53 protein-coding genes and 1 pseudogene (1 of these 54 running past the window's edge) are annotated in these 57,671 nt (G+C 48.7%); 22 read left to right on the top strand and 32 right to left on the bottom strand.

Annotated elements, in window-relative coordinates; translation table 11 throughout:
- A protein-coding gene (rne, locus tag AYY17_RS19245) for a ribonuclease E (protein ID WP_067426455.1) crosses the window boundary here: on the top strand, positions 1-1,562 show its end. It extends 1,693 nt beyond the left edge of the window; 1,562 of the gene's 3,255 nt are visible here — the last part of the coding sequence; its start codon lies off the left edge, out of view; the stop codon is at positions 1,560-1,562.
- Between the two features lie 116 nt (positions 1,563-1,678).
- Here rne and tmaR read toward each other — a convergent pair whose 3' ends face one another.
- Positions 1,679-2,005, bottom strand: a complete 327-nt coding sequence (gene tmaR / locus AYY17_RS19240) for a PTS system regulator TmaR (RefSeq protein ID WP_067361089.1) — start codon at positions 2,003-2,005, stop codon at positions 1,679-1,681.
- 289 nt (positions 2,006-2,294) lie between these two features.
- Between tmaR and sbcB the strand changes: the two genes are divergently transcribed.
- Positions 2,295-3,713: an exodeoxyribonuclease I gene (gene sbcB / locus AYY17_RS19230; RefSeq protein ID WP_067426450.1), complete on the top strand. Its 1,419-nt coding sequence runs from the start codon at positions 2,295-2,297 to the stop codon at positions 3,711-3,713.
- An 81-nt stretch (positions 3,714-3,794) separates the two neighbouring features.
- Here sbcB and AYY17_RS19225 read toward each other — a convergent pair whose 3' ends face one another.
- The 10 genes and pseudogenes from AYY17_RS19225 to yieE form a co-directional block, all read right to left on the bottom strand.
- Complete coding sequence (locus tag AYY17_RS19225) at positions 3,795-4,088, bottom strand: hypothetical protein (protein WP_067402773.1); 294 nt, start codon at positions 4,086-4,088, stop codon at positions 3,795-3,797.
- A 136-nt stretch (positions 4,089-4,224) separates the two neighbouring features.
- The gene (gene dld / locus AYY17_RS19220; RefSeq protein WP_067426448.1) at positions 4,225-5,970 is read right to left on the bottom strand and encodes a D-lactate dehydrogenase; all 1,746 of its coding nucleotides are present in this window, start codon (positions 5,968-5,970) and stop codon (positions 4,225-4,227) included.
- Positions 5,971-6,083: 113 nt separating this feature from the next.
- Positions 6,084-6,869, bottom strand: coding sequence for a sulfite exporter TauE/SafE family protein (locus AYY17_RS19215; RefSeq protein ID WP_067426447.1), 786 nt, complete (start codon positions 6,867-6,869; stop codon positions 6,084-6,086).
- Positions 6,870-7,171: 302 nt separating this feature from the next.
- Complete coding sequence (locus AYY17_RS19210; RefSeq protein ID WP_067402779.1) at positions 7,172-8,551, bottom strand: APC family permease; 1,380 nt, start codon at positions 8,549-8,551, stop codon at positions 7,172-7,174.
- 637 nt (positions 8,552-9,188) lie between these two features.
- Positions 9,189-11,162, bottom strand: a complete 1,974-nt coding sequence (locus AYY17_RS19205) for a ligand-gated channel protein (protein WP_067426445.1) — start codon at positions 11,160-11,162, stop codon at positions 9,189-9,191.
- Positions 11,163-11,455: 293 nt separating this feature from the next.
- Positions 11,456-12,271: an ABC transporter ATP-binding protein gene (locus tag AYY17_RS19200; protein ID WP_067426443.1), complete on the bottom strand. Its 816-nt coding sequence runs from the start codon at positions 12,269-12,271 to the stop codon at positions 11,456-11,458.
- Position 12,272: 1 nt separating this feature from the next.
- A pseudogene (locus AYY17_RS19195) lies at positions 12,273-13,348 on the bottom strand (FecCD family ABC transporter permease).
- Positions 13,349-13,397: 49 nt separating this feature from the next.
- The gene (locus AYY17_RS19190; protein WP_067426442.1) at positions 13,398-14,522 is read right to left on the bottom strand and encodes an ABC transporter substrate-binding protein; all 1,125 of its coding nucleotides are present in this window, start codon (positions 14,520-14,522) and stop codon (positions 13,398-13,400) included.
- Positions 14,523-14,833: 311 nt separating this feature from the next.
- Positions 14,834-16,315, bottom strand: a complete 1,482-nt coding sequence (locus tag AYY17_RS19185; protein WP_067426441.1) for an amino acid permease — start codon at positions 16,313-16,315, stop codon at positions 14,834-14,836.
- A 174-nt stretch (positions 16,316-16,489) separates the two neighbouring features.
- On the bottom strand, positions 16,490-17,356 hold the full coding sequence (yieE, locus tag AYY17_RS19180) for a DNA-binding transcriptional regulator YeiE (RefSeq protein ID WP_067426439.1): 867 nt from the start codon (positions 17,354-17,356) through the stop codon (positions 16,490-16,492).
- Between the two features lie 203 nt (positions 17,357-17,559).
- Between yieE and AYY17_RS19175 the strand changes: the two genes are divergently transcribed.
- A complete protein-coding gene (locus tag AYY17_RS19175; protein WP_067426437.1) occupies positions 17,560-18,633 on the top strand; it encodes a YeiH family protein in 1,074 nt (357 codons plus the stop codon).
- 91 nt (positions 18,634-18,724) lie between these two features.
- On the top strand, positions 18,725-19,567 hold the full coding sequence (gene nfo, locus AYY17_RS19170; protein WP_067426435.1) for a deoxyribonuclease IV: 843 nt from the start codon (positions 18,725-18,727) through the stop codon (positions 19,565-19,567).
- A 6-nt stretch (positions 19,568-19,573) separates the two neighbouring features.
- Here the strand turns inward: nfo and fruK are convergent, their stop codons facing one another.
- Positions 19,574-20,509 carry a 1-phosphofructokinase gene (fruK, locus tag AYY17_RS19165; RefSeq protein WP_067426432.1) on the bottom strand — a complete coding sequence of 312 codons (936 nt, stop codon included), beginning with the start codon at positions 20,507-20,509 and terminating at the stop codon, positions 19,574-19,576.
- 238 nt (positions 20,510-20,747) lie between these two features.
- Here fruK and AYY17_RS19160 point away from each other — a divergent pair, with 238 nt between their 5' ends.
- From AYY17_RS19160 to yeiP, 3 genes are all read left to right on the top strand, one after another.
- Positions 20,748-21,170 (top strand): nucleotide triphosphate diphosphatase NUDT15, encoded by a 423-nt coding sequence (locus tag AYY17_RS19160; protein ID WP_067426431.1) that lies wholly within the window; start codon positions 20,748-20,750, stop codon positions 21,168-21,170.
- 176 nt (positions 21,171-21,346) lie between these two features.
- Complete coding sequence (gene mtr, locus AYY17_RS19155) at positions 21,347-22,594, top strand: tryptophan permease (RefSeq protein WP_067426429.1); 1,248 nt, start codon at positions 21,347-21,349, stop codon at positions 22,592-22,594.
- 170 nt (positions 22,595-22,764) lie between these two features.
- Positions 22,765-23,337 carry an elongation factor P-like protein YeiP gene (yeiP, locus tag AYY17_RS19150; RefSeq protein WP_067426428.1) on the top strand — a complete coding sequence of 191 codons (573 nt, stop codon included), beginning with the start codon at positions 22,765-22,767 and terminating at the stop codon, positions 23,335-23,337.
- A gap of 94 nt (positions 23,338-23,431) precedes the next feature.
- Here the strand turns inward: yeiP and AYY17_RS19145 are convergent, their stop codons facing one another.
- Both AYY17_RS19145 and AYY17_RS19140 read right to left on the bottom strand, forming a co-directional pair.
- Positions 23,432-23,785 (bottom strand): hypothetical protein, encoded by a 354-nt coding sequence (locus AYY17_RS19145; protein WP_067426426.1) that lies wholly within the window; start codon positions 23,783-23,785, stop codon positions 23,432-23,434.
- Between the two features lie 165 nt (positions 23,786-23,950).
- On the bottom strand, positions 23,951-24,280 hold the full coding sequence (locus AYY17_RS19140) for a hypothetical protein (RefSeq protein ID WP_067402822.1): 330 nt from the start codon (positions 24,278-24,280) through the stop codon (positions 23,951-23,953).
- A gap of 366 nt (positions 24,281-24,646) precedes the next feature.
- Here AYY17_RS19140 and AYY17_RS19135 point away from each other — a divergent pair, with 366 nt between their 5' ends.
- A complete protein-coding gene (locus AYY17_RS19135; RefSeq protein ID WP_067426422.1) occupies positions 24,647-25,366 on the top strand; it encodes a phosphatase PAP2 family protein in 720 nt (239 codons plus the stop codon).
- A 329-nt stretch (positions 25,367-25,695) separates the two neighbouring features.
- On the top strand, positions 25,696-26,250 hold the full coding sequence (mepS, locus tag AYY17_RS19130) for a bifunctional murein DD-endopeptidase/murein LD-carboxypeptidase (RefSeq protein ID WP_067402827.1): 555 nt from the start codon (positions 25,696-25,698) through the stop codon (positions 26,248-26,250).
- 140 nt (positions 26,251-26,390) lie between these two features.
- On the opposite strand, the gene AYY17_RS19125 is transcribed toward mepS, so the two are convergent.
- The 3 genes from AYY17_RS19125 to rsuA form a co-directional block, all read right to left on the bottom strand.
- On the bottom strand, positions 26,391-26,735 hold the full coding sequence (locus tag AYY17_RS19125) for a YejG family protein (RefSeq protein WP_067402830.1): 345 nt from the start codon (positions 26,733-26,735) through the stop codon (positions 26,391-26,393).
- 514 nt (positions 26,736-27,249) lie between these two features.
- Positions 27,250-28,434 carry a Bcr/CflA family multidrug efflux MFS transporter gene (locus tag AYY17_RS19120; protein ID WP_067426420.1) on the bottom strand — a complete coding sequence of 395 codons (1,185 nt, stop codon included), beginning with the start codon at positions 28,432-28,434 and terminating at the stop codon, positions 27,250-27,252.
- Positions 28,435-28,528: 94 nt separating this feature from the next.
- A complete protein-coding gene (rsuA, locus tag AYY17_RS19115) occupies positions 28,529-29,224 on the bottom strand; it encodes a 16S rRNA pseudouridine(516) synthase RsuA (RefSeq protein ID WP_067426419.1) in 696 nt (231 codons plus the stop codon).
- A gap of 211 nt (positions 29,225-29,435) precedes the next feature.
- Here rsuA and AYY17_RS19110 point away from each other — a divergent pair, with 211 nt between their 5' ends.
- Positions 29,436-31,196: a DEAD/DEAH box helicase gene (locus AYY17_RS19110; RefSeq protein ID WP_067426417.1), complete on the top strand. Its 1,761-nt coding sequence runs from the start codon at positions 29,436-29,438 to the stop codon at positions 31,194-31,196.
- A 172-nt stretch (positions 31,197-31,368) separates the two neighbouring features.
- A complete protein-coding gene (gene rplY, locus AYY17_RS19105) occupies positions 31,369-31,650 on the top strand; it encodes a 50S ribosomal protein L25 (protein WP_067402840.1) in 282 nt (93 codons plus the stop codon).
- A gap of 77 nt (positions 31,651-31,727) precedes the next feature.
- Here rplY and yejK read toward each other — a convergent pair whose 3' ends face one another.
- Positions 31,728-32,732, bottom strand: a complete 1,005-nt coding sequence (gene yejK, locus AYY17_RS19100) for a nucleoid-associated protein YejK (protein ID WP_067402843.1) — start codon at positions 32,730-32,732, stop codon at positions 31,728-31,730.
- Positions 32,733-32,963: 231 nt separating this feature from the next.
- On the opposite strand from yejK, the gene AYY17_RS19095 reads away from it, so the two are divergent.
- Both AYY17_RS19095 and yejM read left to right on the top strand, forming a co-directional pair.
- Positions 32,964-33,191 (top strand): YejL family protein, encoded by a 228-nt coding sequence (locus tag AYY17_RS19095; protein WP_067426415.1) that lies wholly within the window; start codon positions 32,964-32,966, stop codon positions 33,189-33,191.
- 27 nt (positions 33,192-33,218) lie between these two features.
- Complete coding sequence (gene yejM, locus AYY17_RS19090; RefSeq protein WP_067426412.1) at positions 33,219-34,979, top strand: LPS biosynthesis-modulating metalloenzyme YejM; 1,761 nt, start codon at positions 33,219-33,221, stop codon at positions 34,977-34,979.
- A 104-nt stretch (positions 34,980-35,083) separates the two neighbouring features.
- Here yejM and lpxL read toward each other — a convergent pair whose 3' ends face one another.
- Both lpxL and AYY17_RS19080 read right to left on the bottom strand, forming a co-directional pair.
- Entirely contained in the window at positions 35,084-36,013 is a 930-nt protein-coding gene (gene lpxL / locus AYY17_RS19085; RefSeq protein WP_067402852.1) for an LpxL/LpxP family Kdo(2)-lipid IV(A) lauroyl/palmitoleoyl acyltransferase, read from the bottom strand.
- A gap of 195 nt (positions 36,014-36,208) precedes the next feature.
- Positions 36,209-36,961, bottom strand: a complete 753-nt coding sequence (locus AYY17_RS19080; protein ID WP_235845433.1) for a TSUP family transporter — start codon at positions 36,959-36,961, stop codon at positions 36,209-36,211.
- A 208-nt stretch (positions 36,962-37,169) separates the two neighbouring features.
- Between AYY17_RS19080 and AYY17_RS19075 the strand changes: the two genes are divergently transcribed.
- Positions 37,170-37,847, top strand: a complete 678-nt coding sequence (locus AYY17_RS19075) for a DUF1345 domain-containing protein (RefSeq protein WP_067402858.1) — start codon at positions 37,170-37,172, stop codon at positions 37,845-37,847.
- Positions 37,848-37,870: 23 nt separating this feature from the next.
- On the top strand, positions 37,871-38,425 hold the full coding sequence (locus AYY17_RS19070; RefSeq protein ID WP_067426409.1) for a DedA family protein: 555 nt from the start codon (positions 37,871-37,873) through the stop codon (positions 38,423-38,425).
- A 92-nt stretch (positions 38,426-38,517) separates the two neighbouring features.
- On the opposite strand, the gene cspE is transcribed toward AYY17_RS19070, so the two are convergent.
- Complete coding sequence (gene cspE / locus AYY17_RS19065; protein ID WP_067360990.1) at positions 38,518-38,730, bottom strand: transcription antiterminator/RNA stability regulator CspE; 213 nt, start codon at positions 38,728-38,730, stop codon at positions 38,518-38,520.
- Positions 38,731-39,023: 293 nt separating this feature from the next.
- Positions 39,024-39,974: a nickel/cobalt efflux transporter gene (locus AYY17_RS19060; protein WP_067426408.1), complete on the bottom strand. Its 951-nt coding sequence runs from the start codon at positions 39,972-39,974 to the stop codon at positions 39,024-39,026.
- 141 nt (positions 39,975-40,115) lie between these two features.
- On the opposite strand from AYY17_RS19060, the gene rcnR reads away from it, so the two are divergent.
- Positions 40,116-40,388 (top strand): Ni(II)/Co(II)-binding transcriptional repressor RcnR, encoded by a 273-nt coding sequence (gene rcnR, locus AYY17_RS19055; protein ID WP_067402867.1) that lies wholly within the window; start codon positions 40,116-40,118, stop codon positions 40,386-40,388.
- A 95-nt stretch (positions 40,389-40,483) separates the two neighbouring features.
- On the opposite strand, the gene AYY17_RS19050 is transcribed toward rcnR, so the two are convergent.
- Positions 40,484-41,143 carry a hypothetical protein gene (locus AYY17_RS19050; protein WP_067426405.1) on the bottom strand — a complete coding sequence of 220 codons (660 nt, stop codon included), beginning with the start codon at positions 41,141-41,143 and terminating at the stop codon, positions 40,484-40,486.
- 307 nt (positions 41,144-41,450) lie between these two features.
- On the opposite strand from AYY17_RS19050, the gene AYY17_RS19045 reads away from it, so the two are divergent.
- The 5 genes from AYY17_RS19045 to AYY17_RS19025 all read left to right on the top strand — a co-directional run bounded on the left by AYY17_RS19045 (position 41,451) and on the right by AYY17_RS19025 (position 46,634).
- A complete protein-coding gene (locus AYY17_RS19045) occupies positions 41,451-41,855 on the top strand; it encodes a RidA family protein (RefSeq protein WP_067426403.1) in 405 nt (134 codons plus the stop codon).
- 81 nt (positions 41,856-41,936) lie between these two features.
- The gene (gene ydeE, locus AYY17_RS19040) at positions 41,937-43,109 is read left to right on the top strand and encodes an efflux MFS transporter YdeE (RefSeq protein ID WP_067426758.1); all 1,173 of its coding nucleotides are present in this window, start codon (positions 41,937-41,939) and stop codon (positions 43,107-43,109) included.
- A gap of 149 nt (positions 43,110-43,258) precedes the next feature.
- Positions 43,259-44,284, top strand: coding sequence for a methyltransferase (locus tag AYY17_RS19035; protein WP_067426401.1), 1,026 nt, complete (start codon positions 43,259-43,261; stop codon positions 44,282-44,284).
- A gap of 83 nt (positions 44,285-44,367) precedes the next feature.
- Positions 44,368-45,714, top strand: a complete 1,347-nt coding sequence (locus AYY17_RS19030; RefSeq protein ID WP_202906441.1) for a B12-binding domain-containing radical SAM protein — start codon at positions 44,368-44,370, stop codon at positions 45,712-45,714.
- Positions 45,714-46,634: a fatty acid desaturase family protein gene (locus AYY17_RS19025; protein ID WP_067426398.1), complete on the top strand. Its 921-nt coding sequence runs from the start codon at positions 45,714-45,716 to the stop codon at positions 46,632-46,634. The genes AYY17_RS19030 and AYY17_RS19025 overlap by 1 nt, the downstream gene beginning before the upstream one ends.
- A gap of 178 nt (positions 46,635-46,812) precedes the next feature.
- On the opposite strand, the gene AYY17_RS19020 is transcribed toward AYY17_RS19025, so the two are convergent.
- Genes AYY17_RS19020 through AYY17_RS18980 form a run of 9 tightly spaced genes read right to left on the bottom strand, consistent with a single transcriptional unit; the run spans position 46,813 to position 56,730 of the window.
- A complete protein-coding gene (locus AYY17_RS19020; RefSeq protein ID WP_067426396.1) occupies positions 46,813-47,430 on the bottom strand; it encodes a YybH family protein in 618 nt (205 codons plus the stop codon).
- Positions 47,427-48,041 carry a phosphatase PAP2 family protein gene (locus tag AYY17_RS19015; protein WP_067426394.1) on the bottom strand — a complete coding sequence of 205 codons (615 nt, stop codon included), beginning with the start codon at positions 48,039-48,041 and terminating at the stop codon, positions 47,427-47,429. The genes AYY17_RS19020 and AYY17_RS19015 overlap by 4 nt, the downstream gene beginning before the upstream one ends.
- Before the next feature lie 18 nt (positions 48,042-48,059).
- Positions 48,060-49,403, bottom strand: a complete 1,344-nt coding sequence (locus AYY17_RS19010; protein ID WP_067426392.1) for a B12-binding domain-containing radical SAM protein — start codon at positions 49,401-49,403, stop codon at positions 48,060-48,062.
- Positions 49,400-50,683 (bottom strand): B12-binding domain-containing radical SAM protein, encoded by a 1,284-nt coding sequence (locus tag AYY17_RS19005; protein ID WP_067426390.1) that lies wholly within the window; start codon positions 50,681-50,683, stop codon positions 49,400-49,402. The genes AYY17_RS19010 and AYY17_RS19005 overlap by 4 nt, the downstream gene beginning before the upstream one ends.
- Before the next feature lie 22 nt (positions 50,684-50,705).
- Positions 50,706-51,734: a GNAT family protein gene (locus AYY17_RS19000; RefSeq protein WP_067426388.1), complete on the bottom strand. Its 1,029-nt coding sequence runs from the start codon at positions 51,732-51,734 to the stop codon at positions 50,706-50,708.
- Positions 51,731-53,077 carry a B12-binding domain-containing radical SAM protein gene (locus tag AYY17_RS18995; protein ID WP_067426386.1) on the bottom strand — a complete coding sequence of 449 codons (1,347 nt, stop codon included), beginning with the start codon at positions 53,075-53,077 and terminating at the stop codon, positions 51,731-51,733. Before AYY17_RS18995 ends, AYY17_RS19000 begins: the two co-directional genes overlap by 4 nt.
- The gene (locus tag AYY17_RS18990) at positions 53,077-54,471 is read right to left on the bottom strand and encodes a B12-binding domain-containing radical SAM protein (protein WP_067426384.1); all 1,395 of its coding nucleotides are present in this window, start codon (positions 54,469-54,471) and stop codon (positions 53,077-53,079) included. The genes AYY17_RS18995 and AYY17_RS18990 overlap by 1 nt, the downstream gene beginning before the upstream one ends.
- The gene (locus AYY17_RS18985) at positions 54,471-56,018 is read right to left on the bottom strand and encodes a GH3 family acyl-acid amido synthetase (protein WP_067426382.1); all 1,548 of its coding nucleotides are present in this window, start codon (positions 56,016-56,018) and stop codon (positions 54,471-54,473) included. The genes AYY17_RS18990 and AYY17_RS18985 overlap by 1 nt, the downstream gene beginning before the upstream one ends.
- Entirely contained in the window at positions 56,011-56,730 is a 720-nt protein-coding gene (locus tag AYY17_RS18980) for a hypothetical protein (protein WP_067426380.1), read from the bottom strand. The genes AYY17_RS18985 and AYY17_RS18980 overlap by 8 nt, the downstream gene beginning before the upstream one ends.
- A 446-nt stretch (positions 56,731-57,176) precedes the next feature.
- On the opposite strand from AYY17_RS18980, the gene AYY17_RS18975 reads away from it, so the two are divergent.
- On the top strand, positions 57,177-57,671 hold a 495-nt coding region (locus tag AYY17_RS18975; protein ID WP_156656745.1), incomplete at its 3' end, for a hypothetical protein.

Genomic DNA, 57,671 nt, shown 5'->3' with positions numbered 1-57,671 from the left:
CTTCCGAAGGTGGATTCTTCAGCCGTTTATTCAAAAAACTGTTCGGATCTGAACCGGTTGCAGTTGAAGAAGCACCGGCACAGAAAGAGACAAAACAAACTAACGATAATAACCGCCGTGGTGGTAATGATCGTAATAAACAGCGCCGTAACCGCCGTGATCGTAATGGTGACCGTCCTGAACGCGGGGAGCGCACTGAACGTGCCGGTAGCCCGGAGCGTACAGAGCGCCCTGACCGTCCGGAACGCGCTGCCGGTGAATCCCGTAACAAGCGTGATCGTGATACGGTAAATGAGCCGCGTAAACCACGCAACCAGAACACACCGGAAGAAGAACTGACACCGGAAGCACTGGCCGCCCGCGAAGCACAGCAGCAGTTACGCCGTGATCAGCGTGCAGAACGTCAGCGCCGCCGTCAGGAAGAGAAACGCACCCAAACGCAGGATGAGAAAACACTTTCCGCCCAGCAGGCAGATCAGGATGCGCTCAACAGTGACGGTAATTCCGAAGATGATGATGCACCGACACCGGTTCGTACACGTCGTACACGCCGTCAGTTAACCGGCTCTGTCCGTGTGACTGATAATGCGACATCTGTTGCACCTGCTGCACCCGTTGTTGCTGCGCTAACACCGGCAGTTCCGGCTGTTATTGATGCCACACCTGTTGTCGCACAGACAGCTGAAACTGAAGCGCCTGTCTCTGCGGATGCTGCCGGTGATGAAGCACACAGTGACAATATGCTGCCACGCCGCTCCCGTCGCTCTCCGCGCCATCTGCGCGTGAGTGGTCAGCGTCGCCGCCGTTACCGCGAAGACCGTCAGCTGACTCAGTCACCGGTTCCGCTGGAAATGGCGGTGTTCTCCCCTGAGCTTGCGTCCGGCAAAGTGTGGATCCAATATCCGGTGGTAACACCTGCTGCAGAATTTGTTCCTGTCGAAGATATTCAGGTCGATACCACAGATACTGCTGATACCATCGCACCTGTTGCCGAAACAGCAATCGTTGCACCGGTTGTGACTGATGTTGTGGCAAATGAAGCAGAAACAACGGTTATAACAGAGCAGTTCACGCTCACTGTTGCCTCAGAAACCCCGCAGACCTCTGTATCTGAGCCGGTTATTGCTGAACCTGTTATCTCTGAGCCTGTTGTTGCTGAAACTGTTGTTGCTGAATCTGTTGTCGCTGAACCTGTTGTTACTGAACCTGTCGCTGTTGAACCGGTGATTGCTGATGTGGCGCAAGTGGTGGTGACGATTGCGAAAGACACCGTTTCTGACGTGGCTGAACAGACTGTGGCCGCAGAAACCCGTGTTGTACAGGCAATTGCTGCTGCCCCTCAGGTAACTGAAACAGCCGCTGTCGTGGTTGCAGTTGCGGTGCAGGCTGGTCGTCATGCATCTTCAGGGATGACAAAGGCACCGGCTCCGGCTGCTGCCGGTGAAGCATTTGCGATTGTGGAATATCAGCGTGAAGCGCGTGAAGATTATCAGGCGCATGGCGCCGGTGCTCACGCCGCAACAAATCACGCCTCTTCCGGCGCGACAAAAACAATGCTCTGATTTATTTATCGGACAGTTAAATGGCTCCCCCGGGAGCCATTTTTTTATCCTGATTTTCAGGCGAAAAAAAACCGCGAATATCATTATTCACGGTTTCCGCTATCAGGACTGAACGATTACTTAATATCTTTAATATCGCCCATCGCTTTCAATTCTTTCGAGATTTCACGACGCTCTCTTGATAAATCAGCATTTTTAATAATGTACTCATCCACACGATCTTCATAGTCACCCCGCATATTTGCGATGATGGCCTGAATATCGTCAATGGACATTCCCGGCTTAATGTATTCACTCAGGTTATCAAGCAGAAGCACTCGTTTCTGGTTATCACGGATTTTCTTTTCGTTGTCAGTTATTTCACGCAGTATCTTATTTTTACGGCGAAACATACGAACGAACTCCAGGACATTGTGAAAGGAAGGCTTGGTTGTGTTGTCCATTATTCTACCCTTAGTCATATCTGAAATGTGATTCATTAAACAATACAGGTTAACCACGGCTGCCGACAAGTGATTCTGCCGATTTTATCCGGTTTTGTTCAGTGTAGCGTATTTATCAGCGGAATTGTTTCAGCAGATGCGATATGGATAAAAAAAAACCTTATTATGCTCAATTATGCTTTTGTTGCCTGCCGGATGTTAATGCACCATGAACATCGGTTGAAATTGGTAATTTCCCTCCGATTTGCTACCCTGTAGCCCATAATGAATCAGACAGCGGGTGTAAACAGTGTCTTCTGCACAATTTTTCTTTCATGACTACGAAACCTTCGGACAAGATCCCGCCGGTGACCGCCCTGCACAGTTTGCCGGTGTCCGCACTGACAGTGAATTTAATATTATCGCAGAGCCGGTGATTGCTTACTGCGCACCGGCTGATGATTACCTGCCTGATCCGGTTGCCGTCATGATAACCGGGATAACACCACAGGAAGCGCTGCAAAAAGGTGTGAATGAAGCGCAGTTTGCCAAACTCATCCATGATACCTTTACACAACCTGATACCTGTATTCTGGGTTACAACAGTATTCGTTTTGATGATGAAGTCACCCGTAATATTTTTTACCGGAATTTTTACGATCCCTACGCTTACAGCTGGATGAACCACAATTCCCGCTGGGATCTGATTGATATCACCCGCGCCTGCTATGCTCTGCGTCCGGACGGCACAAACTGGCCGGAAAATGATGAAGGGCTGCCAAGCTTCAGACTCGAACACCTGACCAAAGCGAACGGCATAGCCCATGAGAATGCGCACGATGCTATGGCGGATGTGTATGCCACTATCGCCATGGCAAAACAGCTCAGAGGCGCACAGCCGCGCCTGTTTGATTACTTTCTGGCACTGCGCGATAAACGTAAACTCTCTGCCCTGATTGATATTCCCGCAATGACGCCTCTGGTGCATGTATCCGGTATGTTTGGTGCCATCCGCGCCAACACCAGCCTGGTCGCACCGCTGGCGTGGCATCCGGATAACCGCAACGCTGTGATTATGTGTGACCTCGCCGGCGACCTGACGCCGCTGCTGACGCTGGATGCCGATACTCTGCGCGAGCGCCTGTACACCCGCCGTGATGAACTGCCGTCGGGTGAGTCCCCGGTACCGCTCAAACTTGTTCATATCAATAAGTGTCCGATCCTGGCGCCGGAAAACACCCTGCGCCCGCAAGATGCACAACGCATCGGGCTGGATAAAGACGCCTGCGCCCGCAATGCTCAATTGCTTTTACAGCATCCGGAAATCCGTGAAAAAGTGGTTGCCGTATTTGCAGTCGCGCGGGAATACCCGGCCGGAAATGATGTGGATCGCATGATTTATCAGGGCTTTTTCAGTGATGCTGATAAAGCCGCTATGACCATTATCCGCGAAACTGACCCGAAAAATCTGCCGGCACTGGCACTGTCATATCAGGATGCGCGTCTGCCGGAGCTGTTATTCCGTTACCGCGCCCGCAATTTTCCGGGAACCCTGGATGAAAGCGAGCAACAGCGCTGGCTGGCACATCGCCGTGAGGTGTTTAACCCGGAGAATTTAACCCGTTATTTTGCACGGATCGGGGAAATGATGCAGGAATATCAGCATGATGAGCAGAAAACTGAATTGCTGAAAAAATTGGTACAGTATGCACAGCACCTGGCTGAATAATCAATATATCCTTATTCATTCAAACTGCAGGTTCGTTGGCGGAACGATACCCGCCGGGCTAACTGCCCGGCGGTTCAGCACTCAGGATTTTTGCCCGGTATAGAACACCCGGCACAGAGATTCTTTGTATTTAGGGCAAACTATCACCGTCCGTGTGCGGCTTTCCTGATCCCGTCCGGTTTCTTTCAGCACCCCTTTCGTTATCAGTGAATCCGCACTGCTGTGCTTAATGCCGATGCTGACATTCTCTTCACGCGCATTGAGAATATAAACAATCAGTGCCCGCTCATCAGAACTGAGATTATGAAGAACCACCGATTTATGGCATTTTACAGGAGCCGTCTTGCCAAACGCATTTTTGAGTCTCTTAAACATAATAACCAATAAATAAGAAGAAAAGCCGATTATAGTGAAATTATATCCACATTAACATTACCGATTTATACGCGATAGTGACAAAAAAATCCGGTCACGTAACCGCAACCGGATTGCTGTCTTCAGATATATTCTGTTACGGCTGGTGATCCCCGCAGCCGCACCCTTCATGCCCTTCACCCCAGAATTTTAATTTGCTGGTTTTTCCAAGCCCGGGGTTCATGGTATTGGTCGGATCTGTTGCTTTATAGAATGCTTTTAATTGTGGTTTGGCTTTATAGATATGACCAACATTGTGCTCTGCCGGGTATTCTGCTCCGCGCGCATTGAGGATCTTAAGCATCTCTTCTTTCAGCGCATGCGGATCAACGCCTTTCTTCACAATATAATCCTGATGAAAAACATGACATAAAAAGTGTCCGTAATACAATTTATGTACCAGTTTATCTTCAATTTCCGGCGGCAGCTGCTCCAGCCACACGCGGTCGTTGCGCCGCAGCGCAATATCCAGTGCCAGAATATCTTCCACTTTCTGACTGTTTACCGCGTGATAGCGGATTGCGGCTCCTGCTGCCACAAAGCGGTGTAAAAAGGCATCCGCACCCTCTTTGGCATCACATTCGAAAAATGCACCATCGGCTGAATCAAAAAAACCGCTCAGCCACTGACGCGCTTCATCAATGCCGTCTCCTGACATTTTCAGCATCAGATGGTGTTCGTATTTCTCATGATACTCTTCCATCCGCCGTGGCAGGTGATTTGGCCACAAGTGGCTCAGCATCTGCATTGTTCTGTCAATAAAGTGCTTCGGCAGGAACGGGATTTTATTACAGACCGCATCCATCCGCCCTTTGATGGTAAACAGTTTCGGCATTTTATCCGTACCGAGTTTATCGATCATCAGGAAACTGTCTTTGCCGTACACTTTCGCGATGTCATAACATTCGCGGTGCATATATTCACCGGCAACCGGCAGATGAGTGAAATCAGCAAGAATATGGCGGCGGATATCTTCCAGCACATCCGGTGTATTTGTGCCGATATAAAATACTTTGCTTTCACCCTGTGACGGGAACGTATCAAGGCGCACAGCAAACACTACCAGTTTCCCGGCGCACCCGGAGGCTTCAAACAGACGCCGCTCATCGGCATTGAAACGCGAAGGTGTATCCGCATCCACATCACGGATGCGCTGCTGATAATCGGGATCAGATGCCGGTTTATCCGTGCTTTCAATATCTTCATCTCTGTACTGCCGGTTTTCCAGGCAGTTTAATATCGCTTCCGGCGACGAGCCTAATTCGATACCGAGATGATTAACTAATTCGGCTTTGCCGTCTGCACTGACACGTCCGTACAATGCCAGCTCGGTATAAGCGGGCCCGCGCTGAACCAGTGAACCACCGGAGTTATTACAAATTCCGCCGACCACAGACGCCCCGATACAGGATGAACCAATCACAGAATGCGGCTCACGCCCCAGCGGTTTCAGCACTTTTTCCAGATGCCACAATGTGCTGCCCGGCAACGCAACCACCTGCTGCTGCTTTGACAACACCTGAATTTTATCCAGCCGCAGTGTACTGATAATAACAATATCGCGGTCATAATCTTCGCCGCTTGGTGTGGAGCCTTCTGTCAGACCGGTATTCGCGGCCTGCATAATCACAATTTTATCTGCCTCAACGATGGCCTTAAATACCTGCCACAGTTCATACAGCGATCCCGGGAAAACCACGGCCAGCGCACTTCCCTCACCGGAACGAAAGCCTTTACGATAGCGCTCCGTTTTATGCGGCTCAGTCAGAATATGCTTGTGACTCACAATATCCGTCATCACCTGAATGAGCTGTTTGTTGTCAGGCTCCCGGCTGTCGTTCATGGTTTTTCCCCTGTCAGATTAATTGTTGTACATTAGATGATTATGCCTCTTATCTAATTTATAATACAAATACTATTTTTAACAAATTTAACAGGTTCGCCACGATTTTGCTGTTATCTGAACAGATTAATAAGCAATGTCAGCATCATGATCCCGACCGTCAGGATAAGAATTTTGCGGACAATTTCTCCGTTGGTGCGGATAGCATGCTGACTGCCCAGATGGTTGCCGAGCAGACTGGCGGCGATCATCGGAATACTGATGAGAAAAGCAATGTGACCCGCCATAATAAAGGCAACCAACCCGCCGATATTAGACGCTAAATTAAAAATTTTAGATGTCGCGGAGGATTTCAGTAAATCGAGATTGTTGATCAGAAAGAGGCAGATAATAAAGATACTGCCGGTGCCGGGTCCGAAAAAACCATCATAAAACCCGACAATAAAACAGGTGAAAAAGACCAGCCAGACCGATTTTCGTACCGCACTATTCTGCTGCGCCTGCCCCAGCCTGCCTTTAAAGAATGCCGCCAGCAATCCGAGCGGCAACATACAAATGATAATGTAGGTTATCGTTTCAGCGGGCAGGTAAATTATCGCTTTTGCGCCGACCCACGCCCCGAGAAATGATGAAACAATTCCCGCCGGAATAATTTGCCAGTAAATCGATTTATTTTTAATAAAATTAGTAATAGCAGCAAGCGTACCAAAAGAACTGACCAGTTTTTCCTGTCCCAGCGCCATGTGTGGTGGCAGGCCGGTCAGCATAAACGCAGGGATTAAAATCAGCCCCGCGCCTCCGGCAATAGAATCAATATAACCGGCAATAAATGATGCGATCACTAACAGCGCCAGCCCCGCATAAAAATAGTCCGCCATCAGACTGTGTTCAATATACATCCGTATCCCTCTGTCTTTATTTTTATTCTGTTATTTCAGCATGTTGATTTGTCATATTATACTCTGAATAATTCCGGATACAGCCAGCGAACCAGCAATTCGAGTCAATAAGGGTATACCCAACGTCATTCAGGATGCAGGAAGGCGGCAAGGGAAAACAGACGGGGAGCATACATCAGTATGTGACCCGGCTGGTTACACGCCGCCAACGAACCTGCAGTTTGAATGAATAAGGGTATATATAAAAAAACGGCGCACAGAATCATACTGTGCGCCGTTATGCAGTGTAAACTGCCAGACAATTACTGTTCTGGCATCTGCGGCATCGGGCGGCGGAAACGGCGGGTCAGCCATAACATATAGATAAGACCCAACGCACCCCAGCTCAGCCCCAGTTCCATCGATTTAGCATCGAGATTGAACCAGAGCACTGTTACTGTTGCGGCACCAATAACCGGCAGGATCAGATAATTAATATGATCAGCCAGTGTTTTATTACGCCGCTCACGAACCCAGAACTGAGAAATCACAGACAGGTTCACAAAGGTGAATGCCACCAGCGCACCAAAGTTAATCAGCGCGGTCGCCGTAACCAGATCAAACCAGACGGCACTCAGCGCCAGCACACCGACTAACAGCACATTCAGTGCCGGTGTCCGCCATTGCGGGTGAACATAGCCGAAGAATTTCTCCGGGAACACGCCATCACGCCCCATCACATACATCAGACGCGATACCCCTGCCTGTGCTGCCATACCGGAAGCCAGTACCGTCACACAGGAGAAGACCAGAATGATCGACTGGAAGAATGCACCGGCTACCATATACATGATTTCAGGCTGTGATTCTTCCGGATTGGTAAAGCGTGATACATCCGGGAAATAAAGTTGCAGGAAGTATGACACGGCGATAAAGATCAGGCCGCCAATCAGCGCCGTCAGGAAAATCGCTTTCGGGATAACTTTACCGGCATTCGGTGTTTCTTCTGACAGGGAACTGATACCGTCAAACCCTAAGAAGGAGAAGCACAGTATCGTCGCCCCGCTTATCATCGGAATAAGCTCGGCATCTATGGAGGCAAACGGACGGAATGAAAGCAGTGAACCTGCACCTTCACCGCCGGACACGCCACGGATAAGCAACCCGACAAAAATAATCATGACCGCAACCTGAACCACAACAATCACGGTGTTGAGGTTTGCCACGACATTAATGCCGCGCAGATTGAATAATGTCATCAGGAAGACCAGTCCGCCGACGAAGACCCATGTCGGGCATTCCGGGAAAATCGCCTGAAGATAAATTTTGGCCAGCAAAATATTGATCATCGGCATGAACAGATAGTCCAGCAGCGATGACCAACCCACCATAAAGCCGATATGCGGACTCATGGATTTCTGGGCATAAGTATACGCAGAGCCTGCGGACGGGAACCGTTTGACCAGTTTGCCGTAACTCAGCGCAGTAAAAAGAATGGCTGTCAGTGCGATTGCATAAGACGTCGCGACATGACCGCTGGTAATTTCTGACACGATCCCGAAAGTATCAAAGATAGTCATCGGCTGCAGATAGGCAAGCCCCATCATGACAACCTGGACGAGAGTCAGTGTTTTTGCGAGTTGAACGCGGTTATTGGCACCAGTACGATTGCGGCCAATGTTGAGGGCGATATTATCCGACATGAGCGAATCCCCCCGTAACACCGACAATCATACTGATACTACTATCAGATGGCGTGTTACCGGGAAGACTTCGCATCTGCCTGTAGGCAGTGAAGAAAGAAGGGGTAGGAAGTGCTGTACGGGAGCATTTGGCTCCGTAGTCGTCGTTGCAGCAGCAGCCGGCGCCGATAGGCACAGGTGCAAAAGTAGAAAATTGCGCCATTTATCGCATCCTCAGATCCGGGGTTTACAACCCGGTAAAATTCGTAATAGTTATCCGGCCTTGCGGCCCCTTTTTGTCGATGACAGTTTTTTAGTGCAAAAAAAAAACCGATGCGGATAAATGCATCAGTTGTTTTTTTGGATGGCGCATTTTGCACCCCCCCGTAATAAATTTCAAGCCTTGATCGCCTTTATCAGGCAATTTTTTTTATATAGCGTTTTATTCACAGAATTTCTGTGACGAAACTTTGAAAATTTATAGCAAAAACGTTAAAAAATCCGGCTGATATCGTATTTCTCAGTGGAACTGACGCCATAAAAAAACACGGTTCCGCAGGGGAAACCGTGTTTTTGTACTCAGTAATAACTGACGGCCCTACCCAACGTCATTCAGGATGCAACCAACGAACCTGCGGTTTGAATGAATAAGGGTATATTAGAAATTATAATTCATACCAACATTATAACGACGCCCATCCAACGTTGCGCCGTAATCATCCATATCAATACGACGATCAAGCACGTTATACACGCCCGCTACAAAGTTCAGATCTTTGTTAATCTGATAGCTGCCGCCGATATCCACTGTGGCATAAGAACCAGTTCCCGATGCCATATTGGTGCGTGACAGGTAATCAGACGTTTTACCGCGGAAGTTCACCCGGCTCCAGCTTTTCACATCCTGCGTGGTATCCCAGTCAAGTGTCGCGTTCGCCATGTGTTTCGGGGTTTTATTCAGTGCTTTACCTTTGAATTTACCACTTTTCTGCTCGGAATTGGTGAAGGTATAGTTTGCTGATAATGACAGTGTGTCTGTCATTTCCCAGTTCATTATCGCTTCCACGCCGCGCATATTGGCTTTGTCGACATTGATACGGTCACTGACGAAAATGTAATCATTGCCTTCCGGATCTTTTTCGGTACATTTTATGTCTGTGCCTGTGCCGCAGCGGCGGATTTCCGTGATCTTATCTTTAAAGTCAGTGTTAAAGACCGTCAGGCTCATATTGAGGTTATCCTGATTGTTCCACATCACACTGATTTCTTCAGTAACGGTTTTTTCCGGTTTCAGATCCGGGTTACCAAAGATAACGGCATTCGAGTTACCGCCGCCGGTTGCCTGACCCCAGGAGGCTGTCGCCTGACGCAGATCCGGTGAACGGTAGCCTGTTGACACGCCGCCTTTAACCGACCAGCTTTCATCAAGATGCCAGACGCCGTAAACACGCGGTGTCCAGTGCGTACCAAAGTTTTCATCTTTATCCATACGCAGGCCACCGGTCAGCGTAAAGTCATTGGTCAGCGCCCAGTCATCTTCTGCAAACAGTGCCCAACTGTAACGTTCCAGCTTATTACCGTCCAGTTTATTGTTGTTATCTTTCAATTCCTCAAAGCGATACTGACCGCCGAGGCTTAACATATGGTCCCCCAATGGCAGTACAGTCTGATTGCGGGCAATAGTGTCGTAATATTCCATATCACGAGTGGGGTTTTTGGTTTCGTTACGCTGAACATAGCTGTTCATGCTGCCCCAGTCATACTGACCATCATGAGTCAGCGCATATTGCATCATTTCATATTTACTAAAGCCACTGGATTTTTTCTTCTTGTTTGATTCTGATGCACTTTTTTCCCAGCGGGAATCGCGGTGCTGGTTATCTTTTTTGAAATCGAAATCAATGCTGTTCTGCTCATCCGGTGTCAATGTCAGTGTACCGCCGCCGCTGGTCATTATCTGGCGGTTAAATCCGCTTGAAAAATTATCTTCACCACGATGGGAATACTGGCCATTCACTTTCATGCTCAGCAGGTTATCAACCAGCGGGCCGGCGGCATAGAAACTGCCCTGCCCGGTATTGCCGCTGTCTTTGCTTTCCGTAATGGTCGTATCAGCACGGACACTTGCATGCCACTCACCCTGTGCTTTACGCGTGATAATATTGATAACCCCGCCCATGGCATCCGAGCCATACAGTGACGACATCGGGCCGCGCACCACTTCAATGCGTTCAATCGCAGTGAGCGGCGGCAACCATCCCTGTTCAATACCGGAGTTATCACTATTAGGACGTGTTTCGCGGCTGGCAACGCGCTTGCCGTCAACCAGGATCATGGTGTATTTCGGATCCATCCCGCGGATACTGATGTCAGAAGAACTGCCGCCACCGGTAACCACCACACCCGGCACATCTTTCAGCGCATCGGTGACATCACGGTAAGCTTTACCTTCCAGTTCTTCGCGTGACACCACTGAAATGGTGGCAGCGGCATCTTCAATTTTCTGCTGAAAACCGGATGCGGTGGTCACCACAATCACATCCTCTTTAGCCGCGGCCTGTACTGCGGATACCTGTGCAGTAAGTGCTGCGATAACACCTAATGCCACTTTTCGTTTTGAAAAAATAACCATTATTTTTGATTCTCCAAGAAAGAAATATTATTTATGGACAATCGACATTTGCTCTGAGGACTTCATACTCTTCATGCAGAGTAATTATTCCTTTATTTTAATAATAATCACCCCTGCCGTTTCCGACATTAATAATTATTTTATTATTACCTTTTATAAGGCTAATTATATTTATATAGAAAATGATACAACAATATCAGACCGACACAGTCTGAATAACACCTGAGATTACACTTTCCTGCGAAAATGATTTTCGCAGGAAAAAATAAAAAATGACATTACCAGCCGGTTTATTATAACAGCGACGCCTCAGCCCTCGGCACCAGACCATCAATCACCACATGCGGGACAGCCTGTGTGCAGTGCTCTATGCGCCCGCGCACACCGTAAACCCGTGCAAGACTGTCCGGTGTAATAACCGCTTCGGGTTCACCTTCCGCAATTAGATTACCGTCTTTCAGCATTAATATATGGTCGCCATGACGCAACGCGATATTAATATCATGAACAACCACAACCGTTATAATATTCCGCCGCTGCGTTTCACGTTTGACTAAATCCATCACATGATATTGATAATTTAAATCCAGCGCACTCAGAGGTTCATCCAGTAATAATAATGACGGCTTGCGAATTAAGGATTGTGCCAATCCGACTAATTGCTTTTGTCCGCCGGATAATTGATCCAGATAATGCAGCGCCAGATGTTCAATACCTAATTGTGACAGCAAAGACATCACTTCATTTTCACTGTCATTGTCCGATACCCCGCCGGATGCACGCTGTGCCACAATCACCGACTCCAGCACATGCAGATGCACACCTGCCGGTAATGTCTGCGGCAGATAAACCACTTGCTTTGCACGTTGTGCAAAATTCATCATGGTCAGGTCATGCCCGTCCAGCAGCAATTCACCGGTCGCTTTATTCAGCCCGGCGAGCGCACGCAGCAGGGTGGATTTACCACTGCCGTTCGGTCCGAGCAGCACGGTGATTTTTCCGCGCGGCAAGGGTGCCACATTCAGGTTTTCAATGATTTTACGTTTCGGATAACCCGCGTAAAAATCGTTAATTTTTAATCCGTTACCAGACAGTGTGTTGATATCCATCTTACATATTCCCCTTATGACGCAGGATCATGCTCAGGAAGAACGGCACACCTACCAGTGATGTAACAATACCAACCGGAATAATAACGCCGGGGATCAGGTTTTTCGAGGCAATCGATGCCATCGATAACACCAGCGCCCCTATTAATGCACTTGCCGGTAAATAGAAGCGGTGATCTTCACCGAACATCATCCGGGCAATGTGCGGTGCCACCAGCCCGATAAAGGCAATCGGTCCGACAAATGCCACCGCCAGTGCTGTCAGAATACTGATGCGCAATAAGGTCCGAGACGCAGACGGCGCACATTAATACCAAAACTGACCGCGCGGTCTTCACCCAGGCGCAGCGCCGTCAGCTTCCAGGAGTTACTCATGGAAACCGGCAGCAATATCGCAAAAGCCAGCGCCATCACGCCCAGTTTAATCCAGGTGGCACGCGCCAGGCTGCCCATTGTCCAGAACACCAGTCCCTGTAAGGTATCTTCCGTGGCAATAAATTGCATCATGGACACCAGGGCATTAAAGGTAAAAACCATTGCGATACCGAACAGTACCACACCGGAAGTCGCCACGCGTGTCCAGCGGGTAATACCATCGAGCATCATTGCAGAGAGCAGTGCAAATACAAAAGCGTTAGCTGAAACCAGCCACTGATCCGGTACGCCCGGAATACCCAGACCGAGGACAATCGCCAGCGCAGCACCAAATGATGCCGCGCTGGACACCCCGAGGGTAAACGGGCTTGCCAGCGGGTTATTGAGAATGGTCTGCATTTCAGCACCGGCAAGACCGAGGGACATACCGACCACCACTGCCATCAGGGCATACGGCAGACGGATATCCCAGACAATCACACGGGTTCCCGCAGAGACACTTTCCGGCGACATCAGCGTCTGCCACAGCGCCTCAAGAGAGAGCCCGGAAGGTCCCATCGTGAAATCCAGCAGTACAGTACAGAGAATAATGATTATGACCGCTGACATCATCATCAGCCGCCTGCGCAGTAAGTGCCGGTAATGTGATTTTACATCACACGCCAAATCACCGTCTGTCTTACCCGGCGTTGTCTGTAACATTGCTTCTGTGCTAACACTCATTCTTCAAATACCTGCTGACTACGTAATATTATTTTCCGCTGACCCAGTATGTTCCTGTCGGTTCAACAGCGAGGAACTGACTGTACATCTCATCCATGGTTTTCTTCGGATCTAAATCTTTAAACTGCTCCGGATAGAACCACTTGGCAAACATCTGTGCGGCCAGCACGTTGTAAGGAGAGTTATAATAGTTGTGCCAGATGGCATAGTCACGCCCTTCTTTCACCGCCGTCAGCGTATTAATACCCTTACGCTCCGTAATGGCTTTAAGGCTGGCTTTTGCTTCTGCCTCTGTCGCTTTAGCACCCAGTTGCACACCGGCATCCGTACTGCCCGGCTCTTTTGCACCGCTGACCAGATAAATATACGGGTCAACCGCGATCACTTTCTCCAGGTTCATTGTCCCCAGTGGAGTAGGTAATACCGCTTTAGCGATATTTTTGCCCCCGGCGAGATCAATAAAATTACCGAGATTACCATCACCGGCAGTACCGCAGCAGTCAGGGAATGCCCCGGCACGCAGGTCGATAAAGACGGTTGGTTTTTTATCTTCCGGAATGTTATCTGTCACATCCGTCACTAATTTCATCTGCTTTTGATAGAAATCTTCAAAGGCTTTGGCTTTCTCTTCGCGGTGCAGCACTTTACCCAGCACACGCATGCCCGGCAGCGTATTTTTCAGTGGCTCATTACGGAAATCAACAAACACCACCGGGATACCGGCTTTTTCAAGTTGTCCGACGAGTTCGCTGTTTTTACCCGGCCCGTGACCTGCCAGACCAAAAATAGCCACATCCGGATTAAGCGTTAACACTTTTTCTGAACTGACACTGTCTGATGTGGTGTTACCGATCAGCGGGATATTGTCGATTTCAGGGAATTTAGCTTTATAAACAGCATAAGATTGCGGGTCGAGCTTGCGGAAATCGCCCTGCCACCCGGCAATACGCGCCAGTGGTTTATCACCTTCCAGCAGTGCCACTGCGTGGATCATACGCCCTTCCCCTAACAGGATGCGCTCCACTTTTTCCGGAACCTGAACTGTACGCCCTGCGGCATCAACCACTGTTTCAGCCCATGCGGTACTGCTCATCAGTACGGCACCTGCCACCAGACTCAGGCTGAGCCCCTTTGCTACAGAAACTAATTTCACGTTACCGACTCCTGTTATCTGTCAGAAATTGGCGATAACAATAAAGCAAATAAGAACTCTTATCAATACGGAATAATTATCTTCCTCATTACAATCTGTCTACCTTTCCTGTAATAACGATATATCGAAAGATAACACAACTGTATTTATACAATTAATAGATAAAACATCTGACTTAATCAATAAAATTAGTTTCAATGTTACTGATACACCAACAGCGTCTGTTACAGACAGACAAAAAAAAACCTGACCAATAAAGTCAGGTTTTTTATCAATTTACGTGATAAGTCACACTATCAGGCAGGATCCGGTTATTTATGGCTGCCGGGAAAGTCCATTTCACCATAGCGGACAAAACGGGTGCGTTTGGTAATTTTGTAACCAAACCAGATAGCGAGGAACAGCGGTAATCCGATATACGTGGCGACCACACCTACCCAGTCAATCTGATCCTGAAGGAACGCTTCATAGTTCTGTCCCAGGGTAATGCCCAGACACAAAACAAAGGCAAAGATAGGACCCACCGGGAAGAAGCCGGAACGATACGGGAGATCTTTCAGGTCATAGCCCTGGGCAATATAGCCTCTGCGGAACCGGTAATGACTGATGGCAATACCGAGCCAGGCGATGAACCCGGTCATCCCCGAAGCATTGAGCAGCCACAGATACACCGACTGATTACCAAACATAGACGTCAGGAAACAGAGTGCGGCAACCACTGTTGTGGCGATCAGCGCATTACGCGGCACACCGCCTTTTGATAATTTACCGAATATTTTCGGTGCTTTACCGGATCGCGCCAGGGTATACAGCATACGGGTTGATGCATACATACCTGAGTTACCCGCAGACAGAACGGCTGTCAGAATAACTGCATTCATTACTGCCGCAGCAGACAGTAAACCGGCACGTTCAAAGACCAGGGTAAACGGACTGACGCTGATATCCGATGTGCCGTTACGCAGCAGGTTCGGGTCTGTATACGGTATAATCAGGCTGATAACTAAAATAGCCAGCACATAAAACAGCAGGATGCGCCAGAACACTTTACGCACCGCTTTCGGAATATTTTTCGCCGGATCTTTTGATTCACCCGCCGCAATACCAATAAGCTCAGTTCCCTGGAAAGAGAAACCGACTATCATTGCCACCCCGATCATCGCAGCGAATCCGCCTTTAAACGGCGCTTCCCCGATGGTCCAGTTGTGCCAGCCCGCACCTTCACCACCTTTCATAATTCCGCTGATCATCATGATACCCACAATGATAAACAGAATAACGGTAGTAACTTTAATTAATGAGAACCAGTATTCCGCTTCACCAAACCCTTTAACAGAAATGAAGTTGATCAGGAACATGATCGCAAGGAAACCGGCACTCCAGACCCAGCCCGGAATTTCTTCCGCCGGGAACCAGTAGGTCATCACCAACTGAGCTGCCACCAGGTCAACAGCGATAGTAACCGCCCAGTTGTACCAGTAGTTCCAGCCCAGTGCGAAACCAAAACCTTCATCGACATATTTTGCGCCGTAGGTAGCGAAAGAACCGGATACCGGCATATATGCTGCCAGTTCGCCCAGGCTGGTCATTAAGAAATAGACCATTAAGCCGATAATTGCGTAGGTTAACAGCGCCCCGGCGGGTCCCGCCTGAGCAACTGTTGCGCCGGAGGCAACAAATAATCCGGTTCCGATGGAACCCCCGATGGCAATCATTGCCAGATGGCGCGCTTTTAATTCACGGCGCAGTGTCCGGGGTTCTTCACCCGCAGATTGATTCGCTTGCTGAGACATTACAATCCTGTTTTATGTTGTTCTTTTTGATCCACTGAGCACGATTGTAGCGAAATCCCGGGGCAGTACACAGCAAATATGCAGTATTATAAGATACCTGCATAATTGATACGGGATTATAAGCACCCGGCTAATAATTGCCGCCGCAGACCCGGCGGCAGAGAACAGGCAACCTCAGCGGCAATAGGTCAGGAAGGTATTCAGCGCATTGGAGATATGCTTCTGGCGGTGATAGATACGAAACAGTGTACGGGTCAGGATAAGCCCGCCGACACGCACCTCCGCCAGCAGCCCGTTATGCAGTTGCTCATCTATTACCCTGCGGGACAGACAACTGATACCCCGCCCGAAACGTACCGCATGTTTAATAGCCTCGGAATTACCCAGTTCCATTTCCACACGAAAACCCGGCAGACGGGTAAACAGGATTTGATCCAGCACTTCTCTCGTACCAGAACCGCGCTCACGCAATATCCAGGATGCATTCTGCAAATCATTCAGTGTTACAATATTCTTATGACTCAGCGGGTTATCCGGGCTGCAAAAAATCACCAGTTCATCTTCCAGCCAGGGTTCGGTAATCAGTTCAGGGGAGTGACACGCGCCTTCGATAAGCCCCATATCCACACGAAATTCCAGTACCGATTTAATCACGTCCTCAGTATTGGAGATATATAACTCCAGCGGGGTGTTTTCATGCACCGCCCGGTACGTTCCCAGGATTTTCGGCAGCATATAGTTACCGATTGTTGTGCTGGCAGCGAAACGTAATGCACCGGCATCCGTTTTGAACAGTTGTTCAATTTCACCGGCCTGCTCCAGCAAAGCAACAGCTTTGGGGTATAATAAACGCCCGTGCTCATTGGTCACCAGGCGTTTTCCGACCCGGTCGAATAGCTGAACATTCAGCTGGTTTTCCAGATCAGTCAGCGAGGCGCTCACAGCGGACTGTGAGAGTGACAGTTGGAGGGAAGCTTGTGTCGTCGAACCGGACTTCTGAACTTCTGCAAAAACTTCAAGTTGTCTCAGTGTGATGCGCATGGCAGCGATCCCTTATTTTATCCCGATTTTTATCATCATATTAACATTATACTTATAATTTAACATTGCGATTACCGCTAACCTGATTTTTAGATTGATTATAGAATTATTATCAATTTTTAAAATATTACGCTTTTCGCTATGCTGTTGCCCATCGCTATTTGTTTGTGAAAACCAAGTTTGTGAAAACCACTGAGAGTCAGATGAAAACAGAAAAAACCAAAAATACTGCCGCATCAAAGTGGCTGAAACTTATCCCGGGCTTTATCCTGGCGGGTGTCCTGACAACCGCCGCCATGTTACTCGGTGAGATGCCGTGGTTTATTAACCTGGGTCTGGGCGCACTGACACTGGCTATTTTACTGGGCATTGTGGCAGGCAATACGGTATATCCGAAATTAAAGCCGCAATGTGAACACGGTGTGGGGTTTGCCAAACACTATTTTTTACGCGCAGGTATTATTTTGTATGGTTTCCGCCTGACCTTTCAGCAAATTGCGGATGTCGGTCTCAGCGGTGTGATTGTCGATGCCGTTATGCTGACAAGTACATTTTTTATCGCAATGTATATCGGGCGTAAATGGTTCGGGCTGGATGAACAAACGGTGATCCTGATCGGTGCCGGCAGCAGTATCTGTGGTGCTGCCGCTGTCATGGCAACAGAGCCGGTCGTGAAAGCCCCCGCCAGTAAGGTTGCTGTCGCTATCTCAACCGTGGTTATTTTCGGGACGCTAGGGATCTTCCTCTATCCGTGGCTGTTTCACCTGAATGCCGCCCTCGGCTGGCTGCCGTTTAATGAAATGAGTTTTGGTGTGTATGCGGGGTCCTCCGTGCATGAAGTGGCACAGGTTGTGGCGATTGGTCATGCTATCAGCCCGGATGCAGAAAATGCCGCGGTAATCAGTAAAATGATCCGCGTAATGATGCTCGCGCCATTCCTGCTGATCCTCTCGCAATACCTGAGCCGTCTGAACAACAAAGCCCGCGGTGAAACGCAGACAAAATCCAAGATCACCATTCCGTGGTTTGCCGTTTTCTTTATCCTTGTGGCCGGATTTAACTCGTTTCATCTGATCCCTGAAGTGATTGTCCGTCAGATAATCATTCTGGATACTATTTTGCTGGCAATGGCCATGGTGGCGCTGGGCTTAACCACACATGTCAGTGCTATCCGCCAGGCAGGGATTAAACCGATGCTGATGGCGCTGGTGCTCTTTGTCTGGCTGATTATCGGCGGCGCGGCAATCAACCTGGTGATTCCGTCACTCCTGAGCTGAACAGGTTGTCCCGGTTGTGCGACCGGGACTTACCGCCACTGCAATCTCCTTTTCCTTATGCCATAATCGGCACAAAGAAGGAGAATAAAAAATGAAATATGTAGGAGCACACGTCAGCGCCCTCGGGGGTGTTGATCAGGCCGTTTTACGCGCACATGAGATAGGTGCCACAGCATTCGCGCTGTTCACCAAAAATCAGCGCCAGTGGAAAGCGGCTCCCTTGTCAGAAAAAGTTATTACGGCATTCAAAGCCAACTGCAAAAAATACGGCTACGGCAAAGGTCAGATCCTGCCTCACGACAGTTACCTGATTAATCTCGGGCACCCGGAGCAGGAAGCACTGGATAAATCCCGCGATGCCTTTCTGGATGAATTACAGCGCTGTGAGCAGTTAGGCATTGATCGCCTCAATTTTCACCCCGGCAGTTTTCTGAACAAAATCGCGGTTGATGATTGCCTGAAACGCATTGCTGAATCCATTAATATTGCGCTGGATAAGACAACCGGTGTAATTGCCGTCATCGAAAACACCGCCGGTCAGGGAACCAATCTCGGATTCCGTTTTGAGCAGCTTGCCGCCATTATTGACGGCGTGGACGATAAATCACGGGTCGGCGTTTGTATCGATACCTGCCACGCCTTCGCGGCCGGGTATGATTTACGGACGGCTGAAACCTGTAAAGCGACGTTTGATGAATTTGAGCGCGTAGTTGGATTTGAGTATCTGAAAGGGATGCACCTTAATGATGCAAAAAGCGAATTCGCCAGCCGCGTTGACCGTCACGACAGTCTGGGGATCGGCAAGATAGGTAATGCACCGTTTGAATTTATTATGAAAGATAAGCGGTTTGACGGCATCCCGATGGTACTGGAAACCGTTAATCCGGATATCTGGCCGCAGGAAATTGCGTGGCTGAAGTCTCTGGCGAAATAACCCGGCTCAGACCGGGTTCAGCGTAATCCGGGCCATCATGGCAGCCAGTTCGGCGCGGTCACGAACACCTACGCCGGGCTGGCTCACTGCCAGTGCGGAAACCGCGGTCGCCATCCGCAATGTGTGTTCACTGCTCTGGCTCATCAGCAGACCATACACCAGCCCGCCGACCATTGAATCGCCTGCGCCAACGGTACTTATCACCTCACAGTGCGGTGGTTTGGCAAGCCAGGCACCGGACGCATTAACCCACAATGCGCCTTCCTGCCCTAATGAAATCACCACATGGGCAATACCTTTATCCCGCAACGCATGGGCGGCAGTGATAACATCAGCCAGTTCCGGCAAAGGTTTCCCCGCCCAGATTTCCAGCTCATGACGGTTGGGTTTAACCAGCCACGGTGTGGCTTTCAGACCCGCCACCAGCGCCTCGCGGCTGCTGTCAAAAATGATGCACGGACATAACTGACGCAGTTTGCTCATCCAGGCAGTAAACCACGCGGGTTCAACGCCTTCCGGCAGACTGCCGCTGACCACCACCATGTCAAATTGCCCGAGCCAGGTCAGTGAATCCGTCATAAATTTCTGCCATTCACTTTCCGCGATGCGAAAACCGGAGAAATTAAGATCCGTCACTGCCCCGCTGTTTTCCGTAAGTTTGACATTAATACGGGTGCGCCCGGGGATAACATGGAAGCGGTTTGCCAATCCGTTTTCACTGAAAAAATACTGAAATTCTTCCTGATTTTCTTTTCCCAGAAAACCACTGACGGTGACATCCACGCCAAGATCGCGCAGAACTTTTGCCACATTGATGCCTTTTCCCGCAGGATGTAACCCGACAGTTCTGACACGATTCACCTCGCCCAGCTCAAGGGATGAACACATCCCTACCAGGTCATAGGCCGGATTTAAGGTAATAGTGGCTACTCGACGGGTCATCAGCCGGAGGCTCCCTCAGTTATTATTGGCTAACGTGCTCTAATCATTATTGATATTCAATGGCGTGATGAACAGACCACTTTTGAATCGTTTCAGTTATAACACACCCGACGGGATATTCTATGCTCTGAATCATTCAATTTGCAGGAAGACCTTATCAAAACAAAACACACTGTCAGACCGGCGGGTCGCAGTGTAACATAGCACCTGTAATCTGATTGAAAATAAGGACAGAATAATGTCAGTTGTTGTCGGCACCGGTGTCATCATTATCAATAACAAAGGTGAGGTTTTGCTGGGAAAACGCAGCGGAAAACATGCACCTTACTGGTCAATCTTCGGCGGTCATGTTGATCCCGGGGAAACCTTTGAAGCCTGTGCTATCCGTGAAATTCAGGAAGAGGTTGGTATTACCCTGAGTAACCCGCAGGTTATCGGGCTGTGTAATAACCTGCAAACTTATCAGGAAGAGGGTAAACACACGGTGTCTGTTTGTCTTCTGGCAAAATATGACAGTGATACTCTGCCTGTTATTCAGGAGCCGGATAAATTCAGCGCTATTATGTGGTGCAACCCTGATGTCCTGCCCGAGCCACACTTTGAGGCCAGCCGTAATGCCATTCATCTGTGGCAGACACAGCAATTTTATCTGAAAAAATAACAGGCTGAACCTTCCTGCTCTGCTCAGTCAGGTAAAGAAGTTGCTCATTAATTACTCATTCGTATCGTAATTCATGAATTTACCGGTTTATCTGCTTTACAACCTTCGATCACGGTCGTATCATCAAGCTAGTACACAGAACTAGCGTATACAGAACCAGATAACCGGAGAATTTTATGAGCAGTGATGCAATAACCCAGACCAAACGCCCTTCTGTCCTCGGCGGTGCCATGATTATCGCCGGCACCGCAGTCGGTGCCGGTATGTTTTCCATTCCGGTTATGACGGCGGGTGTCTGGTTCACAGGCTCAGTGCTGCTGCTGATTTACACCTGGTTTTGCATGTATATGTCCGGGCTGATGATCCTGGAAGCAAACCTGAATTACCCGACCGGTTCCAGCTTTCACACTATTACCAAAGATTTACTCGGTAACGGCTGGGCGACAATTAACGGGCTGTCTATTGCCTTTGTCCTGTATATCCTGACTTACGCTTATATTTCTGCAGGCGGCTCGATGCTTCAGGAAAATCTGTCTTCGCGGGGATTATCGATAACACCGGCGATGAGCGGACTGCTGTTTGCCGCCGTTGTTGCCGTGATTGTCTGGATCTCAACCAAAGCTGTCGACCGTCTGTGTACTATTCTTATCGGCGGTATGGTTATCGCGTTTGTGATGTCCGCGGGCGGAATGGTCACAGAATTTAAACCGGCTATTTTATTTAATACCGCAGACCCGGATGCACATTATCTGCCTTATGCGCTGGTGGCTCTGCCGTTCCTTCTGACCTCTTTCGGGTTCCACGGAAATGTGCCGGGACTGGTAAAATATTATCAGAAAGATGCAAAGTCAGTGGTGCGCAGCCTGTTTATCGGCTCCCTGATTTCTCTGGTTATTTATATTTTATGGCAGTTTGCCGCGCAGGGTAATGTGCCACGCGCAAACTTTAAACAAGTTATGGCTGAGGGCGGTAATATCACTGCGCTGTTAGGCCAGATGAAAGCCGTGATCCGCAGTGATGCGACCGTCAACCTTCTGAATTTATTTAGTTATATGGCGCTGGCAAGCTCATTCCTGGGGGTATCGCTGGGATTATTTGACTACCTTGCCGATTTCTTTAAATTTAAAGATAACGGCACCGGCCGTCTTAAATCAGCCCTGTTTACCTTTGTTCCGCCGGCAGTACTGGCCGTGCTGTATCCGGACGGTTTCCTGTATGCCATCGGCTTTGCCGGACTGGCAGCCACTATCTGGGCGGTCATTGTTCCGGCTCTGATGGCAAAAGCCACACGGCGGCGCAATCCGACGGCGGCATACCGGGTTCCGGGCGGCAATGCGATGATCATCTTTATTATTTTATTCGGCGTAATTAATGCAGTAACCCATATTTTATCAATGATGAATTTACTGCCTGTTTACCGCTGATTACCGACCTGTTAACACCCGCAACCATAAGGTATGCGGGTGTTTTTCATTCTCAGCGCCGCCGTTGTAATTTAGGCTTGCACATTGGAAAAACTACGCGTAATTTTGTCGCCAATCAGGAGGCTGTTTTGGCTTCTTTTATAATCAATATTTAAGTAACGGGACATATTATGGCTAAAGCCAATGAAATTAAACGGGGTAGTGCAATCAGCTATAACGGCAAACTGCTGATAGTGAAAGATGTCGACGTCCAGACACCAAGCGCCCGCGGTGCCAGCACCCTGTATAAAATGCGTTTCACCGATGTCCGTACCGGGCAGAAAGTGGAAGAGCGTTTTAAAGGCGATGATATTCTGGAGACCATCACACTGTCCCGCCGCGCGGTTCAGCTCTCCTATGTGGATGGCGATGAATATGTGTTTATGGATGATGAAGATTTCACTCCGTATCCGATGAAAAAAGAGCAGATCGAAGATGAATTACTGTTTATTCCCGAAGAAGGCTTACCGGGGATGCAGGTACTGACAATGGATGGACAGGTTCTGGCGCTGGAACTGCCTCAGACAGTTGATATGGCGATCGTGGAAACCACCCCGGGAATCAAAGGGGCATCAGCCAGTGCACGGACAAAACCGGCAACAATGCCTACCGGACTGGTGGTTCAGGTGCCTGAATATCTGAGTGCCGGTGAAAAAATCCGTATTCATATCGCGGAACGCCGTTATATGAGCCGCGCAGATTAATTCGCGCTATCAGTAATTAACGGTTTGTTATCCGGGTTACCGGTTTTCTGCCACCGGCGGGAACCGGATAACTCAGGGGCATTCATTCTTCCGCTCAGAAATAATCCACCCGCAAATAGCCTTCACCACGTTGTTCACTCAGTACAATATAGGATGTCCGTCCCACCGACTGCGGCAGGCGTCCCTCCGATAATTCACCGTCCGTTATGATATCGCGTATACGGTCTGACCTGCCATCGCGCAAACAGCTATATTCGAAAGCAGGTGATTGCCTGTACGGTTGCTTTCCGGCCTGTTGATTGCCGGGTGTCAGTACACGAACCTCACACGCTGCATTCACCACACTGCCCGCAAGCAAAATAGTCCCCTCACTCATTGCGCCCGCACAGGTCACAGCCGCAGATAAGCTAAACAATATACTGCTGATAATCGTTTTCAGATGACTCACGCAGGCACCCCGCTGGTACTTTCATTCTGACAAACGCCTGTTAACGTTATCTTTGTTATAGCGCGGAAAATGAAAGAAAAGAAGAGGAAACAGGTATCGCGTTGCGTTACATCACACGATTGACCAGTTTCCCCTGCAGTAGTTAATTGTGAGCTTTGTCCTGCATTAAAGGTAACTGACTACCACCATCGCCAATGATTTATTGTCATCAATCCATTTTAGTTTTGCATGCCCGATATTTGCGGGGATCAGATTTGCGAGCGATGTGGTTTTTTTGGTAATGGTTTTTGTATTGAGCTGTTCCTTATTCATCCCTGAGCGGTAACAGCGGGAGCTGATATCATTTGTCTGAAAATCCATCATGCAGGGACCTTCAACAATAGCTCCGTGGAATATAATAATGCCTGATGAACCACGGTTTTTAGTCTCTGATGCAGATGTAGTATTACTGATTAACAAGCCGAAAACAGAGATAAAGAATAGTAACTTTTTCATGGTATACCTCGTTGGGTAGTCTGTTGCGGGGCAGTCCGTTTGCCTTCACAATGAAAAAATGCGCTTATTCTTTATCGACACTATGTCATTAATCTTTACCGTTATATAACATTCAGCCCTGTTTTTTTTTAGTATCATGCCAGAGGTTTATCCCAAAACCTCCTTTACCATTGCTCCATGTTGTACGTATTATCCATTTCTTGTTCACCTAACACTATTATAGTGCATATCTGAAAATTAACATTATTTACATTAAAATAACATTTATTTTTTCCCTCTTTTTGCCTACCCGTTTTCAGCGTAATTCTGTCAGAGTGGAGACCTGATTTTTTACTCAATTTCCCGGTATTATCAACGGATTAAAGAATGACCCTGCAACGTCTCACTGCTCCCCTCGTCCTCAGTCTGACAGGTGTGTTTCTGTTTTTGTCCTGGTATCTGCCGGTCAGTAGTGACCTGTGGGCATATTCTGACAATGCGGTGTTCCGTTTTTTCAACGATCCGCTCGCTACCCAGCATACTCTGAGCACCTTTATTGCCATTATTAATAACAGGGCATTTGATCTCGCCGCACTGCTGACAATGGGAATACTGTATTACGCGATATTTCGCCGCAAAGATGCCGCCGGTAAACGCAGGTTGGTCATGGCAGGAATAGTGATGGTGGTAAGTGCGGTTATTATCAACCAGATTGGTCAGTTGCTCCCTTTTGAGCGCCTGAGCCCGACACTGTCAGTTGAGCAGGCGAACCGGGTCAGTGATATCACGGGTATCTGTACAAAAGATGCATCTAAAAGCAGTTTTCCTGGTGATCACGGGCTGCTGCTGATGATTTTCACCGCTTTTGTCTGGCGCTACGGCGGATTTCGTTACGTCCCTGCCGCAATGCTGATAATCATTATTTTCTCTCTGCCCAGAATTATGTCAGGTGCCCACTGGCTTACAGATGTTATGGTCGGATCGTTATCGCTGACACTAATCAGCATGAGCTGGCTGCTGATGACCCCTCTGAGTGACTTATTTGTTAATTTTTTGGTTCGGCGGATGCCCCGTACTTCCGATATAACAAAGATTATTTCACATTAAATAAACATATTTAGCATCCTTTTCTGATTGTTTTTACTGACAAGTTTAATGTTTTGTAAATAACCGCCTTTACCTATCGCCATTTCAGGTTCCTTTATGTAGTATCAATCCGTTCGATTATTATGAATAGATTAGTTTCATCAATAATACATCATTATCTGATGCCGGCTGGCTCTGTACTAAATAATTGTATTGAATATAAAGTGTGTTGTTCCACACGTTTTTTTATATAAACGTATTGTACATCTCAGTGTATTTAACTAGTGTGAATATGTTTTGTTTATTTCAGTGGCATTTGTCACATAAGGACTGCAAGGGAAAACTCATACATGGTCACATCTCAACCAATTCTGAGATATGTCATCCGGATAGTTCCGGCTTTGATTATCGCAGCGACGTTATCGGCATGCAGCACATCACCGAATACAGCACGTCAAGTTCAATCTGAAACCCGTACAACTAATTTTGCCTTGCAAGCGTCTCAGGATGAATTCGAACAGTTAGTAAATAATGTTGATGTAAAATCTAAACTGATGTCTCAGTATGCCAGCTGGAAAGGTGTATCTTACCGCCTCGGTGGTACTACCCGTTCAGGTATTGATTGCTCTGCTTTTGTCCGCCAGACATTCCGTGACCAGTTTGGTATGGATCTGCCCCGCTCCACCGCAGAACAACAAAGTGCCGGCAAAAGTGTAAAACGTACAAAATTACAGGCCGGTGATTTGGTCTTATTTAAGACCGGTAAATATCAGCGTCATGTCGGTATCTATGTTGGTAACGATAAATTCGTCCACGCATCCACATCAAACGGTGTAATCGTTTCGAATATGACAGATAAGTACTGGAATAACCGTTATTATGACGGACGTCGTTTAATAAAGTAATGTTGTACTTCCCTTGCAACATATCCTTATAAATAAAAAAGCTTCCTGAAAAGGAAGCTTTTTTATTTATAAGTTAAGTGTGGCTCATTAATTCTGTTCAGTTCCGCGTACGACATCCGAAAAGCGCTGTTAACCGCAATTCAGAACGGGTAAAGAGCTGATATATTCTCTGCAATCGCCGCACCCGCTGTTTTCAGCGCACACAATGCCATACCCTCATCAGCACTGCGCAAAAATAAACACGGCTCACCTTCCCAGATCAGGATCACACTGTCAATCTGTAATCCTTCCAGATGCGCCCGGATAATACAGAGCGCATCATGTGTTGATTTATGGCCATGACTCAGTAATTTTAAGCCTCTCAGGCTCTCTTCCCCGTATACACGGGTTTCCGGTAAAGCTTCTACCTGCTGTCCGGTATCATGACCGGACAACCGGTAATGTTGTGGTAAGCGGGTAACAACCGAAAGCGCGTTACTATTCACACTGCCATCCTGTCATGCTGTGCCGGTGGATTATCTGTCGTTACTTTTTCCGGTACTATTCCACGGGAAAAACGAACATTAAATATTCAGATAAGCTAAAACACCGGTTATAGACTTCAGTCTCAGCTATCAAACACATTATGTTTTTTAGCTCAATATTAACATCATTAATTCATCTGACCCTATTTGTATACTGTTTTGTTAATTTTCTCAACCTGTTTATTTTATATCATATAGGCGGAATTGAATTTATAAGGATATAATCTCCCGGTGAAAATATGGAAATACACGCAAATATAATTTGAAATCAGTTAATTATAAAAACGGATGGTTACTTCGTGGGTTTGTGCGCGGTTTTCAACCAGAAAATGCCTTTACATTAGTGTAACTTTTTATGATTCAGATCAACCTGATACTATGCAGATAATTAAGCAGGGTAATCATTCGACAATTACTGTTCTTACGCGCAAGCTGCGGCTCAGGTGAATACCGGAGCCGGCAGAGAGGAAAGTAATCAGGCAAAACGCCGGGCATACAATACTAATGATGCCGCAATCAGGATACACAATGCCATCGCACCGACCATCGGCCAGACCGTGGTCATTTCAAACGATGCCACTACCGCACCCACACCGGCACCAATACCAAAGCGCAGAACACCAGCCAGAGAAGATGCGGTTCCCGCCATGTGCGGATAGTCATCAAGGATAACCGCCATCGCGTTCGAGGTGATCATGGCGATATTTCCCACATAACAGGCGACACCAATCAGAATGGCAATAAAACCAAGATCAGCAACAGCGGCAAACATCAGCCAGCATCCGGCAATAAGCTGCACCACAAGCCCGGTACGCAGCATGTTCAACGCACCAAAGCGGCGGACATAGCGGCTGTTAATCGTTGTCATAATAAACAGAAAGACGATATTCAGCGCAAAGCAATAGCCGAATTCCAGCTCCGTCAGACCATAAAGCTGAATGTACACAAAGGAGCCTGCGGAAAGAAACGAAAACATACCCGCAAATGAAAACCCGGAGGCCACCATATAGCAAAGCACCTGTTTCTGACGGAACAGGACAACAAACTGCCCCAGCATCGTGCGCATCCGAAATGGCTGGCGGCGCTCTTTCGGCAGGGTTTCGCGGATAAAAAAGAGTACCAGTACGGCAGCGATCAATGCTGCCACCATAATTGTCCAGAAAATGGCATGCCAGCTGAACCACAGCATCAGTAAGCCGCCCATAATCGGGGCAATCAGAGGTGCAATTGTCATCACCAGCACAACAAACGACATACTGCGGGAGAATTCATCTTTCGTGAACATATCCCGCATCAATGCATTGATTACCACACTGGCAGCCGCCGCCGCAAAACCATGCAGCCCGCGCATACCGATAAAGGTATCGATATCTTGTGACAGTGCACATCCCGCAGAAGCCAGCGCAAAAATCAGTGTCCCGCCCAGAATAACCGGTTTTCGTCCGAGCGCATCCGCCATCGGTCCGTACACCAATTGCCCGGCGGCAAAGCCAATCAGATAGCTGTTGAGGGTCATCTGAACATCGCCCTCAGAGGCACCGAAGTCACGGGCGATGGTCGGCATGCTTGGCAGATACATATCGATTGCCAGTGGCATCAGCATCGATAACAGGCCCAGAATAAAAATCAGGCCGAAATAAGTCGAACGTTGCGATTGCACGCCTGTTACTCCGTATTTAATTCGTTATATCCCCTTATTCATTCAAACCGCAGGTTCGTTACCTGCAACCTGAATGACGCCGGGTATAAGATTTTCAGAAGACTGACTGAATTTCCTCATCAGTCAGCGGGCGGTATTCACCCGGCGCCAGAGTTTCATCCAGAACAATGCCACCGATCCGCTCGCGGTGCAGTGCATTGACATGATTACCGGCTGCTGCAAACATCCGTTTTACCTGATGATAACGCCCTTCTGAGATAGTCAGGCGCACATCCTGCGCTGTAATTATCTCCAGTCGCGCCGGTTTGGTCGGATGTTGTTCACCGTTGAGCATCACACCCTGAGCAAACAGAGCCGCCGTATCATCCGCGACCGGCGCATCAAGTGTCACGCGGTAGGTTTTTTCACAGTGATGTTTCGGTGAAGTGATACGGTGAGACCACTGACCGTCATCTGTCATCAGCACAAGCCCGGTGGTATCAATATCCAGCCGTCCGGCGGCGTGTAATTTATGTGCAACCGGTTCATCCACAAAATAGAGGATTGTCGGGTTAACCGGGTCATCCGTAGAGCAGACATAGCCCTCCGGCTTGTTCAGCATAAAATAACGGGGGCCTGTAACATGCGACATGATATTGCCGTCATAAGCCACTTCATTGTCCGCGCTGATTTGACGTGAACCGCTTTTCACGATTTCACCATCAACAGTAACCAGCCCTGTGCGCAGTTCTCTGGCAACAAGGGTCCGGCTGATGCCCGTCTGATGGGCAAGGAATTTATCCAATCGCATGATTGTCTCTTAAAATGACGCGCCCGTGAGCGCAACCGGCAGATAGTGTGAAAGATTTATTTTGATAATAACAGCAGAAATAATTATAACAACAAAGCATCAGAATAGCAGCGCCTTTCCCGTGGTTTATCGCCCGGTGCGCAGTCAATTATCACGCCTGAAGTATGGTATGCTACTACCCTGTTTCCTGTACCAACCCGCCGGAGTATTCATGGCTTTCACCCTGCGCCCCTACCAGCAGGAGGCTGTCGACGCCACACTGCACTATTTTCGCAAGCACACCACACCGGCGGTCATTGTTTTACCGACAGGTGCCGGGAAAAGCCTGGTGATTGCAGAACTGGCGCGACTCGCCCGCGGGCGGGTACTGGTACTTGCTCATGTGAAAGAACTGGTTGAACAAAATCACAGCAAATATCACGCTTATGGATTAAATGCAGGGATTTATTCAGCAGGCCTGGCGCAAAAAGAGTCCTCACAAAAAGTGATATTCGGCAGTGTGCAATCTGTCGCGCGTAATACTGACGATTTCAGCGGTGCCTTTTCCCTGCTGATTATAGATGAATGCCACCGCATCAGCCTGAGTGAAGACAGCCAGTACCAGCAGGTCATACAGCATCTGCGTAAAACTAATCCGGGTCTGCGGATCCTGGGGCTGACCGCCACCCCTTACCGGCTCGGCAGCGGCTGGATCTATCAATATCACTATCATGGCATGATCCGCGGTGAAGATACGTGTTTTTTCCGTGATTGTATCTATGAACTGCCGCTGCGCTACATGATAAACCATCACTATCTGGTGCCGCCTCAGCGCCTGGACATGCCGGTTCTGCATTATGATTTCACGCAGGTGCCGGTCAGCTCTCTTGGTATTTTTGATACACAGGCACTCAACCGTGAGCTGAAAAAACAAAAACGCATCACACCACAGATTGTCCGTCAGATAATTGAATACGCCGCACCCCGTCAGGGCTGCATGGTATTTGCCGCCACCGTGGAGCACGCAGCGGAAATTGTCACTCTGCTGCCGGCAGGAGACGCCGCGCTTATCAGTGCAGATACCCCGGCACAGGCGCGGGAAGAGGTGATCCGCGCCTTTAAAGCCCGCAAACTGCACTATCTGGTCAATGTCTCCGTGCTGACCACCGGGTTTGATGCGCCGCATGTGGATGTTATCGCTATTTTGCGCCCGACTGAATCAGTCAGCCTTTACCAGCAAATTGCCGGGAGAGGATTGCGCCTGTCCCCCGGGAAAACAGAGTGTCTTATCCTCGACTATGCCGGAAACCCGCATGATCTCTTTATGCCGGAAGTAGGGACTCACAAACCAAACAGCAAAAGTCAGCCGGTGCAGGTGTTCTGCCCGCTCTGCGGATTCGCCAACCTCTTCTGGGGAATATGTACTGACGACGGGCACATTATTGAGCACTATGGCCGCCGTTGTCAGGGAATTATTGATGCCGATGATGATTCCTCACGCCATCAGTGTGATTTCCGCTTCCGCTTCAAACTCTGCCCGTCCTGCAACGGTGAAAATGATATTGCTGCGCGGCGCTGCTGCCATTGTGATGAAATCCTCAGTGATCCTGATGATATGCTCAAAGCAGCACTGCGCCTGAAAAATTCGCTGGTATTACGCTGCGGTGGCATGACCCTGACCCCCGGCGCAGATAACCGTGGTGAATGGTTATCCGTTAATTATTATGACGAGGATGGTACATCCGTCAGTGAACGTTTCCGCCTGACAACTCCCGCACAGCGCTTTGTGTTTGAAAAACAGTTTTTAGCGCAGCATTTACGTGCGCCGGGTGTTCCGTTTAACTGGCAGGATGCACAATCGGTGATTAACCAGCAAGTTCTGCTGCGTTACCCTGATTTTATTGTCGCGCGCAAAAAAGAACCATATTGGCAGATCCGGGAAAAAATCTTTGATTATCAGGGCCGTTTTCGTAAATCCGATAGTCTGGCGTAATCTTATACTTCGCTTTTCCGGTTTTATACCGGGTTTCGTTTGCCGTTTGTCCGCATTTTCGGTAAAATGCACGCCGCTTCATCCCGGGAAATCCGGGCGGAAGCCAAATACCGACTTTGCTGCTGGGTCGCCTGTAGCAGAGATTTTTTTACTCTTTTCAAAGAGAAAAGTTATGATTACTATTAATGCTGAATTACGTAAAGATCAGGGTAAGGGTGCGAGCCGCCGCCTGCGTCGCGCAAACAAGTTCCCTGCTATCGTTTACGGTGGCAACCAGGAACCTGTTTCCATCGAACTTGATCACGATAAACTGATCAACCTTGAAAACAAACCTGGTTTCTACGATGTAGTGACTCTGGTTGTCGATGGTAAAGAAACTAAAGTGAAAGTACAGGCTGTGCAACGTCACCCGTTCAAGCCTAAACTGACACATATCGATTTCCTGCGCGCTTAATTACGCCAACTATCGAGCTTTTATCGGGACGCCGAGTAAATAACGCCGCTTTTGCGGCGTTATTTATTTATGCCCTGCTATCCTTTATTGCCTCTGCGCTGTAACTGATCCCGCAAATTCGGCGGTGTACCTTTAATTGTCAGCGTATCTGTTGCCGCATCCCAGAAAATCCGCTCACCCAGTAACATCGCATCGAAATTGATTGTCATTCCGCCGCCGCTGCCGGCAAATTTTGTCAGTTGGCGAAGTGTACTGCGATCTGCCGGAAAGGACTCTTCCAGTCCGTACTCTTTTTCCTGTGTAAATTCAGCAAAGCTCTGTTCGCCCAATGGCGGCAGCTCTGCGGACAACTCAGTCAGACGGATCTCTTCCCCGCTCTGCAACTGCTCATTGCAGTATTCAGAGACCTGTTTGCGGTACGCCTGACGCTCTTGCTTACCGGCCTGTGTCTCTTCACAGTAATCATCCAGCGCCTGTAACAGACCTTTGTTCTGCACTTTGGCGTTAAACCCTTCGGCGGCACCCAGGAAATCCATGAAGAAATCAGACACTTTACGCCCGACCCGGCCTTTCAGAAAGGTCAGATAACGGACTGATTCAGGATTTGTTTCCCACTCAGTCAAATCAATGCGGGCAATAATATCCGCATGCGGGATATCCAGATAATGTGTGCTGTTCAGTTCCAGGCTCTCATTTACCAGCATACTCTGACAACTGTCCAGAACTGCGACCAGCAGATACTCCACCGCCAGGTAGCGATAATGGGCAAATAATACCACCCCGCCCTGGGCAAACGGATATTTTGCCAGTTCATCTTTCAGCCGCACTGTTGCCGCGCGGGTAAAAGCATGAAATTCTTCCTCTCCCTGACGCTGTAAGCGCAGTGAAGCTGATAACTCACTCTCTTCATTAAATACACCGTACGCTTTACTCTTCGCGCTGTAGACCCGGTGCAGTTCTGCCATCATATCTTCAACAATGGCGGTTTTTTCCAGCGGTGTGTCCCGCAGTACCACTTCCAGTGTCTGCTCATCGCGTTTAATCAATTGATGTAACGCAATCTGAATAATATCCAGACTCATTTTTTGCTCCTCAGCCTCATTTGCGCGTATTCAAACATCGTTATGATACGCGTGCAAGTCTCATTCACACCAGAATACGCCACAACATGGCAACCGACTGAATGCAGAATAAAAAAATGTTTCTTCCTGCGTAACGGCATCCATAATTGAAATAATTTTCTGCAAAAAGCAGAAATACGCCCGCTCATCAGTTATGATATAGAGCTTTGTACAATCAGGATATATACGTTTATGCCACAGTCATCCCGCTACAGTGATGAACACGTTGAAAAGTTACTGGCTGAGCTGGTCAGTGTGCTCGAAAAAAACCGGACACCAACCGATCTCTCGCTTATGGTATTAGGAAATATGGTAACCAATCTCATCAATACCAGTGTTGCACCATCGCAGCGCGTGCATATTGCAGACTCCTTTGCCCGTGCACTGAAATCTTCCGTCAGTGAAGATAAAGCGCATTAACCGCACTCCGGCTGATAACGAAACACTATGGTAACGTATCGTCCGAAATACGGTGACAAAGTCTCCCAGATGATAAGCTGGGGGCACTGGTTCACCCTGTTTAATATACTGCTGAGCCTCGTACTCAGCAGCCGTTACCTGTTTATTTCTGACTGGCCGGGCACACTGACCGGTCGTATTTATGCCATCAGCAGCTGGCTTGGGCACTTCAGTTTTCTGGCGTTCGCTCTCTATCTGCTGATTATCTTCCCGCTCACCTTTGTGGTGATGTCGCAACGTCTTCTCAGGTTTCTTTCTGCCGCTATCGGCACCGCCGGACTGACACTGTTGCTGTTTGATATCGGAATTTATGAACAATTCCGTCTTCACCTGAACCCCGTCGTCTGGGATCTGGTGATAAACCCTGTACAGGGTGAAATGGCGCGGCGCTGGCAATTTATCTTTATTGCTATCCCGGTTATTTTTCTTATTGAGATGCTGTTCGGCACCTGGAGCTGGCAGAAGCTGCGCAGCCTGAACCGGCAAAAATTCGGTAAACCGGTTGCCGTGATTTTTATCACCGCCTTTATTACTTCTCATATTATGTATATCTGGGCAGATGCCAATTTCTATCGCCCGGTAACAATGCAACGCTACAATCTGCCGGTTTCCTACCCGATGACCGCCCGCAAATTCCTTGAGCGCCACGGGCTGATTGACACCAGCAGTTATGAACAGCAACTCCTCCTGCACGGCGACCCGACGGCCCAGGGCGTAGAGTATCCGGTCAATAAACTGAGCTACGCGAACAACGGCAGCGGATATAACCTGCTGCTCGTCACACTCTCTTATCTGGATCAGGACGACATCAGCAAGTCGATGCCGAAGCTGGCGCATTTCGCACAGGAAAGCACGCAGTTCACCCGGCACTACAGCAGTGAAATTGATCCGGAAAAAGCCCAATTCGGGCTGTATTACGGGATCTCAGGCTCATATTATGACGGCATACTGAACGGACGTGTTCCGTCGGCGCTGATGTCTGCACTCAGTGCACAAAACTATCAGACCGGTTTTTTCTCAACAGAAAACTTTACGTCACCACTCTATCGCTATGCACTGCTGGCAGATTACAGCCTGCCACCACTGCGGGATAGCGGAGAAGCGACAGAAAAAAACAGCAGTATTGCTGATGTGGCTGACCGCTGGAGTACCTGGCTGAAACAAACCCGCCCGGGGCAGCCATGGTTTGCACTGGTTAACCTGAGTTCACCAGTACCGCTTAATTCTGATATGACAGATATTGATGATGCTCTGGGCATACTGATACAGGATATCCGGGCACGTGGTGAGTGGGATAAAACCGTCATTATCATTACTGCCGGTGCCAATGATGACGTGAATGAATTAAAGAGCACCTGGGTTACAGACGGGAAATTTAACCGTGGACAGCTGCGCGTACCGTTGCTTATCCACTGGCCTGAAACACCGGCACAAGTTATCAGTAAACTGACCGCACACCCTGATATTATGGCAACGCTGATGCAACGCCTGCTGCACGTCAGCAATCCGCAAAGTGAATACACTCAGGGTGAAGACCTTTTCAGCCCGGCACGACGTAAACCATGGATATTTACCGGAGATAACAACCACCTGGTGATTATCAAACCTGATTCAGCCTCTGTTCTGACATCGCAGGGGAAATATCAGCGTTTCGATGAAAATAATGAAACAATTAAGCATGCCAAGCCGGATATGGCGGAATTATTACAGGTACTGACTGAGCAAAAACGGTTTATTGATACCGATTAACCGGCAGATTCCGCCGGGCTACAGATATAAAAAAACCAACCTCAGTGGGTTGGTTTTTTTATATCTGTTAATTTAGACCATATATATCAATATATGATTATTAATCAATATACTCCGGGCTCACCTTTCGGCCTGGTTTTGAAGCGGCGGTGTGCCCAAAGATACTGGTCAGGAGCTCTCATGATCTCCGCCTCTATGATTTTATTCATTTTATGAACGTCATCCCGCTCATTTCCGCTTGGAAAGCCTTCTATTTCAGGACCAATAATTAAGCTGTAATGCTTATCCGCTGCTTTATTATCATTTCTGACCAGAGAAACCGTCAGTGAAGGTGACCCGGATAAACTTGCTAATATCACCGCACCTTTTGATGTGGAGACATTTTCAACAGCAAAGAAAGGGACAAATACGGTTCCTTTTACACCAAAATCCTGGTCAGGTGCGAACCATATCGCCTGACCTTTCTTCAGCTCATTCACCATAAACCGCAGATTTTTCCTGTCAATCATGCCCTTACCTGAGCGGCACCGTGCTTTTGTCTGAATATATTCCATTGCTTTATTATTATGCGGGCGATACATCGCATTGACAGGAAGGCTCAATCCCATAATCCGGCCGCCAAGCTCCAGTAACATCGCATGCGTACCAATCAGTAAAATACCTGCATTTTTCTTATTTGCATCAGTAAAATTGGATAAGCCGCTGATGGAATATAACTTACTGAGCCTTTTGTCACTCCAGAACCAGGCGATACCGGTTTCAAATAATGCCATCCCCAGAGAGGCGAGATTATCCATAACCATATCATTAATTTCAGAATTTGTTTTTTCAGGGAAACATAGCTCCAGGTTTCGCCTGATTATAGATACACGTCTTTTTATAAAAAACCGTGAGAATTTACCTAAGCGCTTACCGATGAAAAGCAACCACACATAAGGCAATTGAACCAATAAAAACAAAACAAAAACACCAAACCAGGTCAGAAAATATTTCGGGTGAAGTAATTTTAACGAGAACGAATTTTTCGAATACACAGACAAGAGTCCTTCAGAGGCTTAAAAGACCTTCCTTTAAGATTTAGTGAAATTAGACTACATTAAGCAATAAAAGTCATTTTATAATATTTTTTATTTTCAACAAGTATTTAATGTTCACTAAATTCATACTTTTCCGTTACCCAACTCAATCCTGTGAAAAAACAGATAATTCCCCGACAGATAAGCCTTATGTCAATAATACATGTCAATCAGCATTTTTATACTGATCCCCGCAGAGACTAAAATAATCATTGGTCTGATTATTTTCTGGCCTGATGACAGCACAACCCCCGCCCCCAGTCTGGCGCCAATCACCTGACCGGCAAACATCAGCAAGCCTAACGTCCAGATCATTTTTCCGCCTGCAACAAAAAAAATAACTGACGAGGTATTGGATGCCAGATTCAGAAAATTAGAGTGTATTTGTGCTTTATCTATACGATAGCCCAATAATAACATATAACTTATTGTATAAAACGTGCCTGCTCCTGCCCCCAAAAAGCCATCATAAAATCCGATCCCTCCGCCGCAGATAAATGAAAATACAAAATAAGAAACACGCTGCTTTTCTTTTGATTTTGTAATATCCGGCGAAAAAATAAAATAAAGCGTCACTCCGATAATAAGTATTGGGAGTAATTTTTTTAAGAATGACGGATCGATGAACTGAACAAAAATAGTACCGGTTGCCGCACCAAAGAAGGTAGCAATAAAAACCCATTTATTATTTTTTAAATCAATTCGTCCCTGGCGTAAAAAATAAATTCCGGATGTTAATGAACTGCCCAATGCCTGCATTTTATTTGTAGCAAGTGCGTTAGCAGGAGGTAAACCTGAAATCAGTAATGCACTGATGGAAAGAAATCCGCCTCCGCCTGAAACCACATTAATAAAACCGGCTGCAACCGCAACAAAAAACATGATAACAAGCAATGTTATGCTCATGGAAAGTTACTTTTAATATTATGATATTGACCAGTATAAATATAAATCTGCCGGCAAAAAGTGATCTTTACGGAAATATCATGAATAAAAAGTGTTCAGCTGTAATTCTGTGCAGGAAGATCCGCACATTCAGATGACACAAGCCTACTTTGTTAAATATTTGATATAGTAGTACACTGTAATCAGCTATTTCTGACAGGGCATTGATATGTTACGTTACGGCATCCGCATCACCCATATTGTTCGCCATACTCTTCATGCACGTCCGCGTTTTGTAGTTTCACTGTTTGTGGCTCTGATCACTTTTCTTGTATTACTTCCCACTCAAAGCACCCTGATGTGCCTGATTTTCGGCTGGAATGCATTTTCCTGGGTTTATCTGCTGTTTCTGTTTGAACGAATGATCAATAAAAATGTAAAAGATATCCGTAAACTCACGAAAATTGAGGATGAAAGTGCGCGAATGGTGATATTTTTTCTGCTGGCCGGTTGCTGTGTAAGTTTGCTGGTTCTGTTCTTCGCATTAGGCGGGCACGGGGATCTATCCGGACATGACAAAATTTATCCGTATATTCTGACCGCTTCCACTCTTATATCATCCTGGCTGTTACTGCCGGCCGGTTTTACAATGCACTATGCTCATCTTTATTATAATAATGCTGAACAGGATAAGCCCTGGTTAATATTTCCGGATAAACCCGCAGAGCCCGGATATTCTGATTTTATGTATTTCTCCTTTACCATTGCCGTTGCATCACAAACAGCAGACGTTGAAATTGCCTCAACACCAATGCGCCGCGCTGTAATATTACAATCCATTGTCTCTTTTATTTTTAATATGGCTATATTGGGTCTGTGCATCAATATTTCAGCCAGCTTCTTTTAATACGCGGAAGGTAAACATAACCAATGACGGAGATACTCACCCGCTGGATTACAGAATATGGTTATTGGGCAACTTTTTTCGGCACAATGCTCGAGGGTGAAACTGCGGCATTTCTTTCAGGGATAGCAGCACATAATCAGTTATTATCTTATCCGCGGGTAATGTTATTTGCTGCACTTGGTGGTATTGTCAGCGATAATATTTTGTTTTTCACCGGCTATTTTGCCGGTGACAGAATTCTGCCCCGCTTTCGTCGCCATGCTGATAAAATTATCCGTGTGCAACAGATAATTCAGCACAGAGAAAGCCTTATTATTATCGGTATCCGGTTTGCTTACGGATTACGGACAGTTGGCCCGATCATTATCGGTGCGGCAAAAGTAGATCCTCTGAAATTTTTCATACTGAATATTATCGGCGGAATGCTGTGGGGAATTATTATTGTGTCTGCCGGTTATTTTACCAGTGCCGCTGTGCTGGCATTACCACTGCATACTTATCTTTCCTGGTTTATTATTATTGCCGCTATCATTATTCTGATCATGTTACTACGCAGAAAGCGAACCCGCCGCCATTAACCTTAAACAAATACCGGTGATATTCCTGATCGACAGGCATAAAAAAACCCCACCGAAGTGAGGTTCTTAAATCTGCTTAATGGGTGGCTGAATTACAGCGCTACCACATTACCCGCTGCCGGGCCTTTCATACCATTTTCAATGGTGAAAGAAACTTTCTGGCCTTCAGCCAGTGATTTGAAGTTGTCGCTCTGGATTGCAGAGAAGTGAACGAACACGTCTTTGCTACCGTCAGCTGGAGTGATAAAGCCAAAACCTTTATCATCGTTAAACCATTTTACAGTACCAGTGATTGTGTTAGACATTTGTATTTCCTTTAATTTTATCTTGTTGCCATAAGGCGTATTTGCGGTTTGATTTCGATTTACTTATGGGAACTATTAGAAGGAATTCGCTATGTTAAGGTAACTAAAAAGAAACACTTAACGCAGAATGACTAACCGGACTGACATAAATAGGTCTGCACTTCCAAACCAGTGGCAGTATTAAACCACACGAATTCCCGTCACGCAAATCATTTTTTGCTTAATCTTATAAAAACAGGGGTATTTATAAAAGCAGGGACATTCCCGCGGATATCCCTGAACGATATCGTTCGTTATGCCGTCAGCCCCATATAACCGTGGATCCCCATATACAGGCCGACAATTGCGATAAGTGCCGCTGAAAAATAAGGCGCCTTTTTAGCGATATCACTCAATCCCTGCCAGCGGCGGTTAACCTGCCTGACACCAATTGCCGTCACAACCCCTACCGTGACTAATGTCAGCGCAAGCCCGATACTGAAACTGAGCACCATTGTTGCGCCCAGGGTAAACGCTTTCAGCTGCAGACAAATTAGCAGTACCGTAATTGCTGCCGGACACGGGATCAGTCCGCCGGTCAGACCAAACAGTAATATCTGGCTGTTTGTCGCACGGCCATCCGTAAAACGATGTTTAATTTCATCCGCATGCGCCCTGGCATGCGCATCAAGATATTCACTGTCATGATAACCATGGCCGTGATGACGATCATGGTCGTGATGATCATGGTCGTGATGATCATGGTCGTGATGATCATGGTCATGATGAACGTGGTCATGATGAACGTGGTCATGATGAACGTGGTCATGATGAGCGTGGTCATCATGAGCGTGGCTGTGATGCTCATTATGCGGATGGTCATGATGGCCATGACTGTCTTCCTGCACTCCCGCCAGCCAGCCTTTTTCACCGCGGTAGGTCCGCATAAACATCCAGAACGCGGTGGCTGAAATAACGACGGCAGATACCATCTGCAACCAGGGTTCAACCGCTTCGGCAGTAAAGTGCTTACTTATATACATGCCCCCGAGCGCGATAACCCAGACAATAAACGTGTGAGATAATGTCGCTGCCAGCCCCAACAATACCGCCTGCCTGACCGTGCCTTTTACGGCTATTATAAATGCCGCCATCATGGTTTTTGAATGCCCCGGCTCCAGCCCGTGTAATGCACCGAGTGCAATCGCACCGGGGATAAAAAACCACGCATTACCCTGCTGTAATAAAGAAGCAAAATCAGTCATACCTGTGCGCCCGTATTTTCAGAAAGAGAAAGAGTGAACGCAGTATACTCCCCCCCAGTATAAATAAACTACCCTTTTGTCTGACTAAAGTGCTACTATTTTACCCGTTAACTCTATATCACCTTATCTCACAGGGCTGCTATGTCACACACCATCAGGGATAAACAGAAACTTCAGAACCGGGCCAGCAAAATTCAGGGACAAGTAAATTCACTGAAAAAAATGTTGGATGAACCTCATGAGTGCGCGGCTGTTCTGCAACAAATTGCGGCTATACGCGGCGCAGTTAACGGGTTAATGCGGGAAGTGATTAAAGGACACCTGACAGAGCATGTTGTTCATCAGGAAGATGAAGAAAAACGACAGGATGATTTAGATATTGTGCTGAAAGTGCTGGACTCTTATATAAAATAATTTTTTGCACTGTATTTTATCCGGTTATTTATTTCACACTGCCGTGAAATAAAGGTGATGCATTCTGCATCACCTTATAATTACATCAGCTATATTCAATAATTAAATTCTGTTATGATTTTTTTATCGGCATCAACAATCACATTCAGATAAACATCCATAAGCTGCCCGCCATAACGATGTTTTTTAATTGTCATCGAATATTTATTAAATTGCTCACCGGATGCCGCAATTAATATCTCAGTCTGCCTGCCGTTTCTGATAACTTTACTGAGAATATAATCCGGCACATAACGGCTGCGATCACTCATTGCTCTGGCGGCCTGCGGTGAATATTTCATTTTTGTGGCCGCTGAACTCAGCATCAGACGACTTTTCAGTGATGAGACAATTTGCATACTCAGTTTTACGCCGCCGCTGCTGACAGCCCGGGTAGCCCCGCCGCGCATCAGTAAAGAGGTTCGTCCGCACAATTTCGCCACCACACCGCCGACCAACAGCAGATCCAGCGGGTCAAACAACGGTGACTCCAGCGGTATTTCATACACCGTCTGGTAGTGACCATTAATATCATAAATATGATAAACCCCGTTCATGCCATACAAATAACCAATACACAGCCCTGTCGATTCATCAATAATCGGCGTTACACCTTCAGGTACAGATGACTCAACCGGTAATGCAAAAAAATCCCCTTCATTCAGCGGTGATGTAAACTCATGGAATTGTCCGTCAGTCTTATCAAAATTCGACATTGATATATCCTTAATTTAAAAATAAATTCCCTTTAAAGCATGCGCTGAACCGATCTCAGAATAATGCCCGGTTATTATCCCAATGCTACGTGCTTTACGGGAAAGAATATAGAAATATTCTGCCTGACGGAATAATGGAGATAAATATACATATTAATAATTAAGAATTATCCATGTTGTCTGTTTGTGTTTTATTTCATAACACTCATCGCTGTTAATATTGCGTTAATTTATACTGCAATAAAACATTTTATGATAAAACCAGTACTTTCTCTTATTTAGTAAAAAACTCAGTTAAAAGGTCATTATGCATAAGAAACTTATCAATCCGCCCGACTTGTTTAATTCACTGCAATACGGGTTCAGTCAGGCAGTGGAAACCACCGGTACCCGTCAGTTGTTTCTGTCCGGTCAGGTCGGTGTTGATCACAGGGAAATCACCGTGCCCGGCGGAATGCGGGAGCAAACGGCACAATCTGTGGATAATATTGCCCGCGCACTTGCAGCTGCCGGCGGGGATCTTTCTCATGTGGTTATGCTGCGGATTTATATCCGTGCCGGGGCTGATTCACATGATGAACAAATGGCAATTGCGGATGTGCTGAACGAAAAATTTGCCGCCACCGCCCCGGCATCATCCTGGATTATCGTCAGCGGATTATCCCTGCCGGAATGGCTGATTGAGATAGAAGCGCAGGCAGTGCTGCCATAACCGGAAAGGCGCTGTACAGCGCCTGATTTGCATGATATTGATTACCTGAATATAAAAAATAATATTATTGAGACTGTCACCATGCAAGCCGCCACACGCTCGACTATTGCTCTGTTAGCCTCTTCGTTTTTAATTACCATCGGACGCGGTGCCACCATTCCGTTTATGGCGATTTATCTCAGCCGTCAATACGGTATGGCTGTCGATCAGGTGGGTATTGCATTAACGGTGGCACTGACTACCGGCGTGCTTTTCAGTCTCGGCTTCGGAATTATTGCGGATAAATTTGATAAAAAGCGCTATATGCTGGTTTCAATCCTGGTTTATATCGCAGGATTTATCGCCATTCCGCTTACTCACAATATTGCCCTTGTGGTGGTTTTTTTCTCTCTGGTTAACTGTGCTTATTCCGTTTTTGCCACCGTTCTGAAAGCCTATTTTGCTGATACACTGCCACCGGCACGTAAAACAAAGGTGTTTTCCCTGAACTACACCTTTGTCAACATGGGCTGGACAGTCGGCCCGCCTGTCGGCACCGCACTGCTGATGTACAGTGCTAACCTGCCTTTCTGGCTTGCGGCTTTCACCGCATCGTTCCCTGTCTTCTTTATTCAGCGTTTTGTCCGCAGTGTTCCGCCGTCTGCCGCAACCGGCAGCAGCACGACCTGGCAGCCCTCTGTGATGCTTCATGATAAAGCGCTGCTCTGGTTCACACTGTCGGCATTTCTGGGCTCCCTGGTTTTCGGCTCCTTTTCGGCCTGTATATCTCAATATGTACTGACAGTTGCGGATTCGACACTGGCGGAAAAGGTAATTGGTGTGGTCCTGCCGGTTAATGCTGCCGTCGTGGTGTCATTGCAGTACATGGTCGGGCGGCGACTCCGCCAGGAAAATCTGAAAAAGCTGATGACGCTTGGCACCCTGTTTTTTATGGGCGGACTTGCCGGGTTTATGATGGCGGGCAGTAATTTAGTGTTCTGGGGGCTCGCAGCCTTCGTGTTTACCCTCGGTGAACTGATTTATGCGCCGGGTGAATATATGCTGATCGACGGTATTGCCCCGGATGGCATGAAATCAAGCTATTTTTCCGCACAATCCCTCGGCTGGCTGGGTGGCGCGTTTAACCCATTGTTCACCGGTGGTGTTCTGACCAGCTTTCCGCCTGATACCTTATGGCTGATGCTGATTGGTGTCTCCGCCGGTGCCTGGCTCTGTATGATGCGCGGGCTGCGGATTAGTAATGCACATCGCTGAATTGTGAGCGCTGTACCAAATATTTAATATCCGAATAATTAACTATTAAATAGTTAATAATACTTATACTTTGTTACGGCAATATTTCTTGTCCGGGCTATGCTTCTCCTGATTGTTTAATTTTATTTAACTAAAACAGGAGTCGCTTTATGTCACAAAATATACCAATGACGCCCGCTGAAGAGAAAGCCGCGCTTCGTGTTATGGATATCGCGATGAGCTTTACTCTGCCCGGATGTCTGCGTACAGCTGCACAACTGCATCTTGCCGATCATCTCGCAAAGGAACCGCTTTCTGTTAATACGCTGGCAGAAAAAACAAAATCACATCCGGCTCTGCTGCATAAAGTATTCCGGATGCTGACCGCCAACGGCATCTTTACCGCTGATGACAATGATCTTTACGGGCTGAATGCCGAAGCAGAATTTCTGAAAGCCGATCATCCCTATTCACAGCGCCACACCATTCTGATGCTGACAGATGAAACACTGTGGAAACCTGTTGGTCAGGTTACCGATGCCATTCAGGGAAAACCGCCGTTCGAAGACTGTTTCGGTGAATCCTTCTACGAATACCATGAAAAACATCAGGGCGGTGACTACAATTTTCCGTCCGGGATGTCTGCCCTCTCTGAGGTGGAAAACTATTTTGTCGTCAATACTTATGAATTCCCTGAAAAGAGCCGTGTGATGGATATCGCCGGTGGTCTGGGCGGGTTGTTGCTCAGGATCCTGCGGGCAAACCCGACACTTCACGGCATATTGCTTGACCGCCCGCATGTGCTTTCGGACAACCGGCTGTCAGGACAGGGTATGGACGACAGGTGGACTGCCGTCTCCGGTAACCTGTTTGAAGCCCTGCCTGAGTCTGATATTTATATCCTGAAAAATATTATGCAGGACTGGCAGGACGAGCGGGCGCTCGTAATACTGAACAACTGTCGTGAATCCATGCGAAAAGACAGTAAATTGCTGATTATTGAGCCGGTCATCTATCCGGTTAAAAAATTGGATTCCCGTCATGCGATGGATATTCTCTGCCTGACCGCCTTCCCGAACGGCGGCGAACGGACCATACCTGAATTTGAGGCATTGCTGACAAAAGCCGGACTGAAAATTAACCGCCTGATCCCGACCGGCTGCTATGTCTCGATTCTGGAGGTGGTTAAAGCCTGATAATTGATCAGACACAGTGCGTATACCTGCGCACTGTGTCATTGTTATCTTACTTATGTCAAATTCAGGAGCAGGATGCCACGGTGAAGATTTTACTGATTTTACCGTTTGACAGGACGTACCGTTACCGGAAAAGTGCATTTTCTGTTGCCATCAGCTATGCCCCGCTGACCCTTATCACGCTTGCCGCGCTTGTTCCGCCGCACCTGAATGCTGAACTGACACTGACAGATGAAGGCGTTTCCCCGCCGGTCACCACCGGAGATTTTGACCTGGTGGTTATCACCTCCACCGCCTCTTCCTCTCCGCGAGCCTATGCGCTGTGCCGTTATTGGCAGCAGCGCGGAGCATATGTTGCCATGGGCGGCGCGCATGTCACCCTGCAACCTGATGAAGCTGCACATTATGCAGATACCATCATGATCGGCGCAGGTGAACACATCTGGCCGCAATTTTTACAGGACTTTGCGGACGAACATCCGCTTGCCCGCTATCAGCACACACCGGAGCGGGGTTATCTGCCAATGCCGGTACCGCGCCGTGATCTGCTTCCCCGCCGTGCTTACATGAAAATCCCGACAATTATTGCTGATCGCGGCTGTCCGTTATCCTGTGATTTTTGTGCAATACAGCATCAGTGGGGACGCAAAGGGACAGCACGCCCGGTTGAAGAGGTCATTGAAGAGATAAAACTCAGTGGTGAACGGCGCTGGATTTTTCTTGATCCTAACCTGTATGCCGATCGCGGGTACAGCCTCGCGCTCTTCCGCGCCCTGATCCCCCTCAGAATTCGCTGGTCCGGGCTGGCAACGCTTAATGTGACCGACGACGAAGAGGTATTCCGCGCCCTGTGCGACAGTGGTTGTGAAGGATTATTGATCGGGCTGGAAAACCTCAGCCAGCACACCATGATATCTGTCGGAAAGCGCTGTAATCAGGTCAGTGACTATCAGAGGCAAATCCGTCGTCTGCGTGAGAATAAAATAGCGGCACTAGGCTGTTTTGTCCTGGGTTTTGATGAAGATACCCCGGAAAGCATCCGCGACACGCTCCGCCGGATACCGGCTCTCGGTCTGGATCTGGTGCGTTTTTCTGTCCTGACACCGCTGCCGGGCACCCGGTTGTGGGAAAGAATGAAGCAGGAAGGCCGGTTAATCACACAAGACCTGAGTTTGTATGATAACGAGCACGTTGTTTTTCAACCAAAACAGATGCAAGCGGAAGAGCTGAACGCACTGCTGCATGAAGCCTGGCGCGAAACTTACCGGCTGTCTGCTATCGTGCGGCGGGTTTTCAGCCATCCGGGAAACCGCCTGATCCGCCTGGCGGCAAACCTCGGCTTTCGTCTCTATGGCCGCCGTTTGCGCCATGAAAAAACCTCTCTGTTCAGCCCCGCAGTAGTGCCTGATAACACAAGGAAAACTGACTGATGCGTCTTTTGCTTAATACTGTTTTACTGATTTTTTCAATGACGGCAGCGGCTGTGTGTCTGTGGGCAGTCAGTCATCTTTCCTGGTATTGGGCGCTGCCCGCCCTGATTGGCTTTATGCTGGTAAACAATATGCCTTTTGCCATCCTGCATGAGGCGGTTCATGGTGTGGCGGCACATTCTGCAACCGGAAACCGCGTGATTGGTGTGATTGCTGCGTGGGCTTTTCCGACCTCGTTTACCCTCCAGCGCCGGGCACATTTAAACCATCATAAAAATAACCGCACTGATAATGAGCTGTATGATTATTATCTGCCAGACCAACCCCGCTGGTTGCGAAATATCTGGCTCTACGCAGGGAATCTGCTGGGGCTTTACTATTTTTGCGTACTGCTCGGCAACTTTATCTGGTTCTTTGCGCCGGGTGTTTACCGCTCGCGGGTATTTGTCACAAAAATCGCCCCGGCGCTGGGGTTCGGCTCCCAGGTTCCCGAACTGGCAAAACTGCCGCCGCTGACAGTATGGAGTGAGTTGCTGGGGGCCTTTCTCTGGCAGGCGCTGCTGTTCTGGTCGCTGGATTTAAGTGCGGCGGGCTATTTTCTCTGCTTGTGGGCATTCGCACTGCACTGGTCAGCACTGCAATATGTTGATCATGCATGGAGCCGCCGCGATGTAATGAACGGAGCCTGGAACCTGAAAGTTCTGCCGCTTTCCCGCTGGATAGCCCTTAATTATCACTGTCATCTTGCGCACCACCAGCATCCTCAGGCACCCTGGTATCAGTTACCGTCTCTGGTGGATGACCAGCCGCGCCCGACATTCTGGCGGATTTATTTCAGTTTGTGGCGCTATGGCGTGCGCCCTGCACCACAAATGGGCGCACAGGCAGATCTGGATTTTTTATTTCCGCGGGGAAAATAAGGGAAACGTGTTTTTTATTGATAACTCTACCGGTCAGGTGCTACGGCGATAACGGGCAGAACAACGAAAAGCATCCGCGCCATGGATGGCGCGGCTGAGCTTACACGGATGTATTTACAGCGTCTTTTCGTTTTGCCCGTTATCAGCCGCCCCCGGGTTCAGCAAAGAAACTCCGCTGTTATTTTTTATCCGTTGCCGTTTCCGGTTTACCCGCACATTTACGGCGGAACAGGAAGATACCAGCCAGCAGACCAATCACCAGCCCGCCTGCACCGTACATCATGCCGTTCAGTGCAGCAGTTGTTTCATTCAGCAGCGGATTATCGGTAAAATTTGTCCCGATATGAATAGCGCGGATTTTCCATTTGCCCTCTTCAGGTGCAACAACCGCCGTCCAGCGGGTCGGGAAATCATATGTGCGCCCGTCACTTAACTGATATTTCTCCAGACCGCTGCCGTATGCTATCCCCCAGGTTTTATCCGCTGACAGCTCGGTCACCACATCGGCATCAAAACTGATATTCAGCTTTTTCAGGAATTTATCCGGACCAAACCAGGACTCAAAATAGGGTTTTATCGCCTCCCTGCCTGAAATAAACTCCTGCGTAATAGGTGTTGCCCGCAGATTTTCACTCATCACCGGCAGCATTTTGTCATACTCCCCGCTGTTGATAGCGCCGGCAACTGTCGCGATCACCTGACGCAATTCGTCATGAATAGCGCCATCTTCTTCACCGGGCTGCGCATGAAGTGAAAAACTCAATACCATCAATGCACTGATAATGATCCTTTTCATAATAATTTCCTCATTACAGATGAAACAATCACAGCCAGCAGCAACCCGGTAACAACATCTGCCACATGGTGCTGATGAACCAGTAATGTGGAGAGCGCGATCAGCGCCAGCCACAGTAAAAACAGCACCGTCAGCCCTTTTCCGGTATGACGGATAATTGCCAGTACTGCCGCACACGACCAGGCAACGTGCAGCGACGGCACCAGATTATGTGGCTGATCCAGTTCAAACAGTGTCTGATACATAGTCCGGTAAAGCGGGTTATCCGGCAGTTGCCGTACAAAACCAAGCTGTGCCGGAAGCAGAAAAAAGATCAATCCGCCAATCAGCGTCACCGCCATAAAAGTGAATGCAAGCTGCCGGTGTTCGCGGCGCAGCACAAACCACAACGGAGCCAGAATAATCAGGTAAAACGAGCAATACACCCAGATAAACCCGGGTACAAACGGAATAGCCAGTTCAGACGGAACCCATAAGGAATACAGCGTTTCGCGCCCGGCAGTAAACATATTCATCAGCGGATAAAGGGTAAAAAACACCACACTGACCGGGATACACCAAAGCAGGTAACTGAGTGCGCGCTGCGCGAAAGAGTCAGATCCGCCGATCATCAGCCGCCTCCTTTATTGTTATTTCAGCCCGAACCGCATCCGGTGCTTCTTATGCACTTCTTTGCGGAACAATAAGGTATAGCGCCAGAATGTCGCCATGCGGGAAAGAGATTGCAGAGTCAGACGCAGATCAGAAAAGCGGCGGATAATCGACGGCACACTGTTAAACCGGCTGCGGGCACTGTGGCACAGCTCTGTCAGAGTTTCCGGGCTCATCTGCGCGGGCTTAAATGCCGCCTGATTAAAACGGTATTCCGGATGCAACCACCATTTTCCGTCAAACAACAGACGATTTTCCTGAGCAAGCTGCTGATAAAGCGGCGTTCCCGGATACGGCATCAGAATATTATAAGCAGCAAAAGCAAAGCGGTTTTTCAGGGCAAACTCTGTCGTTTGTTCCACACTCTCAGCCGTATCATGATCATAGCCGAGGGTAAACGCCGCCCAGGTTTGCAATCCGAAATCACGCAATATGGCAATTTCTTCACGATATTGTGAAAATTCGCGTAAATTCGGCGATTTTCGCGCATCACGCAAACTGTCCGGGTTAATGGATTCAAACCCCATCACATTTCCCCAGCAGCCACTTTGCTGTAGCTTCATCATCAGCGGGCGGTTGCGGGTGACATCCAGGCTTGCCTGGCTTATCCAGTGAATATTCAGGGGTGTCAGCGCGCTGCATAACTCACTGAGCGCGCCATGATCAGATGCGATATTGTCATCGACAAAAAAGATAAATTTTGGCTTCTGCGTTTCAATCTCACGCACCACTTCATCAATACGGCGGATATAATGCTGCCGTCCGAAATAACGGCTGACAGCACAGAAACGGCAGGCAAACCGGCAACCCCGCGTAAACTGCATCAGACTGATCGGGAGATAGCCTTTACCTTTGAAAATATCACGCCGCGGCAGACAACCACACTGGTTGTGATCGATTTGTCCGACACCGGCAGGCGCGTCATAGCGAGGCTTCAGCCGCCCTTTTTGCGCGTCACGGATCATTTCCGCCCAGCGGGTTTCCGCGTCTCCGGTAAAGACACTATCAGCATGCAATGCGACTTCATCCGGCAGCAGTGTGGCGTGAATACCGCCCATCACCACCCGCACACCCCGGGCGCGGAATTGCGCGGCTATCTCATAAGCACGGCGGGCGGTGAAGGTTTCAACCGTGATAGCGACAAGGTCGGCGGGTTCATCATAAGGAATGCTTTCCATGCGGTCGTCATACAGCACAACCTCGACATCCGGTGGCGTGAGTGCGGCAAGAATGCCGAGCATCAGCGGCTCCATCCGCCCTTCATCAACATAAAGACTGTGTTCGCGCCGCCCGATATTGGGTTTGATCAGTATCAGCTTCATGCTTTTTCCCCCGGCTGTTTCCCTTGTTTGCGGGCAATTTCCCGGTGAGAAACAATATTGACCAGCCACGCCACCCACAATGTGCGCCAGCGCCGTCGCGGACTAAACCGGCAGAGCCGCCGGATAACAGAGCCAAACCGGTAAAACCGGGTTTTGGTCTGAAAACAGAGGGTGGTCAGTTGATCCTTACTCATGCTGCCGGGCGTAAACACCGGGTCGCCGTAGCGGTAATCCGGGTCAATCCACCAGTGCGGTGAAAGCAGCCTTTCCTGTGATTTTAGTCTGTCATACAGCGCTGTACCGGGAGTCGGGTTCAGTAAGTTAAAATTTGCGACTTCCAGCCGGTTCTCTTGTGCAAAGTGCAGACACTGCGCAATGGTATCAGGCGTGTCGTCGTCATAACCAAAAATAAAGGTACCGTAAACGCCGATCCCGCGCTGGTGCAGCGCTGCCACAACCGCGGCATAATCACCTGCTGAATGATTCCAGGATTTTCCCATCTGCCGTAAATTCGCACTGTTCAGGCTCTCAAAACCTATCAGCACAAAACCACAGCCCGCCTGCGCCAACGCATCGAGCATGCTTTCATCACGCGCTATATCAATACTTATCTGGCAGCCCCAGCACCGTTTCAGCGGTGCGAGCATCTGTAAAAACTCATTCAGTGCACGACGACCCGAAAACAGATTATCATCGACAAACAAAATAAAGCGATTGGCGGGCAGAGAAAGGATCTCCTCACGCACCTGCGCCGCCGGACGGGTTCGCACGCCGCCCGGATAAAATGCATGAATGGAGCAAAAATCACAGGCAAAACGGCAGCCCCGCGAGTACTGCACCAGCGAGATGGGCGCATAACGCTTGCCGGCAAAAATCTGCCGGTCAAGTCTGTACTCTGTCAGCGGGCGCGTGTGCTCCCCCTGATAGCGCGGACGCAATGTGCCACATTCTGTGTCCGCGAGCATCTGCTCCCATGCGCCTTCTGCATCACCCAGCAAAAGTGTATCTGCATGGGCGGCGGCTTCATCAGGCATAAAGGTAATGTGACAGCCGCCGAGCGCCACTTTTTTGCCCTGCTGACGAAATTTATCCGCCAGTTGGTAACTGCGCCGGGCGGTAAAGGTTTCAACCGATATCGCAATAAGATCCGCGTCCGGCAGAGAGTCCGGGATTTTTTCCAGGCGATCATCATAAAATGTCAGGTGGTGTCCCGGTGACAGCGCCGCCAGAATACCTATCGCCAACGGTGTCATGGCATCTTTCGTGCGGTAATCTCCCATATTCGGTAGATAAGCACGATGTTCACAACAGAGCCACCTCCGGCCACACAATCCGCCCGTCCCACATAGGCGCTGCCGTCAGATCCACCCCATAGATCCGGGTGCAATATACCGATGCACCGGTACGGGCAATCACATCGCTTGTGCAGATATGACTTGATGGCAGTCCGACTGTCATGATTGGCGTGGAACAAAACAACATCGCTTCCTCAATCAGATCCGGGATCAGCCTGTCATCCGTACATGCAAGGAATGAGAGGAAGCTCTGCGGGATAACATCCCCGATTGCCGGCATCTGCGGACGCCTGGTCATGCCTGCAAAGGCATTATAAACCGGGCGCAGCATCTTCATTTTTCCGGAGTAATTCGCGACCACCACCTGTTTGAATGCCCGCTGATCCCATAGCATCCCGCACGCAACCAGTTGTCCGTTCTGATAACTGCCCAGAACCGTGATCCCGACCTGCTGCATCGCCTTGAGATTCATTGCCGGTGCCAGTTGGCGTGACTCTGCTTCCTGGGCAAAAAAACGCATAACATCCGTATAATCTTCTGGCGGAACCAATTTCCACAGCCCGTGGTTTTTACCCCGGTTTTTGTTAATCGCCAGCGTAGTCATGTTGCTCAGATGACGGTAAAGCGGCAACCCTTCCACCCCCCGCTCCAGTAACCGGCGCGCCAGCAGATTATTTTCCGCAATACTGGTGTAGCAGTGATCCGGTGTCGGTAGCTGCCGCAGGTAGGAAAATCCTGCCTGTAATACTTTCAGATGATTGCGGTATTTCGGTACAATACGCAAGCTGCTGAGGTAGCCCATCTGCGCCTCTTCACCATTCACCCAGCCGGTCTGTATAGTGAGCTGGCACATACCCACCAGGGTGTCGCCGTCTCTGGCCAGTGCCGGATACACCTCCCCGAAATCATCCCGGGGCGAAAAATAGCCCGGGCGACGGGTCATAATCAGTTCCCAATCACCCTGCATGGCGTTCTCTTCAAGGAGCCCGAGTAACTCTGCGATATGCTCCGTTGTCGCGTCAATGACCTCTATCATTTCACCTCTGATAATTTACCTTGCCAATTTTCATCACCAAGCGGGTAGCCGTTACGGCTGCTTATTTCCCGGTGATGCAACCAGTTAATCGGGAAGTAATTGCGAAACATAAAGAAATCCCCCCGGTTACGCCAGCTGCGCTGAAAAATCGATCGTGAACTATAAAATGCCTTCCGTGCTGAGAGGCATCCTTGCGTGACTGCCTCCGGAGACAGTTGTGCCGGATAAAACGGCAGCTCGTTGTAACGGTAGTTATCATCAAGCCACCATTGTTCATAACGCAGGCGCTTTTCCTGCGCCAGACGTTCATAAAGCGGCGTGCCCGGAAACGGCGTCATATGATTAAACGCCGCGATATACATACTCTGCTCCCGGGCATAAGCCACGGCTTCGCCAAAAGAGTCCGGCGTATCACTATCATAGCCGAACACAAAGGTACCGTAGACCGCAATACTATGACGGCGCAGGTTTGCCAGCGCCTGACTGAAGCCGCCTTTCATAGTATTAAAGCCTTTTTTCATCTGCCGCAGGTTAGCTTCATTCAGAGATTCAAACCCGATCAAAACACCACGGCAGCCCGCCTGTGACAGTGCGCGGACAAATTCTTCATCATGGGCGGCATCAATACTCATCTGAGTCACCCAGCGGACACCGGCTTTTGCCAGTTCCGGTAAAACATCACGACTCTCCCGCAGACTACCCGCGAAATTATCATCCACAAAGAAAAACAGATTTTTTGTGCCTTTCAATTCTGCCAGTTCCCGCAGGACATGGTCAGGATCACGCCGCCGGTAACGTTGCTGATAAAATGCCTGAACCGCGCAGAACTCACAGTGAAAACGGCAGCCGCGCCCGGTTTCGATAAGCCCTATCGGCAGATAGCGCTTGCCTGCAAATAAACTGCGATCAACACGTACACCCCGGAGATCTGTCTGTTCCCCGTGGTATTCCCGCTGTAACGTGCCGTGCCGCCAGTCATCAATCAGTGTTTCCCAGACTGATTCTGCCTCACCGGTCACAATTGTATCGGCAAAGCGTTTTACCTCTTCCGGCATCAGCGTGGCATGAAAACCGCCCATCAGCACAGGCACTCCGCGCTTTCTGTACTCGCTTGCAATCTGATACGCCCGTTTCGCGGTGTAGGTTTCCACCGAAATGGAAACCAGATCCGTTGGTTCATCAAACGGGATTGTCTCCAGGCGATCATCATAAAAACGGGTGTCGATATCCGCCGGGGTCAGTCCTTTCAGTGTTGCCACCGGCAGCGGCTCCATCTGCCAAGAGCGCAGATACGCCTCACCGCGCCGGTGACCAATCGCCGGATGAATAAAGGTCAGCCGCATCAGTTGCTGCCCGATTTTGCCGGATGATGCTCTATCGGCCAGTCACAGGTGTAATACTGATGCAGATGATGCGCATAGAAGCGATAACCCAGGTTTGCCGTCAGCGCCAGCGGTTTAAAATTACGCGCCTGCCATAAGCGCCGCGCAATACTGCTGTAGCGGTACACTTTTTTCCATGCCCGCTCATGACCGAGCTCCAGTTCCCGCGCACTCATCAGCGCCGGACGGAACACCACATGCTGCGCGTCATACAGTGACCAGTCGGTAGTTAAGATCCGTTTTTCCTCTTCCAGACGCTTAAACAGCGGCGTGCCCGGGAACGGCGTCAGAACAGAAAAACGCGGTAAATCAATTCCGGCATCAATTGCCAAATCAACCGTGCGGTCAAACACATCCGTGGTATCGTGATCCAATCCGAACACAAAACAGCCCTGAATCGCTATCTTTAAGCGGTGCAAATCACCGATTAATTCTTTGTAATCCACCGAGCCGTTAAATTTCTTTCCTGCATCTTTCAGGCTGCCGTCACTGACGGTTTCCAGCCCCAGCAGCAAGCCTTTACAGCCGCTGCGTGCCATCAGTTCCATCAATTCATGGTTATGAGCAATCAGTACCGTTGATAACCCGAACCACTGAATGTTCAGCGGGATCAGCGCCGTAAACAGCCGTTTGGCGTAACCGATATCAGATACCAGGTTTAAATCGACAAAAATCACTTTCCGTTTGCCGGTGCGCTCCACATAGCGGCGGATATCTTCCGTCACCCATTCCACCGGATGCTGAAACTGTTTTCGTCCCCAGGCGCTCGGCGCGACACAAAATTCACAGTTGTGCGCACAGGAACGGGTGGCTTCAAATACCCCCTGGGTAAGAAAATGTTTTGCATCAAAACGCTCGCGTTCAGGAAATGGTAAATCAGGTATATCCAGGGTGAAATCCGCACTCTGCCGGTACTCCCGCTGCATCGTACCATCCATAAAATCACGGATAAGCTGCGGCCAGCTCTGCTCTGAATAGCCGATACAGACTGTATCGGCATGCTGCAACGCTTCCTGTGGCAGTAAGGTCACGTGCGGTCCGCCGAGCACGACGGGGATTTTTTTTGCCCGGAACTGCGCGGTCAGATCATAGGCGCGCGGCGCATTTCCGGTTATCACCGTCATCACAACAAGATCGGCGGTAAAATCGTCCGGTAACTCCTCAATGCTTTCATCAATCAGCCGGATAGTCGCCGGCAGGGATTTCGGCACTAATGCCGCAAGTGTCGTCAGCGTCAGCGGCTGATAACGCAGAGAACGTTTGAAAATCCCGCCCTGCTTGCGGTACAGCGGTCCTTTAGGTGAGAGCAGCACCAAATCCAGCGGACGCTGAGGTGAATAAATAGTCGGTGTCATCACGGAAACTCCCTGAGGTCAAACATGGTCCGCCAATCAGGTGTCGTCAGCAGCGCCGGGATTTTTATTTCTCCCAGCCGTTTCGATTGTTGTAACTGTAAGCGGAAATAGTGCTCCACCGGCTCATGCAGGCGGTAATATGTCAGCGGATTAAGCTGCCCGAGGCGTCTCGCATAAAGGTACTGCGGATTACTGCACAGATAATGTTCAACCACATCACAGCTCTCCTGTGCCTGCTCATCATTCATATTTGAGTCACTGAGCAGCAGGACATAGCCCGGCGCCTGCGGGTCGGCGGCAAGCACGGCAAAATCCTGCAATGCGGACAGACCGGCGCAGACAAACGGTTCAGTCAGTTTTTCCCCGACCAAATCACTGTTGACACCATCGCGTCCCATAAAACGCAGGTGCGGGATCCCCTCTTCACTGTGACCGGTGCATAACACCCGATCATCAGTCTGATAACGGTACAGCCCGCTGTTAGTGGTCACAATCACACTGTATGTTTCACCGTACTCCAGTTCATCGGCAAGAAAGAGATGCCCGGAGTGGTGGCTGAATTCATAAAAATTACTGTCGATACTCAGGTGCGGATCACCCCCGACAGACGGAATAGTGATCACCGCTTCAGTGGAGAGCAGCCCTTTTCCCTGAAGTGTCACTGACCGAAAGCGCGCCATCAGTGCGCGCGCCAGTGGCCCGGAAGAGGCCTGATCCCAGCAGCTGATCAGTGTCAGCTCAGGCCATAACACCGCTGTATTATGGTTGTCCAGATAATCACAATAACGCGCAAGCGCCGCCGGGTTTGCCGTCAGCGAATGTCCCGCCAGCTTTCCGCCGCTGCACAGCAGCGCGGTAATCTCTGTCTGTCGTGAATCAAGAGCATTGAGCAGCGGAAACAAAAATGCCGGGCTCCAGACCGAAATCAGGCGCAAATCATCACAACATAAAAGATAAACCAGTGTAAGCAACTGCCAGTCTGCCGGGTCTTCCACCCGACCCAGGCTCAGGGGAACCGCTGATAATGAACTGAATGCAGAGAGATTTTCTTCTCCCAGATACAATGCATCACCGCCACCAACCGGTAATCCGCAGGGAGTCTGCGTTATCCGGGTCACCGCCGGGCTCAGCGCCCAGTAAACCCGTCCGTGAGTCAGATCAAATCTGTCTGCCACATCATGTAACCAGCCAATCACGGCGAGGCGGAAATCATGCAGGCCCGCAGCCGTATAGGGCAGCAGTTTACCGCCGCTGTGGCTGCCACCGGTCATTTCAAATGCCAGGGTCGGGCCGTTATAAAGCAGATTTTCCTCACCATCTGCCACCCGGGCTATCCATGGCGCAAGGTCATGATAAGTGGTCAAAGGAACAGTCTGCTGATAATCAAGCATAGATGTTACCGTATCAAAATGATGTAACTGCCCGTAAGCACAGGTTTTATTCGCAGCAAGGCAAGCTGCCAGCCAACGGGACTGGCATTCACGTAGAGAGCATTTTTCAGTACGGGGTGGTGACCAGCGCCGGAAATGACGCCATGCATTATCCATGGCAGAACTCAACGTCGGGCAGGGTAAAAAGTGACTGAAAGCGCGGATGGATATTATCCGGTGTGATTTCACACAGGCAAACCAGTTCATGACCGCAAACATAGTGCGGATTTTTATGCAGGAAAAAAGCGACATCCGGCTTGCTGCGCTGCGCATCAGAAACTGCCGCCATCGTCCGGTTCAGATAACCAAATGCCGTCGGGCATTCCACCACTCCTCTGGCCGGGTTATACAGCACACCGAATTTATCTTTTGCCAGATCCGCGGCTAATTTCGCCAGTTCCGGCTCCTTAATATTACCGTCCCGGTGCGGATAAAACGTCAGCGCCAGCGTACTCATATAGCGGTAGGTGCGCACCCCCTTGACCAGCAAAAACCAGAATACACGCTCATCCGGATACTCTTCCCGCAACAGGGCAATACGACGCAGCCAGGCACCGTGCAGTGTCTGTTGTTTCCAGTGGGAGGGATGCACGATGGTATCGCCTGAATAGACAATCCGGTGTCCGCGGAACGGATAAAACTGTAGTGTGCTGAACCCGACAATCTCCTCACCATACATCAGAAACAGAACTTCCTGTTTATGAGCCAGATCAGACAAAAATTGCTTACTGTCACTGCCGGTGTAATACGCAAAATAGAGTGAGGCCATTTTCTGACGCTGCGCCTGCGATAAACTTTTTACAGATTGAAAATATGCGCGATACGTCATTCTGCCGTCTCCTCCGGTATATTTGCCCGCACGACCAACTTTCCTTAAGTGGAATGTTCATCTTAGCTTTCTTCAGGTCAGAAACAATCAGCGATGCCTGAATCTTTGTTTAATATCATGAAAAACAGAACAGGCACCGGAAAAGAAACCCATTTCCGATGCCGGACGCTAGTTATCATTACTTAATCCGGTATTAAATAACCTAAATTTAGGATTAATAAGATTGTCATTATTTTATTATGTAGCATCCTGCGTCAATCAGACTTCCCCCATATTTTGCCCTGTACGTTTTGCAGTATGATGTCTAAATAATTCCCTGACCTATATGGATAAGGGAATACACGTGCCACATCAGTCAGAGCGATACCGGATAATGACCCTTAATTCGGATGGGGTATCCGTTTTAATCACAGTGATAATTCAGATGTTAACAGAGGGAAAGGTTAATGGAGATAACACCCGATCAGAAGCGTGCAATCTGCACAATACTGGTGGAACAGGCCGGACGCCGTGTCCGCAACACAGAATTAACTGCACTGTGTGATGACGATACTATCACCGCAGCTCTGCACTTTCTTACCCGCCTTATTGAGATAAAACACGCCGAAATTACTGCCGGACAGGCCACCGCATTGGCAGAGCAGCAATCACAAAATCCGCAGATGGTAATGGGTAGCCTCCTCAGTGGTAGTTCCCTCTCCGTACAGAACGGAGAAGCCACAGAGACGGAACCCGCAGTACCGGAAGCGGCAGTGAGTAATACTCCGGCTGAGGAGAGCACAGAAGAGACCGCCGAAGATAGCGCAGCAAAAGCTGCCGATCATATCGCGTCGATTTTTAGTGATAAATCCCTCTTCCCTGAATTCGCAGAACCGGCAGAAAAAACCGATCCGCTGAAAAATCACAGCTGGTTATTTGAAGACACGGACAGTGATGACACT

Source organism: Morganella psychrotolerans, from assembly GCF_001676055.1.
Lineage (GTDB): Bacteria > Pseudomonadota > Gammaproteobacteria > Enterobacterales > Enterobacteriaceae > Morganella > Morganella psychrotolerans_B.
Note: the sequence above shows the minus strand (reverse complement) of the source record. Positions and strands in the feature narration are given on the sequence as shown.

Excerpts from the sequence above, each read along its gene's own strand:
- AYY17_RS19000 (WP_067426388.1), bottom strand. The coding sequence starts at position 51,734 with ATGATAGAGGTCATTGACGCGACAACGGAGCATATCGCAGAGTTACTC.
- cspE (WP_067360990.1), bottom strand. The coding sequence starts at position 38,730 with ATGTCTAACACAATCACTGGTACTGTAAAATGGTTTAACGATGATAAA.
- AYY17_RS19050 (WP_067426405.1), bottom strand. The coding sequence starts at position 41,143 with ATGTCGAATTTTGATAAGACTGACGGACAATTCCATGAGTTTACATCA.
- mepS (WP_067402827.1), top strand. The coding sequence starts at position 25,696 with ATGGTCACATCTCAACCAATTCTGAGATATGTCATCCGGATAGTTCCG.
- yieE (WP_067426439.1), bottom strand. The coding sequence starts at position 17,356 with ATGCGCATCACACTGAGACAACTTGAAGTTTTTGCAGAAGTTCAGAAG.
- AYY17_RS19225 (WP_067402773.1), bottom strand. The coding sequence starts at position 4,088 with ATGTTTAAGAGACTCAAAAATGCGTTTGGCAAGACGGCTCCTGTAAAA.
- ydeE (WP_067426758.1), top strand. The coding sequence starts at position 41,937 with ATGCAAGCCGCCACACGCTCGACTATTGCTCTGTTAGCCTCTTCGTTT.
- AYY17_RS19010 (WP_067426392.1), bottom strand. The coding sequence starts at position 49,403 with ATGAAGCTGATACTGATCAAACCCAATATCGGGCGGCGCGAACACAGT.
- rcnR (WP_067402867.1), top strand. The coding sequence starts at position 40,116 with ATGTCACACACCATCAGGGATAAACAGAAACTTCAGAACCGGGCCAGC.
- AYY17_RS18995 (WP_067426386.1), bottom strand. The coding sequence starts at position 53,077 with ATGCGGCTGACCTTTATTCATCCGGCGATTGGTCACCGGCGCGGTGAG.
- yejK (WP_067402843.1), bottom strand. The coding sequence starts at position 32,732 with ATGAGTCTGGATATTATTCAGATTGCGTTACATCAATTGATTAAACGC.
- mtr (WP_067426429.1), top strand. The coding sequence starts at position 21,347 with ATGAGCAGTGATGCAATAACCCAGACCAAACGCCCTTCTGTCCTCGGC.
- AYY17_RS19110 (WP_067426417.1), top strand. The coding sequence starts at position 29,436 with ATGGCTTTCACCCTGCGCCCCTACCAGCAGGAGGCTGTCGACGCCACA.
- AYY17_RS19025 (WP_067426398.1), top strand. The coding sequence starts at position 45,714 with ATGCGTCTTTTGCTTAATACTGTTTTACTGATTTTTTCAATGACGGCA.
- AYY17_RS19185 (WP_067426441.1), bottom strand. The coding sequence starts at position 16,315 with ATGTCTCAGCAAGCGAATCAATCTGCGGGTGAAGAACCCCGGACACTG.
- fruK (WP_067426432.1), bottom strand. The coding sequence starts at position 20,509 with ATGACCCGTCGAGTAGCCACTATTACCTTAAATCCGGCCTATGACCTG.
- AYY17_RS19160 (WP_067426431.1), top strand. The coding sequence starts at position 20,748 with ATGTCAGTTGTTGTCGGCACCGGTGTCATCATTATCAATAACAAAGGT.
- rsuA (WP_067426419.1), bottom strand. The coding sequence starts at position 29,224 with ATGCGATTGGATAAATTCCTTGCCCATCAGACGGGCATCAGCCGGACC.
- AYY17_RS19075 (WP_067402858.1), top strand. The coding sequence starts at position 37,170 with ATGTTACGTTACGGCATCCGCATCACCCATATTGTTCGCCATACTCTT.
- tmaR (WP_067361089.1), bottom strand. The coding sequence starts at position 2,005 with ATGGACAACACAACCAAGCCTTCCTTTCACAATGTCCTGGAGTTCGTT.
- AYY17_RS19005 (WP_067426390.1), bottom strand. The coding sequence starts at position 50,683 with ATGGGAGATTACCGCACGAAAGATGCCATGACACCGTTGGCGATAGGT.
- AYY17_RS19080 (WP_235845433.1), bottom strand. The coding sequence starts at position 36,961 with ATGAGCATAACATTGCTTGTTATCATGTTTTTTGTTGCGGTTGCAGCC.
- AYY17_RS18990 (WP_067426384.1), bottom strand. The coding sequence starts at position 54,471 with ATGACACCGACTATTTATTCACCTCAGCGTCCGCTGGATTTGGTGCTG.
- AYY17_RS19015 (WP_067426394.1), bottom strand. The coding sequence starts at position 48,041 with ATGATCGGCGGATCTGACTCTTTCGCGCAGCGCGCACTCAGTTACCTG.
- AYY17_RS19070 (WP_067426409.1), top strand. The coding sequence starts at position 37,871 with ATGACGGAGATACTCACCCGCTGGATTACAGAATATGGTTATTGGGCA.
- yejM (WP_067426412.1), top strand. The coding sequence starts at position 33,219 with ATGGTAACGTATCGTCCGAAATACGGTGACAAAGTCTCCCAGATGATA.
- AYY17_RS19215 (WP_067426447.1), bottom strand. The coding sequence starts at position 6,869 with ATGTATATTGAACACAGTCTGATGGCGGACTATTTTTATGCGGGGCTG.
- AYY17_RS19140 (WP_067402822.1), bottom strand. The coding sequence starts at position 24,280 with ATGAAAAAGTTACTATTCTTTATCTCTGTTTTCGGCTTGTTAATCAGT.
- AYY17_RS19210 (WP_067402779.1), bottom strand. The coding sequence starts at position 8,551 with ATGTCGGATAATATCGCCCTCAACATTGGCCGCAATCGTACTGGTGCC.
- AYY17_RS19045 (WP_067426403.1), top strand. The coding sequence starts at position 41,451 with ATGCATAAGAAACTTATCAATCCGCCCGACTTGTTTAATTCACTGCAA.
- AYY17_RS19035 (WP_067426401.1), top strand. The coding sequence starts at position 43,259 with ATGTCACAAAATATACCAATGACGCCCGCTGAAGAGAAAGCCGCGCTT.
- AYY17_RS19135 (WP_067426422.1), top strand. The coding sequence starts at position 24,647 with ATGACCCTGCAACGTCTCACTGCTCCCCTCGTCCTCAGTCTGACAGGT.
- AYY17_RS18985 (WP_067426382.1), bottom strand. The coding sequence starts at position 56,018 with ATGGATAATGCATGGCGTCATTTCCGGCGCTGGTCACCACCCCGTACT.
- AYY17_RS18980 (WP_067426380.1), bottom strand. The coding sequence starts at position 56,730 with ATGACGTATCGCGCATATTTTCAATCTGTAAAAAGTTTATCGCAGGCG.
- dld (WP_067426448.1), bottom strand. The coding sequence starts at position 5,970 with ATGAACGACAGCCGGGAGCCTGACAACAAACAGCTCATTCAGGTGATG.
- AYY17_RS19205 (WP_067426445.1), bottom strand. The coding sequence starts at position 11,162 with ATGGTTATTTTTTCAAAACGAAAAGTGGCATTAGGTGTTATCGCAGCA.
- AYY17_RS19175 (WP_067426437.1), top strand. The coding sequence starts at position 17,560 with ATGAAAACAGAAAAAACCAAAAATACTGCCGCATCAAAGTGGCTGAAA.
- AYY17_RS19060 (WP_067426408.1), bottom strand. The coding sequence starts at position 39,974 with ATGACTGATTTTGCTTCTTTATTACAGCAGGGTAATGCGTGGTTTTTT.
- AYY17_RS19020 (WP_067426396.1), bottom strand. The coding sequence starts at position 47,430 with ATGAAAAGGATCATTATCAGTGCATTGATGGTATTGAGTTTTTCACTT.
- AYY17_RS19095 (WP_067426415.1), top strand. The coding sequence starts at position 32,964 with ATGCCACAGTCATCCCGCTACAGTGATGAACACGTTGAAAAGTTACTG.
- yeiP (WP_067426428.1), top strand. The coding sequence starts at position 22,765 with ATGGCTAAAGCCAATGAAATTAAACGGGGTAGTGCAATCAGCTATAAC.
- AYY17_RS19200 (WP_067426443.1), bottom strand. The coding sequence starts at position 12,271 with ATGGATATCAACACACTGTCTGGTAACGGATTAAAAATTAACGATTTT.
- rplY (WP_067402840.1), top strand. The coding sequence starts at position 31,369 with ATGATTACTATTAATGCTGAATTACGTAAAGATCAGGGTAAGGGTGCG.
- nfo (WP_067426435.1), top strand. The coding sequence starts at position 18,725 with ATGAAATATGTAGGAGCACACGTCAGCGCCCTCGGGGGTGTTGATCAG.